At 61.4% G+C, this 57,671-nt stretch carries 50 protein-coding genes and 1 tRNA gene (1 of these 51 running past the window's edge); 27 read left to right on the top strand and 24 right to left on the bottom strand.

Annotated elements, in window-relative coordinates:
- The 6 genes in view from HY962_07485 to HY962_07460 are tightly spaced (at most 27 nt apart) and all read right to left on the bottom strand, a layout consistent with a single transcriptional unit that may run on beyond the window.
- On the bottom strand, nt 1–56 hold the beginning of the coding sequence (locus HY962_07485; GenBank protein MBI5646759.1) for a GWxTD domain-containing protein. It extends 1,249 nt beyond the left edge of the window; only the first 56 of its 1,305 coding nucleotides appear in the window; its start codon is at nt 54–56; its stop codon lies off the left edge, out of view.
- A gap of 4 nt (nt 57–60) precedes the next feature.
- Complete coding sequence (rimO, locus tag HY962_07480; GenBank protein MBI5646758.1) at nt 61–1,368, bottom strand: 30S ribosomal protein S12 methylthiotransferase RimO; 1,308 nt, start codon at nt 1,366–1,368, stop codon at nt 61–63.
- Nucleotides 1,369–1,395: 27 nt separating this feature from the next.
- Complete coding sequence (gene kdsB / locus HY962_07475) at nt 1,396–2,148, bottom strand: 3-deoxy-manno-octulosonate cytidylyltransferase (GenBank protein ID MBI5646757.1); 753 nt, start codon at nt 2,146–2,148, stop codon at nt 1,396–1,398.
- Complete coding sequence (gene gatC, locus HY962_07470) at nt 2,145–2,450, bottom strand: Asp-tRNA(Asn)/Glu-tRNA(Gln) amidotransferase subunit GatC (GenBank protein MBI5646756.1); 306 nt, start codon at nt 2,448–2,450, stop codon at nt 2,145–2,147. Before gatC ends, kdsB begins: the two co-directional genes overlap by 4 nt.
- Nucleotides 2,451–2,460: 10 nt before the next feature.
- Nucleotides 2,461–3,582, bottom strand: a complete 1,122-nt coding sequence (locus tag HY962_07465) for a GNAT family N-acetyltransferase (GenBank protein MBI5646755.1) — start codon at nt 3,580–3,582, stop codon at nt 2,461–2,463.
- A 16-nt stretch (nt 3,583–3,598) separates the two neighbouring features.
- Nucleotides 3,599–4,792 (bottom strand): pyridoxal phosphate-dependent aminotransferase family protein, encoded by a 1,194-nt coding sequence (locus HY962_07460; GenBank protein ID MBI5646754.1) that lies wholly within the window; start codon nt 4,790–4,792, stop codon nt 3,599–3,601.
- 209 nt (nt 4,793–5,001) lie between these two features.
- On the opposite strand from HY962_07460, the gene HY962_07455 reads away from it, so the two are divergent.
- The gene (locus HY962_07455) at nt 5,002–5,988 is read left to right on the top strand and encodes an NAD-dependent epimerase/dehydratase family protein (protein ID MBI5646753.1); all 987 of its coding nucleotides are present in this window, start codon (nt 5,002–5,004) and stop codon (nt 5,986–5,988) included.
- A gap of 6 nt (nt 5,989–5,994) precedes the next feature.
- Here HY962_07455 and nadD read toward each other — a convergent pair whose 3' ends face one another.
- Genes nadD through HY962_07435 form a run of 4 tightly spaced genes read right to left on the bottom strand, consistent with a single transcriptional unit; the run spans nt 5,995 to nt 9,660 of the window.
- A complete protein-coding gene (nadD, locus tag HY962_07450) occupies nt 5,995–6,582 on the bottom strand; it encodes a nicotinate (nicotinamide) nucleotide adenylyltransferase (protein ID MBI5646752.1) in 588 nt (195 codons plus the stop codon).
- Entirely contained in the window at nt 6,579–7,268 is a 690-nt protein-coding gene (locus tag HY962_07445) for a DUF2064 domain-containing protein (protein ID MBI5646751.1), read from the bottom strand. Before HY962_07445 ends, nadD begins: the two co-directional genes overlap by 4 nt.
- Before the next feature lie 3 nt (nt 7,269–7,271).
- Nucleotides 7,272–8,201 carry a glycosyltransferase gene (locus HY962_07440; GenBank protein ID MBI5646750.1) on the bottom strand — a complete coding sequence of 310 codons (930 nt, stop codon included), beginning with the start codon at nt 8,199–8,201 and terminating at the stop codon, nt 7,272–7,274.
- Entirely contained in the window at nt 8,188–9,660 is a 1,473-nt protein-coding gene (locus HY962_07435; protein MBI5646749.1) for a glutamate--tRNA ligase, read from the bottom strand. The genes HY962_07440 and HY962_07435 overlap by 14 nt, the downstream gene beginning before the upstream one ends.
- Nucleotides 9,661–9,836: 176 nt before the next feature.
- On the opposite strand from HY962_07435, the gene HY962_07430 reads away from it, so the two are divergent.
- From HY962_07430 to pruA, 14 genes are all read left to right on the top strand, one after another.
- Nucleotides 9,837–10,301, top strand: coding sequence for a hypothetical protein (locus tag HY962_07430; protein ID MBI5646748.1), 465 nt, complete (start codon nt 9,837–9,839; stop codon nt 10,299–10,301).
- A 10-nt stretch (nt 10,302–10,311) separates the two neighbouring features.
- Entirely contained in the window at nt 10,312–10,731 is a 420-nt protein-coding gene (gene ybeY, locus HY962_07425; GenBank protein ID MBI5646747.1) for an rRNA maturation RNase YbeY, read from the top strand.
- Between the two features lie 130 nt (nt 10,732–10,861).
- Complete coding sequence (locus tag HY962_07420) at nt 10,862–11,320, top strand: DUF494 family protein (GenBank protein ID MBI5646746.1); 459 nt, start codon at nt 10,862–10,864, stop codon at nt 11,318–11,320.
- A 99-nt stretch (nt 11,321–11,419) separates the two neighbouring features.
- A complete protein-coding gene (gene topA, locus HY962_07415; GenBank protein MBI5646745.1) occupies nt 11,420–13,684 on the top strand; it encodes a type I DNA topoisomerase in 2,265 nt (754 codons plus the stop codon).
- A gap of 9 nt (nt 13,685–13,693) precedes the next feature.
- Nucleotides 13,694–14,635, top strand: a complete 942-nt coding sequence (locus tag HY962_07410) for a tyrosine recombinase (protein MBI5646744.1) — start codon at nt 13,694–13,696, stop codon at nt 14,633–14,635.
- Nucleotides 14,632–14,928: a ribosome-associated translation inhibitor RaiA gene (raiA, locus tag HY962_07405; protein MBI5646743.1), complete on the top strand. Its 297-nt coding sequence runs from the start codon at nt 14,632–14,634 to the stop codon at nt 14,926–14,928. The genes HY962_07410 and raiA overlap by 4 nt, the downstream gene beginning before the upstream one ends.
- Before the next feature lie 77 nt (nt 14,929–15,005).
- Entirely contained in the window at nt 15,006–16,043 is a 1,038-nt protein-coding gene (locus HY962_07400) for an HPr kinase/phosphorylase (GenBank protein MBI5646742.1), read from the top strand.
- A 132-nt stretch (nt 16,044–16,175) separates the two neighbouring features.
- Entirely contained in the window at nt 16,176–17,855 is a 1,680-nt protein-coding gene (locus HY962_07395; GenBank protein MBI5646741.1) for a hypothetical protein, read from the top strand.
- Nucleotides 17,856–17,894: 39 nt separating this feature from the next.
- A complete protein-coding gene (locus HY962_07390; protein MBI5646740.1) occupies nt 17,895–18,857 on the top strand; it encodes an ABC transporter permease in 963 nt (320 codons plus the stop codon).
- A gap of 2 nt (nt 18,858–18,859) precedes the next feature.
- A complete protein-coding gene (locus HY962_07385) occupies nt 18,860–20,350 on the top strand; it encodes an ABC transporter permease (GenBank protein MBI5646739.1) in 1,491 nt (496 codons plus the stop codon).
- Nucleotides 20,351–20,422: 72 nt separating this feature from the next.
- Entirely contained in the window at nt 20,423–20,665 is a 243-nt protein-coding gene (locus HY962_07380) for a hypothetical protein (GenBank protein ID MBI5646738.1), read from the top strand.
- 138 nt (nt 20,666–20,803) lie between these two features.
- Entirely contained in the window at nt 20,804–21,697 is an 894-nt protein-coding gene (locus tag HY962_07375; GenBank protein ID MBI5646737.1) for an MCE family protein, read from the top strand.
- Nucleotides 21,698–21,704: 7 nt separating this feature from the next.
- Entirely contained in the window at nt 21,705–22,478 is a 774-nt protein-coding gene (locus HY962_07370) for an enoyl-CoA hydratase/isomerase family protein (GenBank protein ID MBI5646736.1), read from the top strand.
- A 292-nt stretch (nt 22,479–22,770) separates the two neighbouring features.
- Complete coding sequence (gene pruA / locus HY962_07365) at nt 22,771–24,321, top strand: L-glutamate gamma-semialdehyde dehydrogenase (GenBank protein MBI5646735.1); 1,551 nt, start codon at nt 22,771–22,773, stop codon at nt 24,319–24,321.
- Nucleotides 24,322–24,549: 228 nt separating this feature from the next.
- On the opposite strand, the gene HY962_07360 is transcribed toward pruA, so the two are convergent.
- Entirely contained in the window at nt 24,550–24,963 is a 414-nt protein-coding gene (locus HY962_07360; protein ID MBI5646734.1) for a PH domain-containing protein, read from the bottom strand.
- A gap of 230 nt (nt 24,964–25,193) precedes the next feature.
- On the opposite strand from HY962_07360, the gene HY962_07355 reads away from it, so the two are divergent.
- Together HY962_07355 and HY962_07350 are read left to right on the top strand one after the other, a co-directional pair.
- On the top strand, nt 25,194–25,796 hold the full coding sequence (locus HY962_07355) for a YIP1 family protein (GenBank protein ID MBI5646733.1): 603 nt from the start codon (nt 25,194–25,196) through the stop codon (nt 25,794–25,796).
- 62 nt (nt 25,797–25,858) lie between these two features.
- Nucleotides 25,859–26,194: a DUF805 domain-containing protein gene (locus tag HY962_07350; GenBank protein ID MBI5646732.1), complete on the top strand. Its 336-nt coding sequence runs from the start codon at nt 25,859–25,861 to the stop codon at nt 26,192–26,194.
- Nucleotides 26,195–26,426: 232 nt separating this feature from the next.
- On the opposite strand, the gene HY962_07345 is transcribed toward HY962_07350, so the two are convergent.
- Together HY962_07345 and waaF are read right to left on the bottom strand one after the other, a co-directional pair.
- Nucleotides 26,427–28,691, bottom strand: a complete 2,265-nt coding sequence (locus HY962_07345) for an NADP-dependent malic enzyme (protein ID MBI5646731.1) — start codon at nt 28,689–28,691, stop codon at nt 26,427–26,429.
- A 374-nt stretch (nt 28,692–29,065) separates the two neighbouring features.
- Nucleotides 29,066–30,097 (bottom strand): lipopolysaccharide heptosyltransferase II, encoded by a 1,032-nt coding sequence (waaF, locus tag HY962_07340; protein ID MBI5646730.1) that lies wholly within the window; start codon nt 30,095–30,097, stop codon nt 29,066–29,068.
- Between the two features lie 70 nt (nt 30,098–30,167).
- On the opposite strand from waaF, the gene HY962_07335 reads away from it, so the two are divergent.
- The 5 genes from HY962_07335 (at nt 30,168) to HY962_07315 (ending at nt 37,364) form a co-directional block, all read left to right on the top strand.
- Nucleotides 30,168–31,700, top strand: a complete 1,533-nt coding sequence (locus HY962_07335) for a sigma 54-interacting transcriptional regulator (protein ID MBI5646729.1) — start codon at nt 30,168–30,170, stop codon at nt 31,698–31,700.
- A 46-nt stretch (nt 31,701–31,746) separates the two neighbouring features.
- Entirely contained in the window at nt 31,747–32,841 is a 1,095-nt protein-coding gene (locus tag HY962_07330; GenBank protein ID MBI5646728.1) for a hypothetical protein, read from the top strand.
- A 46-nt stretch (nt 32,842–32,887) separates the two neighbouring features.
- Nucleotides 32,888–33,367 carry a DUF2721 domain-containing protein gene (locus HY962_07325; GenBank protein MBI5646727.1) on the top strand — a complete coding sequence of 160 codons (480 nt, stop codon included), beginning with the start codon at nt 32,888–32,890 and terminating at the stop codon, nt 33,365–33,367.
- On the top strand, nt 33,348–33,995 hold the full coding sequence (locus tag HY962_07320) for a DUF3267 domain-containing protein (protein MBI5646726.1): 648 nt from the start codon (nt 33,348–33,350) through the stop codon (nt 33,993–33,995). Before HY962_07325 ends, HY962_07320 begins: the two co-directional genes overlap by 20 nt.
- A 204-nt stretch (nt 33,996–34,199) precedes the next feature.
- A complete protein-coding gene (locus HY962_07315; GenBank protein MBI5646725.1) occupies nt 34,200–37,364 on the top strand; it encodes a TonB-dependent receptor in 3,165 nt (1,054 codons plus the stop codon).
- 457 nt (nt 37,365–37,821) lie between these two features.
- On the opposite strand, the gene HY962_07310 is transcribed toward HY962_07315, so the two are convergent.
- The 4 genes from HY962_07310 to HY962_07295 form a co-directional block, all read right to left on the bottom strand.
- A complete protein-coding gene (locus HY962_07310) occupies nt 37,822–40,026 on the bottom strand; it encodes a DPP IV N-terminal domain-containing protein (protein MBI5646724.1) in 2,205 nt (734 codons plus the stop codon).
- 105 nt (nt 40,027–40,131) lie between these two features.
- Nucleotides 40,132–40,611 carry a GNAT family N-acetyltransferase gene (locus HY962_07305; protein MBI5646723.1) on the bottom strand — a complete coding sequence of 160 codons (480 nt, stop codon included), beginning with the start codon at nt 40,609–40,611 and terminating at the stop codon, nt 40,132–40,134.
- Nucleotides 40,612–40,942: 331 nt separating this feature from the next.
- Nucleotides 40,943–41,518, bottom strand: coding sequence for a hypothetical protein (locus HY962_07300; protein ID MBI5646722.1), 576 nt, complete (start codon nt 41,516–41,518; stop codon nt 40,943–40,945).
- Nucleotides 41,519–41,586: 68 nt separating this feature from the next.
- Nucleotides 41,587–42,135 (bottom strand): hypothetical protein, encoded by a 549-nt coding sequence (locus tag HY962_07295; protein ID MBI5646721.1) that lies wholly within the window; start codon nt 42,133–42,135, stop codon nt 41,587–41,589.
- Between the two features lie 124 nt (nt 42,136–42,259).
- On the opposite strand from HY962_07295, the gene HY962_07290 reads away from it, so the two are divergent.
- A complete protein-coding gene (locus tag HY962_07290; GenBank protein MBI5646720.1) occupies nt 42,260–42,535 on the top strand; it encodes a hypothetical protein in 276 nt (91 codons plus the stop codon).
- 120 nt (nt 42,536–42,655) lie between these two features.
- Nucleotides 42,656–43,450 (top strand): hypothetical protein, encoded by a 795-nt coding sequence (locus HY962_07285; GenBank protein MBI5646719.1) that lies wholly within the window; start codon nt 42,656–42,658, stop codon nt 43,448–43,450.
- 171 nt (nt 43,451–43,621) lie between these two features.
- Here HY962_07285 and HY962_07280 read toward each other — a convergent pair whose 3' ends face one another.
- From HY962_07280 to crcB, 3 genes are all read right to left on the bottom strand, one after another.
- Entirely contained in the window at nt 43,622–44,902 is a 1,281-nt protein-coding gene (locus HY962_07280) for a 3-deoxy-D-manno-octulosonic acid transferase (protein ID MBI5646718.1), read from the bottom strand.
- A 210-nt stretch (nt 44,903–45,112) separates the two neighbouring features.
- Nucleotides 45,113–45,442: a DUF190 domain-containing protein gene (locus HY962_07275; protein ID MBI5646717.1), complete on the bottom strand. Its 330-nt coding sequence runs from the start codon at nt 45,440–45,442 to the stop codon at nt 45,113–45,115.
- Nucleotide 45,443: 1 nt separating this feature from the next.
- Nucleotides 45,444–45,824 carry a fluoride efflux transporter CrcB gene (crcB, locus tag HY962_07270; GenBank protein ID MBI5646716.1) on the bottom strand — a complete coding sequence of 127 codons (381 nt, stop codon included), beginning with the start codon at nt 45,822–45,824 and terminating at the stop codon, nt 45,444–45,446.
- 64 nt (nt 45,825–45,888) lie between these two features.
- On the opposite strand from crcB, the gene HY962_07265 reads away from it, so the two are divergent.
- Nucleotides 45,889–45,972 (top strand) — tRNA-Leu (locus HY962_07265).
- Nucleotides 45,973–46,003: 31 nt separating this feature from the next.
- On the opposite strand, the gene HY962_07260 is transcribed toward HY962_07265, so the two are convergent.
- Nucleotides 46,004–49,246 carry a T9SS type A sorting domain-containing protein gene (locus HY962_07260; GenBank protein MBI5646715.1) on the bottom strand — a complete coding sequence of 1,081 codons (3,243 nt, stop codon included), beginning with the start codon at nt 49,244–49,246 and terminating at the stop codon, nt 46,004–46,006.
- A gap of 90 nt (nt 49,247–49,336) precedes the next feature.
- Entirely contained in the window at nt 49,337–52,564 is a 3,228-nt protein-coding gene (locus HY962_07255) for a hypothetical protein (GenBank protein ID MBI5646714.1), read from the bottom strand.
- 379 nt (nt 52,565–52,943) lie between these two features.
- On the opposite strand from HY962_07255, the gene HY962_07250 reads away from it, so the two are divergent.
- Both HY962_07250 and udk read left to right on the top strand, forming a co-directional pair.
- Nucleotides 52,944–54,182 carry an ATP-binding protein gene (locus HY962_07250; GenBank protein ID MBI5646713.1) on the top strand — a complete coding sequence of 413 codons (1,239 nt, stop codon included), beginning with the start codon at nt 52,944–52,946 and terminating at the stop codon, nt 54,180–54,182.
- A 93-nt stretch (nt 54,183–54,275) separates the two neighbouring features.
- Nucleotides 54,276–54,905, top strand: a complete 630-nt coding sequence (gene udk / locus HY962_07245) for a uridine kinase (protein ID MBI5646712.1) — start codon at nt 54,276–54,278, stop codon at nt 54,903–54,905.
- Between the two features lie 123 nt (nt 54,906–55,028).
- On the opposite strand, the gene HY962_07240 is transcribed toward udk, so the two are convergent.
- Nucleotides 55,029–55,886, bottom strand: coding sequence for a methyltransferase domain-containing protein (locus HY962_07240; GenBank protein MBI5646711.1), 858 nt, complete (start codon nt 55,884–55,886; stop codon nt 55,029–55,031).
- 668 nt (nt 55,887–56,554) lie between these two features.
- Nucleotides 56,555–57,436 carry an ABC transporter permease gene (locus HY962_07235; GenBank protein ID MBI5646710.1) on the bottom strand — a complete coding sequence of 294 codons (882 nt, stop codon included), beginning with the start codon at nt 57,434–57,436 and terminating at the stop codon, nt 56,555–56,557.
- Nucleotides 57,437–57,671 lie beyond the last annotated feature (235 nt).

Raw genomic sequence — 57,671 nt, 5'->3', positions numbered from 1 at the left:
GGCGCTGCCGCGGCGAGAAGGAGCACAAGGAACGCGTGGTGGACGGAAACGCGCATGGGGTCACCCGGCGATGGTGGCGATGAGATCGAATTCGTTCGCTTCGACAATTCTAACAGGAACAAAGGTCCCGATCAACGGGGGGACCGGAAATGCCTGCAAGGGAACAAGCACTTCGTTGTCCACCTCCGGCGCGTCGTGCTCGGTGCGTCCCACGGCATAGCCGCCCTCGACACGGTCGATGAGTATCTCGCATGCGCTTCCAACCTTCGCGAGATTCTTCTCGAGAGAGATGCCGGCCTGCAATTCCATCACCGCGGCGCGCCGCCGTTCCTTTTCCTCCTGCGGCACGGGATCGCCCAGCGCGAAGGCCGCGGTGTCGTCCTCCTGCGAATAGGTGAAAACCCCGAGGCGGTCGAAGCGTGTCTCCTCCACAAACCGCAGAAGCTCGTCGAACGACTCCTCGGTTTCGGTCGGATATCCCACGATCATCGTGCTGCGGATGGTGATGCCGGGCACGCGGGCGCGCATCTCGTCGATCAGCTCGCGTGTCGCGCGGCGCGTGATGCCGCGACGCATCGACTTGAGCACATCGTCGGCCGCGTGCTGCACGGGGATGTCGACGTAGGCGCATACCGACGGCTCGTCGCGCAGCACGTCGAGCACATCGCGCGGGAAGCGCGTCGGAAAGGCGTACATGAGGCGCACCCAGCGTATGCCGTCGATGTGCGCGAGTTCGCGCAGCAGGGCGGCGAGACGCCGTTCGCCGTAGAGGTCCAGGCCGTAGTACGTCGTGTCCTGTGCGATCACCACCAGCTCGCGCACGCCGTGCAGCGCCAGCAGCTTCGCTTCGTGCACGACTTCCTCGATGGGTTTCGACACGTGTCCGCCGCGCATGAGCGGGATGGCGCAGAACGAACACGGGTTGTCGCAGCCCTCCGAGATTTTGAGGTACGCAAAATGCGCGGGTGTGGTCAGATGCCGCTCGCCGAGCAGCTCGCGGCGGTAGCGCCCGCCGAGCGTCTCAATGATGCGCTGAAAATCGGTGACGCCGAAAAACGCGTCCACTTCCGGGATGTCGCGCGACAGATCGTCCTTGTACCGCTCCGACAGGCAGCCGGCCACGTACAGCCGCTCGAGGGCGCCCTGTTTCTTGCGCTCCGCGGCGGTGAGGATGGTGTGAATCGATTCCTCCTTGGCCGCGTCGATGAATCCGCACGTATTGATGATGACGGCGTCGGCGTTGTTGGGATCGTCGGCGAGCTCGAGGCCGTTGACCTCGAGCTGGCGGAGCAGAATTTCGGAGTCGACGGTATTTTTTGAGCAGCCGAGCGTGATGAGCGCGACGCGTGTATGCGGCCGGGTTTTCATGGGTGTCCTTTCGTGATGTATCGGCCGTCAGGCCTGCGACGCGTCCGCGTGCAGGGCCTCGAGCACGCGCGCGATGTCGGATGGAACGTCCACCGCGGGCGAGCGCCGCGCCGCGCGTCCCACCCCGATCCGCATGCCGTGGTCGAGCGCGCGGAGCTGTTCGAGTTTTTCCGTGTCCTCGAGCGTGCTCGGCGGCAGCGACGCGAATCGCAGCAGTGCGTCGCGCCTGAAGCCGTACAGGCCGATGTGTCCGAGATACACGGCCAGGGCCGCCTCGTCGCGGGCGTGCGGAATGCGCGCGCGGGAGAAGTACAGCGCGTGCCCGTCGAGTGCCACGACGGCTTTGACGATGTTGGGATCCGCCGCCTCCTCCGCGCTGATGGGGGAGGCGAGTGTTGCGATGTCGAACGAGGGATCCGATCGCAGCATGCCGACCACGGTGTCGATGCCGCGCGGATCGAGCAGCGGCTCGTCGCCCTGCACGTTCACGATGATGCCCTCGGCCTCGTCTCTTGCGGCATACGCAACGCGCTCGGTGCCCGAGGGCAGTTCCGGGGGCGTTAACCGCGCCTCCGCGCCGCAGTCGCGCGCAACGTCCGCGATGTCGCTATTGTCGGTCGCCACGAGCACGCGCGCCTCGCCGCCGCAGCTTGCGCGACAACGGTCGATCACATGCGCGATCATGGGCCGGCCCGCGATGTCGGCCAGCGGCTTGCCCGGAAAACGCGACGATGCGTAGCGCGCGGGAATGACGATCAGCACCGCCTCGCTCGTGCTCATTCGCCGCCGCCCTGTGTGCCCAGCGCCTTGGGCACGGTGAAATATCCCTCGGCGGACGCCGGCGCGTTGCGCAACGCCGCATCCGCGGGCAGGGGAGCGTGCGCCTCGTCGGGCCGCAGCGATGCGCTGTCGACGGTGGGAATGTCGAAGGGCTCCACATCCGTGGTGTCCACGCGCGCAAGCGCGTCCACAAATTCGATGATGCGGTTGAGCTGCGCGCCCAGTGCTTCGGCCTCGGCGTCGCTGAACGACAGCCGCGCGAGACGCGCGATGTGGTCGAACTGTTCCCGCGAGACGCTCATGCGGCGGCCGTCAGACGGCTTTCTCGAAGATCCGGTAGGTCTTGTACGCTTCCGCGTTCATCAGCTTCGCCGCGCGCACCATCATGGTGTTGTCCTCCAACACCCACGAGGCCTCGCCGAAGTGAATGCCGCGCGCCATGGCGCGGTTCACGATCTCGTAGTACATCACGGCGTCGAAGCCCTTTTCACGGTGCTCCGGCAGCACGCCCAACACGAGGATGCGCATCTTCGTGATCTTCTTTGTGCCGGTGAGCAGACGCAGCGCGCCGGGTATCAGCCAGCCGCGCTTGTTGTGGATCAGCACTTCGTTGATGTTCGGCAGTGTGAGCGCGAAGCCGATCGGCTCGCCCTGTTTCTCGAGTACAAACGCGAATTCCTCGAAGTTGCGCATCACCTGCACAAGATCCGCCGCGAGAGCGTCGAATTCCTCGTCGGTCATCGATACGGCGCCCCAGTTCTTCTCCCACGCGCGGTTGTACAGACTCTTGATGATCGGCAGCTCGCGCGCCACGTTTTTGAGATCGAGGTTGCGTATCGTCACACCCTGGCGCTCGCGCACGGCCTTCTGCACGCGGTCGAGCTTCGGGGTCACCACGCCGTCGGACGTGATCGCAAAGGCGAAGAGGTCCTTCTCCTTCACGAAGCCCGCCTGCTCGATGAGACGCGCGTAATAGCGCGGATTGTAGGTCATCAGTATCAGCGGCGGATCGTCGTAGCCGTCCACCAGCAGACCGAGCTCGTCGTTGATCGAGGGATTCAGCGGACCGCGCATGCGCGTCTTGCCCTGCGCGCGGAGCCACTCCGCCGCCGCGGCGAACAACGCGTCGGCCGCCTGCTGGTCGTCGATACACTCGAAGAAACCGAAAAAGCCGACCTCGTCGTTGTGAATCTCGTTGTGCCGGTCGTTCACGATCGCAGCGATGCGCCCCACCGGAGCCCCGTCGCGCTCGGCCAGAAAAAGCTGTATGCGTCCGTGTTTGTAAAACGGATTCTTTTTGGTGTCGAGAAGCTTTTTCCTGTCGAAGATCAGGGGCGGCACCCAATACGGGTCGTCGCGGTAAAAGGCCCACTGGAGCTTGATGAAGACTAGGCGTTCGGCCTCGGTCGTGAGCGGTCGGACTGTCACTGCCATGCGGCGGACCCTTGTGTTAAGCGATGAGGCCGAGTTCGCGGCCGATGTCGCCGCTGATTTCGAGGATGCGGTCGAGATGATGTTTTTCGTGCGAGGCCATAAAACTCGTGCGCAGCATCTGCAGGCCCTGCGGCACGCCCGGGCTGATGAAGGCGTTCACGAACACGCCCGCGTCGAAGAGCTTGCGCCAGAAGATGAACGTGCGCTCGTCGTCGCCGATCACGACGGGCACCACGCCCGTCTGGCCGGGGATCACATTGAAGCCCAGCTTGATGAAGCCCTCGCGCATGTACGCGGCGTTGGCGACGACGCGGGTCACGAGATCGGGCTGCTCCTCGAGCACGTCGAGCGCCGCCAGCGCAGCCGCGACGCTTGCGGGTGTGGGACTCGCGCTGAATATCAGTGCCAGCGAATGGTGCTTCAGATAATTGATGACCGAGCGGTCGCCGACAACAAAACCGCCCAGGCTCGCAAAGGTCTTGCTGAACGTGCCCATCGTCATGTCGACGTCGTCGATGAGGCCGAAGTGGCTCGCGGTGCCGCGTCCGCCTTCGCCGATCACACCCACCGAATGGGCGTCGTCGATAAGGATGCGCGCGTTGTGTTTCTTCGCCGCTGCAACCAGCGCGGGCAGATCCACGATCTCGCCCGTGGTGCTGAAGACGCCGTCCGACACGATGAGTGTGCCCTTGCCTTCGGGGATGGTCGAGAGCACGTTCTCGAGGTCGGCCATGTCGTTGTGTTTGTAGCGCAGCATCGTCGCGTACGCGCCCTTCGCCATCAGATTGCCGACCTGTATGCAGGCGTGGTTGTCCTTGTCCGACACCACATACTCTCCGCGCTGCACGAGGGTGAAAATGACACCCTGCGCGGTCTGGTAGCCGGTCGAGAACAGCAGGCAGGATTCTTTGCCCAGGAACGCCGCGAGGCGCTCCTCCATGATGTTGTGCAGGTCGAGCGTGCCGGTCAGGTAGCGAGATCCGGAGCAGCCGGTGCCGTATCGGTTGATCGCGTCGAGACTCGCCTGCTTCACTTTCGGATGTGCCGTCAGGCCGAGGTAGTTGTTCGACCCCGCCATGATCACCTTCCGGCCCTCTATCGAGACGATGGGACCTTCATTTTCCTCGATGGCACGGAAATACGGATATACACCGGCCGCCTTCACTTCGTCGGCGCGTGTAAACGAACGGCATTTGTCGAATAAATCCACAGGGACTCCTTTCAGCTACGGTGGCCGATCACGTACACGGCCCGCGCCACCGCGTCGGCGCGAGTGCGGGAGATTCCCCGGGGATGTGATGACCGTGAATCGCAGGTATGTGCGGTTTTGAGCACATGGAAAATTTGAATATACTTTTGGGCGTTCTGAAATGCAATGAGAACGCCCTTCCTGCACCTCATTCCGCAAATTCGGACCTTATGATCGCCTGTGTCACGGGAGCAAACGGTTTCATCGGAAGCCATGTTGTGGATCGGCTCCTCGCCGAGGGATATACCGTCCGCGCCCTCGTGCGCAAGAGCAGCAATCTCCGCTGGCTCGAAGGGAAAAACGTCGACTTTGTCTACGGCGATGTACGCGATGCGGCATCGCTGCCTGCCTTTGTGGCGAACGCCGATCTGATTTTCCATATCGCGGCCCTCGTCAAGGCGCGCACGCGCGACGAGTACTTCGAGGCAAATGAACGCGCCACGCGCCGCCTCCTCGAGGCCGCGCGTCTCCATGCGCCCGGCCTGCGGCGATTCCTCTACGTGAGCAGCCAGACGGCGGGCGGCCCGGCGCCCTCGCTCGACGCGCCCGTAACCGAGGATTCGCCTCCCAATCCGATCACAACCTACGGCGAATCAAAAATCGCCGCTGAAAAAGTGGTGAAGGAATACACGGGCGTTCTGCCCTGGACCATCGTCCGGCCGCCCGCCGTGTTTGGTCCGCGCGACACCGAGATTTTCATCTATTTCCAGACTGTGGCGCGTGGCCTGAATTCGATCATCGGCCTCGGGGAAAAACGGCTGAATCTCATCTATGTCGAGGATCTGGTCGACGGGTTCTTCCGTGCGGCGACTGCCGATATCGCGCTGCACCAGACCTACTTCATCGCCAGCAAGGCCTTCTACTCCTGGCCCGAGGTCGGATCGATCGTCGGTCGGGCGCTCGGAAAAAAATACTTCACGGTCCGGATTCCTCACGCCGTGGTCTATGCGCTTGCGGCGGTGGCACAGGCCGTGGCCGCCATCAGCGGCAGGGCAGCCACGCTGAATCTCGAAAAGGCCCGCGACATCACGCGCCAATACTGGATTTGCGACGTGTCGAAGGCCGAACGCGACCTCGGCTTCCGCGAGAACACGACCATCGACGAGGCGATACGGCGCACCGTCGCCTGGTACCGCGAGCAGGGCTGGCTGCGCTGAACCGCGTTACGTGGGGTCGCGATACAGACCGGTTGCCTCGATGAAGGTGGCCACAGTCCACGGCACAAGGTAGCGCACGCTTTTGCCCTCGCGTGCGCGCGCGCGGATGTCGGTGGACGAGAAGTCGACCGCGGGCATCCTGAAGCTGCGCGCGTGTGTCCCGTACGGAGAGGTGTGCAACGGGGCCTCCGCGGCGCCGCGGCGCGCGACGGCGAGTGTGGCGAGGTGGACGATCTCGTCCGGATCCCGCCAGAGATGAAACTCGGCGAATGCGTCGGCACCGAGCAGCAGGTGCAGCGTGTCGTCCGGACGTGTCGCGCGCAGATGGCGCAACGTGTCGACGGTGTACGACACGGTCGGTCGCAGGGCCTCGAAATGGTCGCAGGCGAAAAACGGATTGTCGCTCACTGCAAGCGCCACCATTTCGCAGCGGGTCTCCGCATCGGGCGTTCCGCCGCCGTCCTTGAAGGGCGAACGCCAGGCCGGTACAAAAAGCACGAGGTCGAGACCCAGCTCCACGCGCGCACTTTCGGCCAGAAGCAGGTGCCCGTTGTGCGGCGGATTAAATGTGCCCCCCAGTACGCCGACGTTCATGACACGGATGTGACGAAGCTCTCGGCGTGACGCGCGAGGCAGGTGAAGGTGGCGGCGTAGGTTGCCGCATCCTCGTTCTCGGCCTCGGCAATAAATCGGACAAGTTCATCCTTTGTGCCGAGCGTTTTCCAGGGCATCAGCGAATACACCGCGGACTCGTCCGGCGATACCACGCCGAGGCCCGCGAGCAGGGGAGTCTCGGCGGCGCCCGCGATGCCTGCGAGCAGGGTGTCGTTCGGATGCCGCAGCCCGATGGCGTACACGTCCTGGCTTTCTGTCGGCCCCAGCACGAGCGCGTCGTCGAAGGTGTCGAGCAGCAGGAAGGCCGTCTCTATCGCGCGCAGCGGGGCATGCAGGGCGTCGGCGAACACCAGCAGCACGTGTTTGTGTCCCGCGTCGAAGGCGTCCTCGAAGGCGTCGATCAGGCGCTCGGCGGCAGTGTCGCCGTTCTGCATGGCGATCTCGGCTGAGGGCGCGGCGGCTGCGGCCAGCGGGTGTAGCATGACGTCCGACAGCAGTATGCGCAGATTCGCGAGCGGCAAGGAACTGAAGCGACGCGCGGCATCAACGAGGTAGGCGGCGCGCAGTTCCGCGGCGATGTCCTCGCCGAGTGGCGCAAGTCCGTCGCGTGCTCCCGCGGCGTTGTGGGATGTGTCGAAAAGGATAAGGGAGTTCGGCGATCGCATGGTTCATCGTCGCGCGCGGCGCGACAGGGGAGAATACGGAACAGCGCGGAGTTCTTGGAACAGGGCCCGCTTTGCCGTGCGCTGGTCGGATCCGGGCGGTACAGCGACAATGAGTGTGGCGAAAAAATACAGCTTTAAGAGCCAAAAGGAAATGCGGCTGTTGTGCAGGGAATAATACCGGACCTGCCCCAATCGATACCACCGCCTGATGCGCGGATCGCCCGCGGACTGCGAGCCCCCGCCGAGGTGCACGATGCTCGCGCGTGGTTCGTAGCGCACACGGTAGCCGGCGAGCCGCGCGCGCCTGCAGAGGTCCGCGTCTTCGAAGTAAAAAAAGTACTCTTCGTCGAAACCGCCCGTCGCGTTGAAACAGGCGCGTGATATCATGAATGCCGCGCCGGTCACCCAGTCCACGTCGTGCGCATGATCGGCCTCAGCGCGGCGGCGTTCGAAGTGCGGCCCGCCTCCCGCCCGGCTTTCGCGCTGGCGCCGGCGCTCGCGGAATTCCGACACGAGTCCGGGATCCTCTCCGTATGATAACTGAAAACGCCCGTCCGGGAACGAGAGCCGCGGAGCGGCGATGCCGAGCGCCGCATCCTCGTCGAACAGCGCGGCCAGTGGCGCCGCGATGTTGTCGCTGAGTTCGATGTCGTTGTTCAGTATGAACAGCAGCGCGCCCGACGCGGCGCGCGCGCCCGCGTTGCAGGCGGCCCCGTATCCGCGGTTGCTCTCGAAACGCACGATGATGTCGGCATCGTCCGAATGGAACGGCGTCTCGGCGCCGTTGTCCACCACCACGATCTCGGCGGGCAGGCCGCATGCGTGTGTCCGAAGCTGGCGCAGACACGTGTGTGTGTACTCCGCCGGACCGAAATGCACGACGATGTACGAGATGCGCGGCTGCGGCCGCGGAGTGGACTCAGGAGCGGGCATCACGCGCGCGACGGATGCACACCTCGCGGCCCAGGAGTTCCGCGATCACGGGAAGCTCGGGTCCGTGCGCGCGCCCGGTCAGCGCCGCGCGCAGCGGCAGAAACAGTTCCTTGCCCTTAATTCCCGAGGCCTTCTGCACACCCTGTATCGCGGCCTTGATCGCGCCGCGTTCCCAGGGATTCACTCCGGTGCAGGCCTCGGCGAAGAGGTCGAGCACGGTCGCGGCCGTGTCCGCGGCGAGCGCGGCACGCACCTCGTCGCTCTCGGGCGCGACACGCTCCGCAAAGAAAAAGACCGCTTCATCCGCTATATCGGCGGGCCGCACGAGGTGTGTGGCGAGCGCCGCGACGATGGCCTCGACACGCGCCGTGTCGCTGATGTCGGCGCCCGCCGCGGCGAGATGCGGCGCGCAGAGCGCTGCCAGGTCGGCGGGCGCCATAGCCCGCAGGTACTGGCCGTTGAACCAGTCGAGTTTGGCTGGATCGAACACGGCGCCCGCCTTGCCCACGCGGTCGAGGGTGAAAAGGGACGCGAGTGTTTCCAGCGAAAAAATCTCGGTGTCGTCGGATGTGTTCCACCCGAGCAGCGCCACAAAATTGACGAGTGCGGGCGCAAGGTACCCCTTGGCGCGGTAGTCCTCCACCGCCACGTCGCCCTGGCGCTTGCTGAGCTTGGTGCGGTCGGGATTCAGCAGCAGCGGCAGATGCGCAAACTGAGGGGGATCCCAACCCAGGGCCTCGTAGAGCAGCACGTGTTTGGCCGTCGAAGGCAGCCATTCCTCGCCGCGTATCACATGGCTGATCGCCATCGCGTGATCGTCCACCACGTTGGCGAGATGATAGGTGGGGAAGCCGTCGGATTTGAGCAGCACCTGGTCGTCGACCACCGCGCACGAGACGCGGATCTCGCCGCGGATGATGTCCTGAAACACCACCTCGCCCGCCAGCGGCACCTTCATGCGCACGGTGTGCGCCGCTCCGGCCGCGAGCCGCGCCTCGACGTCTTCAGGGCGCAGCATACGGCAGCGACGGTCGTACATCGGCGGACGCTTGGCTTCGGCCTGCTCGCGCCTCTGGGTTTCCAGTTCCTCGGCGGTGCAGAAGCAGCGGTACGCCCGGCCCTCGGCGAGGAGGCGTTCGACGTGTGTACGGTATATCTCGAGTCGTTCGGATTGGATGTACGGGCCGTGCGGACCCCCGATGCCCGGACCCTCGTCGAAGTCGAGTCCGGCCCAGCGCAGCGTGTCGATCAGATTTTCCTGCGCGCCTTCCACGAAGCGCGTGCGGTCGGTGTCTTCGATCCGCAGCACAAAGGCGCCGCCGTGATGCCGCGCGAAGAGGTAGTTATAGAGGGCGGTGCGCAGGCCGCCCACGTGCAGATAGCCCGTGGGGCTCGGAGCGAACCGTACGCGTACCGCGGCCCCGCCGTTGGCGGTAGGAGATGTGTGTGTCTGTGTCATGACCCCGAATATACGGGCAAAGCCGGGCGTGGAAAAAATGCGCCCGGTCCGTTTTTGCCTGCCCGGCGCAGTGGCATCGGCCCTCCGAGAGGCGTATTTTGCGGCATCGGCGCGTTCCGTGAAACACCGTGCCCGAAAGTTAGTATATTGGCGATTGACACAAACCGCATGCGACCATGAACGACCTTTTTTCCGAGGAACAGATTGCCGGCATCGGCCTGGTGCTGGGCGCCGAACCGCGACGCGAGAACACGCTGATACGCTTCGACGTCCCCGCCGCGCAGGAAGCGCGCCGCGTGACCGTCGAGATATATCCGCGCATCCCGATCGGCCAGACCGAAGGCGCGCTCGTGTGTGTGTACACGGCCAACGCGAATCTGCAGCTCCAGCATTGCTCGGGTGTTGTGGTGAGCGAAATGCTCGGCGAGGTCACCTTCGTCGCGGAATTCGGCGGCAAGGTCTCGGGCCTCATCGTCGAGAAGGGGGGCGGCTGCTCCCTGTACGCGAATGTCGACCGATCCCTGCTCTCGGGCGACTTCACCACACTCGGCCCCGAGGTCATGATGTCGGGCATCGCCCTCTCCCTCACCGAAATGGTGCTGCCCGACGACGACGAGACGCTTCCGACCGATCCCGCCTGAGGCGGCACGCATGACCGTCACCGTCACCTTCGCGGCGCGACTGGGTTCCATCGGCGCCGCCATTTTTCGCGACGCCTGTCTGCTCGTTCTGCGGGGGGAAAAAAAACGGGACGCCTCGATCAGCATCGTGCTGCTCGACGACACCGCCATGGCCCGTCTGAACGAAACATTTCTGTCGCATGCGGGTCCAACCGACGTGATCACCTTCCCGCTCGGCGATGGACCCGCCCCTGAGGCCGAGATCTACATCAGCGGCGACACCGCCCGCGGGCAGGCGCGCGATTACGGTGTGCCGCTCCGCGAGGAACTTGCGCGGCTCGTCATTCACGGGACGCTTCACGCCTGCGGCTACGACGATCTCGCCGAACCAGCGCGCTCGCGTATGCTTCGCCGACAGGAAAAATACGTGGCGCAGCTTTTCGCCCGCTGAAAAGATCGGGCGAATCCCGCGTGATTGCGCGGAATTTGCACGCTCCGGGAGAGGGCGGACGCCGCGCTGACTTGACATTCCTCGCCCGCGGCCATACATTTTATGCGCGACACAGATCGCGCAGATCGCCATGCAGGAAAAAATCATCGAAATAATCGTCTACCTGATCCACGAGATGCGGCACGACAAGCGTCTCGGGGAAATCGACCTCCGTATCCTGTCGGACCGGGGATACACCGATAACGAAATCAGCACGGCCTTTAGCTGGCTGTTCGATAAAATCACTCTCGGGGAAAACGTGCTGGCCGAAGAAACCCGCACGTCGCCTCATTCCCACCGCGTGCTGCACGAGGCCGAACGCAACGTCATCACGCCGGATGGGTACGGCTACCTGATCCAGCTCCGCGAACTCGGGCTGCTCGACGACATGGAGATGGAACTCGCCATCGATCGAATCATGATGGCGGGATTCACCGCCGTCGGCCTCGCCGAGATGAAGTCCATCGTCGCGTCCATCATCTTCGACTACGACGATTCGAACCGCATGGGGAGCCGGCTCATGCTCAATAGCCAGGACACGATTCACTGACGCTCCGCCGCGAATCCCCGTGATTCGCGCTCGACACATGCTTCCGCATCATGCGGGCCGTCGGCCGGGGACCTCGTCCTTCGCACAACACACACACGAATGGCAAAATCACTTATCATCGTCGAATCGCCCTCGAAGGCGAAAACCATCAACAAGTATCTGGGCAAGGACTATGTTGTCGAGGCCACGGTAGGCCACATTAAAAATCTGCCCGCGAACGACCTCGGCGTCGATGTCGAGAACGGCTATGTGCCGCGCTACGTGATCATCCGCGGCAAGAACCAGGTGGTGAAGGAACTGCAGTCGCGGGCGCAGAAGGCGAGTGCCGTCTATATCGCGACCGATCCCGACCGCGAAGGCGAGGCCATCGCCGCGCATATCGCCGACGAGATCGAGAAGAAGGCGGCGGGCAAGCCGCTGTATCGCGTGCTCTTCAACGAGATCACCAAAAGCGGCGTCAAGTCGGCTATGGAACATCCGCGGCGCATCGACCAGAAGATGGTGCAGGCCCAGCAGGCGCGCCGCGTGATGGATCGCATCGTGGGCTACAAGGTGAGCCCCTTCCTGTGGAAGACCATCTACAAGGGACTCAGCGCGGGCCGCGTGCAGAGTGTGGCGCTGCGTTTCATCTGCGAGCGCGAGGAGGAGATCGCCGCGTTTCAGATCCGCGAGTACTGGTCCCTGACCGGCGAGTTCCAGAAGCCGGGCGACGGATCCTATCACGCGAAGCTGGTAAAAATCGGAGGTTCGGATCCGGATATCCCCGATGAGGCGACGGCGGCGCGCCTGCTCGAGGACGTGCGCGCACAGCGCTACGCGATCACCGACGTCTCGAAGCGCGAGGTCTCGCGCCAGCCCGCGGCGCCGTTCATCACCAGTTCGCTGCAGCAGGAGGCCTCGACGCGCCTGCGCTTCTCGGCGAAGCGCACCATGATGGTCGCGCAGCAGCTCTACGAGGGTGTGGAACTGGGCGAGGAGGGCGCCGTCGGTCTCATCACCTACATGCGTACCGATTCGACACGCCTCAGCAACGAGGCGCTCGGCGCCGCGCGCGAGCATATATCCTCGGTGTACGGACCGGAGTTCCTGCCGTCCGAACCGCGTCTGTTCAAGGTGAAGGCCTCGGCCCAGGACGCGCACGAGGCGATACGCCCGACCTCGATGGAGTTCACGCCGCAACGCGTGCGCCCCTTCCTCACCGCCGAGCAATACGCACTCTACGAACTCGTCTGGAAACGTTTTGTCGCGAGCCAGATGGAGGCCGCGCGTATCTATCAGACGACCGTGCTGACCGAGGGCGGTCCCTATGTGTTCCGCGGCGTCGGCTCCATATACACCTTCCGCGGTTTTCTGCAGGTGTATGACGACTTCGAACCCGAGTCGGTGGATATCGACAGCAAGGAAGAGGAAGCCGTCATCCCCGATGGCCTGGCCGCGGGCGACGCTGTGGATCTCAAGAACGGCGGCGCCGACGACATGCATCAGCATTTTACCAAGCCGCCCCCGCGCTACACCGAAAGCAGTCTTGTCAAGGAACTCGAGGCGAAGGGCATCGGACGTCCGAGCACCTACGCGCTCATCGTGAGCACGGTGCAGGAGCGCGGCTATGTGGAACAGAAGGAGCGCCGCCTCTACGCCACCACGCTGGGCATGGACGTGAACAAGCTTCTGCGCACGCATTTCAACTCGCTCTTCAATGTCGAATTCACGGCGCGCATGGAGGAGGAACTCGACACCATCGCGACCGGCGAAGCCACATACATGAAGGTGATGGACGATTTCTATCATCCGTTCATGGAACTGCTCAACAGTGTGTCGCCCGACGAGGCGCGCCTCACGGAAACCACCGAGACGCCCTGCGACAAATGCGGCAGGCCGATGATCATCCGCTGGGGTCGCAACGGAAAATTCCTCGCCTGCAGCGGTTATCCCGAATGCAAAAACGCGAAGCCGTTGCCCGAGGATGCCGAGCGGATGAAGATCAACGAGAACTGCCCGCTCTGCGCGCATCCGCTCGTTCTGAAACAGAGCCGCTACGGAAAGTTCATCGGCTGTTCCCACTATCCCGACTGCACCTTCACGCGTCCCATCACGCTCGGCATCCATTGCCCGAAGTGTAAGGAAGGCGAGATATCGGAGCGGCAGTCGAAAACCAAGCGCACATTTTACGGCTGCACACGGTATCCCAACTGCGATTTTGTGACCTGGGACAAACCTGTCGCCAAAGCTTGCCCTCAATGTGGAAATGAGTATCTTTCACACAAGTACACCCAGAAAAAAGGCGAATTTCTCAAGTGTCCGAACTGCAAGGATGAGTTCACGCTTGCCCTTGATCCAATCGACCTTGTACAGGCGGCTGCCTAAGACGGTTTCATGAGGAAACTGTTCGACCAATTCATCACCATGCTCCGTGTGGAGCGCAATGCGTCCCCCCACACGATCCGCGCATATCACGACGAGCTCGAACGCTTTGCCGCGTGGCTCGACGAGATTGCGGAGAGTGCTGCCGTGGATCCCGAGGGTGTTGATCGTGCGACGGTCCGCGCCTTCCTCGGGACGCTGCATGAACGCGGACTCTCGAAACGCAGCGTCGCCCGCGCGCTGGCTGCGCTCCGTTCGTTTTACGTCTTCGCGCTGAAGCGCGGACTGCTGCCGACGAATCCGGCGGCGGACCTGCACGCGCCGAAGCTCGACAAGCGTCTTCCCGAATACGTCGAGGAGCAGTCGCTGCGCGGCATTCTCGCGATGCCCGACACCGGCACGGTGCGCGGCGCGCGTGACGCGGCTGTGCTCGAACTGTTCTACAGCACCGGCATGCGTCTGAGCGAACTCGTTGCGCTGAACCGCGACGCGATCTCGGCGCGGGCGGGCACCGCGCGTGTTCTGGGGAAACGCCGCAAGGAGCGTATCGTGCCGGTCGGCGCGCCCGCTCTGCGCGCACTGGAGGTCTGGTACGCCGCTGCCGCGGGGCATTTCGGCAGTGCCGGGAAACTTCGCGACACGAATGCCGTGTTTGTGAATATGAAGGGCTCGCGCCTCTCGGCGCGCTCGGTCCACGCCATCGTCACCCGGTACCTCGCTTCCGACGGAAGGCGCCGGAAAAACAGTCCGCACGTCCTGCGTCACAGTTTCGCCACGCATCTTGTTGATCGCGGGGCGGATCTCGAAGCGGTGCGTCAACTGCTCGGCCACGAAAGTCTGTCGACAACGCAGATATACACACACGTCTCCATCGAACACCTCAAGCGGGTGTACAGATTGTCGCACCCGCGAGCAACCATCCACACAGTTTCCCAGGAAGGAGCGTCATCATGAATCTCCAATTCACCGCTCGCCACTTCAAAGCGCACGAAGGTTTGAAGCAGTACGCCCTTGCCCAGGTATCGACTCTCAAAAAGTATTACGACGGAATAGTGAACGGCAATGTGATCCTCAGCTTCGAGAAGCAGAAGGATTCCGTGAAGATCGTGGAGATCAACCTTGCCGTGCACGGAGCACAGCTTGTCGCGGTCGAAACGTCCGACGACTTCTACAAGTCCATCGACAGCGCGGTCATCAAACTCGAACGCCAGCTCCAGAAACACAAGGAAAAGCGCCGCCGCGTCTGACCTGTTCCCACAACAGCGAACATCGTATCTTGCGGGCGGACAGCGTATGTCCGCCCGTTTCTTTTTCCCAGGCAGCCATGAAATACAACACAGAAAATCCGTTCGCGGATCTCAAGGAGCTTCCGCGAAAACCGATCACCGTGCGGCAGCTCTTCGAGAAGAACCGCACACGTCTCGGCCTTGTCTCGGCCAACGGACTCGAGCGCAGCGAGCGCGAGATCACCGACAAGAATCTGCACAGGCCCGGACTCGCCCTGGCGGGCTACGTCGAACTTTTTACGTATCACCGCGTGCAGGTGATGGGCAACACCGAAATCCACTATCTACGCACGCTGCCGCCCGACGAACAGCTTGTCGCGTTCGAACGTCTCTTCCAGTTCAAGATACCCTGCATCATCGTCACCGCGGGGAACATGCTCGAAGATTCGCTTCTGGCCATCGCCACCTCACACGAGGTGCCCGTGTTCACGACACGGCACGAGACTACCAAGGCCGTGTATTTTGTCGGCGATTTCCTCGACGACCATTTTGCGCCGAAGACGGTCATACACGGCGCGTTTATCGACGTGTACGGCATCGGCGTTCTTTTTGTCGGACGCTCGGGCATCGGGAAAAGCGAAATCGCGCTCGACCTCGTCGAACGCGGCCACCGTCTCGTGGCCGACGATGTTGTCATGGCCATTCGAAAGGGCGAGGGTATTCTCATGGGCGCGGGCTCGTCGCTCGTGAAACACTTCATGGAGGTGCGCGGCCTCGGCCTCATCGACATCCGCAGCATCTTCGGCATCCGCGCCATCCGCTTCCAGAAGCGCATCGAGGTGGTGGTGCAGCTCGAGGACTGGAGCGACACGGCCGAGTACACGCGCACCGGACTCGATTCGGAAGAGGTCGACATACTCGGCGTCATGGTGCCGCATGTGCGGCTGCCCATTTTCCCCGGCAAGAATGTGACCGTCATCTCGGAAGTGATCGCCCTGAATTACCTGCTCAAACATTACGGCCAGGACTCGGCCCTCGAGTTCTCGCGGCGCCTGCAGACCATTCTCGAGAAAAAAGCGGAGGCCGAGGAGCAGTCGGATCCCATGATCGACTGGCTCGAGCACGATTTCGAGTGACACGGCATCGGAGGAATTTCGGAGCGCATTGTTGCTTTTTCAGATTCTTTTAAGAATTTTCCCGTATCCCGGTCGACGGCAACATTCCCACACGATACTATTACCTCAACCACTCCTGCCACGGAGGTCGTCATGTCTCCCCGGTTACGCGCGGTACTCATCCTCCTTCCGTGTTTGTTCGCCGCCTGCGGAAAATCGTCCGGACCCGATCTCAGCAACACCGCGGTCGTCGCGCTGAACGGAGACGTCGAAAGTTTTAATCCCGTCGTCACGCGTTCGATGATCTCGTCCGAGATCAATTCGCTCATTTATCCCCAGATGTTCGAGTTGACGTTCAACCTGAGTCTGGGCCGCCTCGAGTACGGTCCGGCACTTGTAAAACGCTGGGAGTTCCTCGACAACGGGCGCGATATCAAGCTCATCATCCGTAATGATGTCCGCTGGGAAAACGGCGTGCTGGTCTCGCCGCAGGACATCAAGTTCACGTACGAAATGATCGGCGATCCCGATGTCGCCAGTCCGCTCGGCAATTACGTCGACAACATGATTTTCACCAACGGCCGTTTCGACGTCGACCGCAGCATCGAGATCGTGAACGACACGACGATGATCTTCCATTTTGCGTCGGTGTATCCGCAGCAGTTGTTCCATCTCACCGTCTCGCCGATCCCGAAACACATCTTCAAGGACGTCGATCGAAAGGCCTTCGCGAATCACCCCGCGAACGCGAAGCCGGTGGGCGCCGGTCCCTTCAAACTCGAGAAGTGGACGCGGCATCAGGAGATCGTTGTCTCCGCGAATCAGAAGTGTACGCTGCCCGGGCCGGGTCTGCTTGAACGCGTGATTTTCCGCGTCATTCAGGAGCCGACAACACGCCTCACTGAACTCAAGAAGGGGACCATCGACCTGATGTGGCCCGTCTATTTCGAGGACGTGAAGGGCCTGCAGGAGCAGTATGCCGACATCAAACTCGAGACGCTGCCCCCGCGCGTGTATGAATACATCGCCTGGGCCAACGTCGACTTCGAGGAGTACAAGAAGAGCGGGGGAAAGACCGTGCGACCGCACCGCCTCTTCGGGGACGCGCGTGTACGGCAGGCGCTCACCTACGGCATCAACCGCAAGGGTATTCTCGACGCGAAACTCGGACCGTACGGCGAACTGGCCGTGAGTGATTTTTCGCCCATTTTCCGCTGGTCGATGAACACCGACCTGCGTCCGTATCCCTACGATCCGCAGCGCGGACGCCAGTTGTTGCAGAGCGCGGGTTGGAGCGACAGCGATGGCGATGGCGTGCTCGACAAGGGTGGGGTGAAGTTCGAGTTCTCGCTGTATTACGGTATCGGAAACGCGCGCCGCGCCTACGCCGCGACAGTGATACAGGAGAACCTCAAGCAGCTCGGCATCGTGGTGCATCTGACGCAGCTCGAGCCCGTCGTGCTGTACGAGAAGGCGAGTTCGAAGGATTACGACGCCTTCCTCGGCGGTTTTAATGTGAGTTTGGCGATCGATCCCTCGAACCGCTGGAACGATATTTCCGACCCGTACAATTCGGCCGGCTACCACAGTGACCGTGTGAGCGAGCTCATCACGCTTGGCCTCCGCGCGCCGAATGAAAACGAGGCGGCCCGCTACTGGCGCGAGATACAGTCCATCCTGCACCAGGATCAACCCTTCACGTTTATGTACTGGATCAAGGACGTGGTGGCGATCAACCGCCGTCTGAAGGGAACAAAGATCAACACCCTCGGGATACTCGATCGAATCGAGAACTGGAAGATCGGCGATCCCAAGGCATACGCGACGTTCTGAGCCCCGGCTCGGCCGACGTATGATGGTGAGAGGCGGGCCGTGCTGCGATATGTAATTCGACGCGTGCTCGCCTCCATACCTTTGCTGCTGGGTCTGGCCACCTGCACGTTTGTCATCGTGCATCTCGCGCCGGGGGACCCGACACAGCTCTACGTGGACGCCGACGCCGATCCGCGCGCGGCTGCGCGTTTGCGTGCAGCGCTCGGCCTCGACGAACCGCTGCCCGTGCAGTATGTCACCTGGCTCAAGAATGCGGTAACGGGCGACTTCGGCGATTCGCTCAGCAAACACGCGCCCGTCACCGAGATCATGGCCGAGGCGATTCCACGCACACTGCTCCTGGCGAGTCTTTCGCTCGCCGTCAACTTCGCCGTCGGCATTCTCATCGGCGTGCTGTCGGCGTTGAACCGGGGCAAGCGGCTGGACCATGTCCTGAATTCGGCCGGACTCTTCCTCTATTCCATGCCCGAGTTCTGGCTCGGTCTTATGTTGATTCTCCTTTTTTCGCTGGCGATACCGGTGTTCCCCGCGTCGGGTTTTCAGAGTCCGCTCGCGGACTACTACGCGACCTGGGATTATCTGCTCGATATTCTGCACCATCTCGTCCTGCCCGTGTTCGTGCTCGGCGTCGCGTCAGCCGCGGCCACGGCACGGTACATGCGCGGCAGCATGCTCGACGTGCTGGGGCAGGACTACATCCGCACCGCGCGCGCGAAGGGCCTGCCAGAATCCGCCGTTATTGGCAAACACGCGATGCGCAACGCGCTGCTGCCCATCATCACGCTGTTCGGCCTTTCGATTCCGTTTCTGCTCGGCGGTGCGGTGGTTGTTGAGACCGTGTTTGCGTGGCCGGGCATGGGCAAGGTGGTGGTCGACGCCATTTTCACGCGTGACTACCCGCTCATCATCGGCTGCACGCTACTGTCGGGCGCCATGGTGGTGCTCGGCAATCTCGTTGCCGACATCCTGTACGCGCTCGCCGATCCCCGCATCAGGTACTAAGCATGGGAACCGTACAGCGCCTCCGCCTCGACCGCATCGCCCCGGCTCTTGTGCCCGGTGTTGCCCTGTGGCGTCTGGGACGCCGGCTTTCGGGTGTGATACATCTTCTTGCCTTTCTCGCCGCCTGCGGCTTCATCGCGCTGCATGCGGGTCCCATCGGCGACTCCTATCGTTCGCTCTACCATACCATCGCGCTGGGTCTCGCCGCACCCGAGGAGTTTCACCTGATATTCAACTCCGATGTGCTGCAATTTTGGCTGGCGGCGCTTGTCGCGACGGTACTGCCCTTTGCCGTCGTCTATTTTGCGCGCCGCGCCGCGCGCAGGGCCATGCGCGGGGCGGGCAGGGAAGAGAGCAGCGACTGGCGGCTGGCGATGAGTCAGTTCCGCGGCAATCCTATTGCGCGGACGGGTGTGGTCGTGTTGTTCCTGCTGTACGGTGCGGCCGTGTTTAGTCCCTTCCTCGCGCCGTACGCGCCCAACGCGTTTCAGGACGGGGCGGTGACGCAATACCTGCCGCCCCTGGCCAGTGTCACTGCCCTGCGCCTCAAACACGAGCGGATCGCGCCGCTGGTGCCCTCGTTCCGTTTTGTGCCCGCGGCGCAGGAGGGTGAGGCGCGCGCGCTGCACGCGTTGAACGAGCGCCTCCTCTCCGACGATTTTCAGCGCCTGCATTTTGTGGATGCCTGGCACATCGAAAGTTCGGACGTTGTCGCGACGTGCGGGACGGAACGTGTGGTGATTCCGATTGCGGACCTCGTCTCGCCCAATCCCGAGGAGTTTGCATCGACGCGCGACTTCCTGCTCGGCACCGACAGCTTCGGCCGCGACGTGCTGAGCCGCCTGCTCTTCGGGGCGCGCATCTCGTTGTCGCTCGGCTTCATCGCCGTGCTGCTGTCCGTCACGCTGGGCACCGTCGTCGGACTCTCGGCCGGATATTTCGGACGCGCCATCGACAGCGTGCTCATGCGCGCGGTCGACGTGCTGCTCGCGTTTCCGTCGCTGTTTCTCATTCTCATCGTGGTGGCCGTCTTCGACACCATCACCTTTCCACGCATCCTGCTTGTGGTGATCGTGCTCGGCTGCACCTCCTGGATGGGCATCGCGCGTCTGGTGCGCGGCGAGGTGCTCTCGCTCAAGGAACAGGACTTTGTGCTCGCCGCGCGCGCGGCGGGCCTCGGACACGCGCGCGTCATCTTCCGGCACATACTGCCCAACGCCATCACGCCCGTCATCATCAACGCCACGCTGCGCATCGGGGGCATGATTCTCATTGAGGCGGCGCTCAGCTTTCTTAATCTCGGCGTGCAGCAGCCCACCGCGAGCTGGGGCAGCATCATCCTCGAGGGCAAGGACGTGCTCGCGCGCGCGTGGTGGATTTCCACGTTCCCCGGTCTCGCGATTGTGTTCACCGTCATCAGTTTCAACCTCGTGGGCGACGGACTGCGCGACGCGTTTGATCCGCGGCTCATCAGCCGCGATGCCAGGGCGTGAGCGCCGGCCGCGGCGTGGTCCGGCCCGTGCCAATGCCGGGAATCCGCATGTTCCATAACCAGCTACGACGTCATGACCAGCATCGAACAGCATAAAATGATCGCCGCGCTCCACGAGCACGAGGCGCGAATGAGCAAGCGCGAGCAGGATGAATTCGAGATGTATCGCAAGCGCGACCGCGACGACGAGGATCTGGACGAAATCTCGAAACGCCGCCTTGTGGCCTTGCACGAGAAGTACGCCGTACAGCGTCGCGCCGCGTCAAATCCCCTCGACGCGCTGTTCCGGACGCCCCCGCCCGAGGAACCTTCGTAATGCCCTGAGTCATCGTTGTCTATTCCTGCCGAATTCGCTAATTTTACATGATTGTTTCGAATTCGTGCGCGACCTGCCGGCAGCACGGAGTGTAATCCGCGGCAGTCGCGAGTGCGGAAAGGAAGAAGCGAAGACACGGTGAAAGAACAGCGAAGCAACGAAATCAAAGTCGGCATCACGGTGATCGTGGGTGTGATCCTGTTGTTGCTGGGCTTCTCGATTTTCAAGGAGTGGACGCTCACGGGAGGCAACTCCCGCTACGCCTTCCGCTTCCCGAGTTCCGCGGGACTGCAGGTCGGCGATCCGGTGTCCATCAACGGCGTCAAGTCGGGCAAGGTGGTCGACGTAGCGCTCGACGGCGGCGAGGGTGTGCTCGTACACGCCGAACTCGAGGAGGGCACGGTCATCGCGCAGGGCGCGTATCCGACCATACAGATGCTCGAACTCATGGGCGGGAAAAAAATCGAGATCCGTCAGGGCGGCGGCGCGCCGCACGATCCTTCGGTCGAACTGATCGGCGGCGTCGATCCCGACATCGCGGGCGCGTTTGCCGTGCTCGGCACGCTGCAGACAAAAGTCGACACGCTCGCGACCAAGGCCGGGACGCTGCTCGACAATGCCAACGCCATCGTCGGCGACGCCGAGATGGTTGCGGCCATCAAGGAGAGTGTGGGACACCTGCGCGTCATCAGCTCCGACATGCGCACCCTGCTCGGCACGAACCGCGACGAGATCAACGAGATTGCAACAACACTCGCCCGCGTTTCGCGCCGCACCGACACGCTGCTCGCGGAATTGAGCCCGCGCCTCGACCGCGGCCTCGGCTCGGCCGAACGCCTGGCCGGCCGCGCCGACACGCTGCTCGGCGATGTGCAGTCGCTCGTCGGCGAAATACGGAATTCGCGCGGCCTGCTCCACACTGTGCTGCACGACACGACCTTCGTGCGCCGCTTCGACAACACGCTGCTCCGAGTGGACAGCGTGCTCAACATCATCATGGACGGCCAGCTCAAAATCCGCCTCCGACTCTAGGTTTCTCATGGAATACAGGCATCTCCTCGTCTCGCGCGACGGCGCGGTCGGTCTCATACACATCAATCGCCCCGATGTCCTCAACGCCCTCAATCTGCGCGTGATGGACGAACTCGTCGAGGCCGTGACAAGTTTCGATGCCGACGACACCGTGCGCTGCGTTGTGATTCACGGCAGCGAGAAGGCCTTCGCGGCGGGCGCCGACATCACCGAGATGGTCGATGCCAACGCGATCGACATGCTCATACGCGACCAGTTCACCAAGTGGGACAAGATCCGCAAGGCGCGTGTTCCGCTCATCGCGGCGGTCAGCGGCTTCGCCCTCGGCGGCGGGTGCGAACTCACGATGATCTGCGACATCATCGTCGCGAGTGAAACCGCGCAGTTCGGGCAGCCCGAGATCAACATCGGAGTCATGCCCGGCGCGGGCGGCACGCAGCGGCTCACGCGCGCGGTCGGCAAGGCCAAGGCGATGGAGATGGTGCTGACCGGCAAGTTCATCACCGCGCGCGAGGCACAGGAATACGGGCTCGTGCTCAAGGTGGTGCCCGTCGAAATCTATCTGCAGGAGGCGATCGCGCTTGCGCAGGAGATTGCGGCGCGTCCTCCGCTCTCGGTGCGCCTCGCCAAGGAAGCCGTGCTCAAGGCCTTCGACACAACCATCGAAGTGGGTCTCGAATACGAGCGCAAGAATTTTTATCTCCTCTTCGCCTCCGAAGACCACAAGGAAGGCATGGCCGCCTTTCTCGAAAAACGCAAACCGCGCTGGACAGGACGGTGACAGAGGAATGTAGAATGTGGAAAGTGGAAGGTAGAAGGTGGAAAGTGGAAAGTGGAAAGTGGAAAGTGGAAAGTAACACGTAACAAGTAACACGTAACACGTACAAGAAACATCGCTCCGAATCTAACGCACCAGCTCCCCCGTCCCCAGTTCCTAGTTCCCAGTTCCTAGTCCCTACTCCCAACTCCCAACGCCAAAGTCCCCACTCCTAACTCCTCGATACTAGCTCCCAGCTCCTCCCCCCATCGCCACGTACCAACAATCGTAACAGATACACACACCTGAGGTCTTCATGCCCACAGAATTTCGCAACGAACCAATCACCGATTTCACAAAGCCGGCGAACGCGCGCAAACAACAGGCCGCGCTGGCGCTTGTCCAGAAGAAGCTGGGCAAAAAGTATCCGCTGATCATCAACGGCAAAAAAGTTCTCACGCCCGATTTTATCGCGTCGATCAATCCCGGCAATGTGTCCGAAACCATCGGCCATTTTGCCAAGGCCGACACGGCGCTTGCCGAGAAGGCGCTTACCGTCGCATTAAAGACGTTCGAGACGTGGAAACATGTGCCTGCGGTGAAACGCGCCGCCGTCCTTTTCAAGGCCGCGAAAATCATGCGCCGCCGCCGCTACGAGATCAACGCGTGGATGATCAAGGAAGTGGGCAAGAACTACACCGAGGCCGATGCCGACACCGCCGAGGCCATCGACTTCCTCGAATTCTACGGCCGCGAAATGCTGCGCCTCGCCGCGCCGCAGCCGCTCACACCGATTCCGGGCGAGAAGAATGAACTCGTGTACCTCCCGCTCGGTGTGGGTCTCGTTATTCCGCCGTGGAATTTCCCCTTCGCCATTATGGCAGGCATGACCACCGCCTCGCTGGTCACGGGCAACACCGTGCTGCTCAAACCCTCGTCGGACGCGCCGATGATGGCCTGGCTGCTCATGGAGATCCTCGAGGAAGCAGGTCTGCCCGCAGGCGTCGTGAACTTCATCCCGGGCCCGGGCGCTTCGGTGGGAGACTATCTCGTCGCGCATCCGAAGATCCGCTACATCGCCTTCACCGGCTCGATGGAAGTGGGTCTGCGCATCAACGAGGTCGCGGCAAAAAAGGCGCCGGGACAGATCTGGATCAAACGTGTCATCGCCGAAATGGGCGGCAAGGATTCGATCGTCGTGGACGAGGGCGTCGATGTCGCCGATGCGGTGAAGGGCACACTCGCCTCCGCCTTCGGTTTCCAGGGACAGAAATGCTCCGCTTGCAGCCGCGTCATCGTGCATCAGAACATCTACGACCGCTTCGTCGCGAAACTGATCGAGGAAGGCAAGAAGCTGCAGATAGGCGAACCCGACAAGAACGTGTACATGGGACCCGTCGTGAACGAGCGTTCGATGAATTCGATACTCGGCTACATCGAGATCGCAAAGAACGAGAAGGGCGTTATCGCCGTGGGCGGTCAGCGCGCCGAGGGCAATGGCTGGTACGTGCAGCCGACCATCGTGACTAACGTGAAACCCATGGACACGATCTCGCAGGAGGAAATCTTCGGACCCGTGCTCGCGGTTGTCAAGGCGAAGGACTTCGACGACGCCATGAAGATCGCGAACAACACGATCTACGGCCTCACCGGTGCCGTGTATTCGAAGAACAAAAAACACCTCGAACAGGCGCGCCGTGACTTCTTCGTGGGCAACATGTACCTCAACCGCAAGTGTACGGGCGCCATGGTGGGCGGTCATCCCTTCGGCGGATTCAATATGAGCGGCACCGACTCCAAAGCCGGAGGCCGCGATTACCTGCAGCTCTTTACGCAGGCAAAATTGATGTCGGAAAAAATCGACTAATCAAACAACAGAAAGGGCGCGATGAGCGCCCTTTCTGCTGAATAGCAAGAACAAAGTCCGAAGTCGGGTCGTAAGGGTGTACGGTATCCTCACGTGCGCGTCAGGAGTCAGGAGATAGGAGTCAGGAGTCAGGCAGACACAGTGTCCTCATCGTGGCTCCTGTATGCTGTCTCCTGTATCCTGACACAAATATTCGCAGAACCCGCACACTATCGCACAGGCGGCGTATTACGACTCATGTTCGTAATCCACTTCGCGGACACGTTTGCGGTCGCGGGCGGCTTCGGTGTGTGAGCGGATTTTCTCGAAGAGGTTTTCGCCCGCGGGGACGGCGCGGAGCGTGACCTCGGGCGTGGTGCGGTCGGAGGTCTCGAGAATCACATTTTCGAGTCCGAATATCCGATACAGGAAGGGCGCCACCACGCGGTAGTCCTTGACGCGATACAGCTCGAGTTCCTCGCGCTGCCGCGAGAACACGCCCGTGTGAAAGATGATGCGCTGTGTGGTGACTTCGTAGCGCGTGTACTTGGTCTTCAGATACCGCACGATGGGCGGGATGATCAGAATAAAAGTGAGGAGAAAGAAACCGATGTTGGTTTTCTGTGAGGGTGATCCGGTCCAGATCGGTGTTTCCTCTGCCATGGCTCTTCCGCGGAATGGTGAATGGGGGAATCGCGGGAATATCGAGCAAACGACGCTGCGGTGCAAGGCCGCTTGACTTTCGGAGTTTCTGATTCCATATTGCGGCATATCCATTTCTGACAAAACATCACGCGAGGGTTCTGCCCTTCGCTGCCGTTGACTGATTTCGATTCGTGCGTGCACATCATCGTTTCATCAACCCATCAATGATTCATTGAAGAGGAGGAAGTATGAGTCTTGTCGATCGAGCAAAGAACATCATCGTCTCACCCAAAAACGAGTGGGCGGTCATCGCCGAAGAGTCGCCCGATGTTGGCTCCATCATCACCACCTACGTCCTCCCGCTCGCGGTGGTCGCGTCGATCGCGGCGTTTATCGGGTACGGGATTATCGGAGTTCCCATACCCTTTTTCGGGGGCACAAGCGCGAGTATCACGGTTGGAATCAGCCAGGCGGTGCTCAATCTGATTCTCTCCGTCATCAGCGTGCTGCTGACCGCGTTTGTGGTTGATGCGCTGGCAGGTTCCTTTGCTTCCGAGAAGAACTTCGGCAGGGCCGTGCAGCTCGTGGCGTATTCCTACACCCCGATGTGGCTCGGAGGAATCTTTAACGTGTATCCGCCGCTGGGAGTGATCGGCTCGCTCTTCGGGTTGTATGGATTCTACCTGATCTATCTCGGGTTGCCGCACACGATGAAAACGCCGAAGGACAAAGTCGTCATCTATCTCATCGTGACGATCCTGGTCCTACTTGTGATCTACTTCATTATCGCCGCGATACTCACTGCGATCCTCGCAGTTGTTGGTCTAGGATTGGTCAGTGCAGCCATGTAAGGCGCGCTGTTTTCGAGTCATGCGCTCTCTATTCCCTCTCACACACTAAATCGGAGTAGCCTATGTCGTGGTATCTCGCCGTGTTGAAAAAATACGCCGACTTCTCGGGACGCGCACGCAGGAAGGAATACTGGATGTTCTTCCTCGTGAACTTCCTGGTGTACGTTGTGCTGAGCATCATCGCGATGATGTCGATCGAGATGGCGCTGGTCATGTCCCTCATCCAGCTTCTCTACTACCTCGCAGTCCTGATTCCGTCCATCGCGGTCGGTGTGCGCCGCATGCATGACACAGGCCGTAGCGGCTGGTGGCTGCTGGTACCCATCGCGAACCTTATCTTCGCACTCACCGCAGGTACCACGGGCGATAACGAATATGGTCCGGATCCCAAGGCCTGATCATCTGGCCGAGTAGGGCTTTTCAACACAAGGGGCGATCATCCGGTCGCCCCTTTGTCAAGTAGCAAGGTAGCAAAGTAGCAAGGTGAAAGTAAGAAGGCGCGGCTGATTCGCCGCGCCTTCACGTCTACCGTCTCACGTCTACCGTCTCACGTCTACCGTCTCACGTCTACCGTCTCACGTCTACCGTCTCACGTCTACCGTCTACCGTCTACCGTCTCACGTCTTCCGTCTACAATCCTTCTTTACGAATGGCATCCGCGACGGTAATGGCGATCATGTCGAGAATCTCCTTCACGTCCGAGCCCCGCTGCAGCACGTGTACCGCCTTGCCCATGCCGAGCAGGATGGGACCGATGGGATTCGCGCCGCCGATGCGGGCGAGCAGCTTGTAGGCGATGTTGCCCGCGTTGAGGTCGGGGAAGATGAGCACGTTGGCGCCGCCCTTCAGTGTCGAGAAGGGGAAGGTCTCGTTGATGATGTCGGGTACCACGGCGGTGTCGGCCTGCATCTCGCCGTCGACCATGAGGTCGGGGCAGCGCTGCTGGACGATCTCGAGGGCCTGGCGCACCTTGCGGGGGGAGGCCTCGAGATTCGAGCCGAAGTTGCTGTACGACAACATCGCGACGCGCGGAACGATGTCGAAGTTGGCAGCGAATTCAGCCGTCTGGCACGCGATGTCGGCCAGCGCCTCGGGCGTGGGATCGATGTTGACGGTCGTGTCGGCGAGCAGGAAGGCCTGCTTCTTGAAGGCGAGCACGTAGAGGCCCGAGACCACCTTGTACCGCGGATCGCGGCCGATGATCTGCAGCGCCGGACGCACGGTGTCGGGATAGTGCGAGGTGTAGCCCGAGAGCATGCCGTCGGCGTCGCCCTGATGCAGCATCATGGCGCCGTAGTAGTTCTTGAGCGAAAGCAGGTCGCGACGCGCATAGTAGCGCGTCACTCCCTTGCGCTGGCGCAGCTTGTAGAAGGCCTCGATGTACGAGTCGGACTTCTCGTGTTTTTTCGGATCGACAATCTCGACGCCCGTGAGATCGTACCCGTGTTCGTCGGCGATGCCGCGGATGATGTCGGCGTTGCCGAGCAGGATCGGATGGGCGATGCCCTCGTCCACCGCGAGCTGCGCGGCCTTGATGACACGCGGCTGATCGCCCTCGGGCAGCACGACACGTTTGGGTGATTTGCTGGCCTTGTCGTAGATCGGCGTCATGATCACCTGCGAACGGCCCATGCGTATGTCGAGCTGATGTTTGTACGCGTCGAAGTCCTCGATCGGCCTGCGCGCGACGCCGGTGTCCATCGCCGCCTTGGCGACCGCGGGGGCCACGTATGTGAGCACGCGCGGATCGAAGGGCTTCGGAATGATGTACTCGCGTCCGAAGGCCATTTCGGTCACGCCGTAAGCGCGTTTCACACTCTCGGGCACGTCCTCCTTCGCGAGCGACGCGAGCGCGTACGAAGCGGCCTGCTTCATCTCCTCGTTGATCGCGGTGGCCTGCACATCGAGCGCGCCGCGGAAGATGAAGGGGAAGCCGAGCACGTTGTTGACCTGATTCGGATAGTCGGAGCGTCCGGTCGCCATGATGATGTCGGGACGCGCGCCGATCGCATCCTCGTAGGTGATTTCCGGATCGGGATTCGCCATCGCGAAGATGATCGGATTCGGGGCCATGGAACGCACCATGTCGGGAGTCACCATGTTGCCCGACGACAGACCCACGAACACATCGGCGCCCACCAGCGCATCGGCCAGTGTGCGCGCCGAGGTCTCGATCGCGAAGTCCTCCTTGAATTCGTTCATGTGTTCGGTGCGGCCCTTGTAGATCACACCCTTTGTATCGCAGAGCGTCACGTTTTCCTTCTTCACGCCGAGCGAGATGTGGAAGGTGGCGCAGGCGATACCCGAGGCGCCGGCTCCGTTGAACACCACTTTCACTTCGTCGAGTTTTTTGCCGACGATTTCCACCGCGTTGATCAGCGCCGCGCCGCTGATGATGGCCGTGCCGTGCTGATCGTCGTGGAACACCGGAATCTTCATCGTGCGCTTCAATTCCTGCTCGATGTAGAAACACTCCGGCCCCTTGATGTCCTCGAGGTTGATGCCGCCGAAGGTCGGTTCGAGCACCTGGCACACACGAATGATTTCCTGCACGTCCTTCGAGTCGAGTTCGATGTCGAACACGTCGATGTCGGCGAAGGTTTTGAAGAGGACGCCCTTGCCCTCCATCACCGGCTTGCCGGCGTGCGGACCGATGTCGCCCAGTCCCAGCACCGCGGTGCCGTTCGAGATCACCGCGACGAGATTCCCCTTTGCCGTGTATTCGAAGACCAGGTCGTCGTTCTTGTGTATCTCGCGGCACGGTTCGGCCACGCCGGGCGTGTACGCGAGCGACAGGTCGCGCTGCGTCACGCAGGGCTTTGTCGTCACAACCTCGATCTTGCCCTTTCGGCCCATGCTATGGTACTCGAGGGCATCTTCTTTTCTGATTTTCATTGCAGGTACTCCGGCGCTATGGTGGGGGATTTCTTCGGGGGTAATGGAGGAATTGTCAGTCTTTAAATTAGGCGAAAGTAGGGGACTGAACAAACGTACCTCTTCAAAGAGAGGTTCTTCAGAAACAACGCGCCGCTGGTCCTGTACGTTTTGCGTCAGGAGACAGGAGACAGGAGGCAGGAGGCAGGAGGCAGGAGACAGGATCTAGGAGTTAGGAGACCGGATATACGAGAACCCGACAGAAACCGGAGCGAGAGAATAACGCAGCCTCCTGCCTCCTGTATCCTGTCTCCTCACACGAATACAGCAGATCAACCTACCCATCTACCAACTACAATCTACCAACTACCATCTACCCATCTACCATCTACCACCTACTCGAGCAGAAACCCACGAACGGCAGAAACCACATCCTGCGGATGAATATCCCGCATACACCGGAAATGCCCGCGCGGACAATCAGAGCGACCAACATGTGTACACGGCCGGCAGCGAAGGCCGGACGTCTCAAGCACAACGGACGCACTCTGATACGGAAAAAATCCGAATTCGCGCACGGTGCTGCCGAACAGCGCAACCACGGGCACGGCGCACGCGCACGCCATGTGCATCAACCCGCTGTCGTTGGTTACGGCCACGTCGCACGACCGCATCGCGGCCGCGGTCTCGAGCAGAGTCAGCGCGCCGCAGTAATTGTGGACGGACGCGGGATCGAGCCGCGCAAGAGTTTCGCCGGCATCCCTGTCATCCGCACCGCCGAACACGGCGATACGCGCGCCGGGCACATGCAGAAGCAGACGGCACAATTCCTCGAAGTGTTCGAGAGGCCAGCGTTTGGTCGTATGCCGCGCTCCGGGACAGATGCCGATCAGCCGGGCATTCCCGGCATCCTCCGGCAGGACCCTTCGCCGCAGTTCCTCTTCGAGTTTCGCAGGCAGAAAGATCTCGGGACCGCGATCGTCCGGCTCGAGTCCATCCGCGGCGGCGCAGGCGATATAGCGCTCGGGCACGGACGGGGCCGCCGCGAGCAGATTGATGCCCGCGCGGACCAGCAGGGCGCGGCGCAGCGAATACTTCCGCAGCACGCGCACACGCGGCGCGATGCCCCGTCGCAGCAGGCGCGTGCGTAGCACATTATGCAGGTCGAAGACCGTGTCGTAGCGCTCCTCGCGGAAGCGGCGCCTCCATCGTGCAAGACCTGCGCGCCCCTCGCGCACATCGATCTCGTGTAATACCGAGACAGCGGGGTGGTGGCGCAGTAGATCGGCGTATTCCGCGCGGACGGCGACGTCGATACGCGCGTGTGGATAGGACCGGCGTAATGCGCGCAAAAAGGGCGTTGCGAGCAGAATATCGCCGATGGAACTCAGGCGCAAAACGAGTGTTTTAGATATGTCGGACTTCACGCGCTTTATCATTCATCCACCAAATGTAGAGACGGCGGGGCAATCGCCAAAGCTCCCGGAAAAACCATAGATGAAACACAACGGACACCCCGCGATCACCACCGTCGGCGGCCTGCGCCGCGCCGGTTGGAAAGTGCTTCCCGTCAAGGAAGAACTGCGCCGCAACCTCATCACAAAAATCACGGCACGCGAACGCCTCTTCGAAGGTGTGGTCGGCTACGACGACACCGTCATTCCCGCGCTGATCAATGCGATCCTTTCACGGCATGACATCATACTGCTCGGCTTGCGCGGACAGGCCAAGACGCGCCTCGTGCGTCTTTTACCCACACTGCTCGACGAATGGACACCGATTGTCGCCGGTTCGGAACTCAACGACAATCCCTTTCAGCCGATCTCGAAACGCGCCGCCGACCTCGTGGCCGAATACGGCGACGACACCGAGATCGAGTGGATTCCGCGCGAGCAGCGCTACGGCGAGAAACTCGCGACGCCGGATGTCACCATCGCCGATCTCATCGGCGACATCGATCCCATCAAGGCGGCCGCGCAGCGCCTGCACTATTCGCATGAAGGCGCGATACACTTCGGACTCATCCCGCGCGCGAACCGCGGCATCTTTGCGATCAACGAACTACCCGATCTCCAGCCGCGCATTCAGGTGGGCCTGTTCAATATCATGCAGGAGAAGGACATTCAGATACGCGGCTTCAACGTGCGCATACCGCTCGACGTGCTCATGGTCTTCACCGCAAATCCCGAGGATTACACGAACCGCGGCAATATCATCACCCCATTGAAGGACCGCATCGATTCGCAGATCCTCACGCATTATCCCGTCGATCTTGCACATGCCGTCGACATCACGCGCCAGGAGGCGTGGACGGAACGCGGCTCTGGCGTGACGATTCACATTCCCGACTGGTTCCGCGAGCTTATCGAACAGATCGCCTTCGAGGCGCGGGGAAGCGAGTTTGTGGATCAACGGTCGGGCGTGAGCGCGCGGCTCACCATTTCGGCCATGGAGAATCTTGTCTCCAACGCCGAACGCCGTGCCATCGTCAACGGCGAATCAGTCGCCGCGCCGCGTATTTCCGATCTCGGACGTATCCTGCCCTCGATGACGGGCAAACTCGAACTCGTATACGAAGGTGAGCAGGAGGGACTGGTCACAGTGTCGAAAGCGCTGATAGGCAAGGCCGCACGGACCGTGTTCGCGCGCTACTTTCCTGATCCGCTGCCGAAATCACGTCAGTCGCGCCGCGCCCAGCAGGGCGAAAAACGCGAGAACGCCGGATCGCCCGAGTCGGTGTACAGGCCGATCATTGCGTGGTTCGAAGGAGGACGCGATCTGCTGCTCACCGACGACATGCCGCAGAACGAGTATGTCGCGCTGCTCTCGAGTGTGCCCGGACTGCGCGCGCTTGCGCAGGGACAGTTCGGCGGCGACGAGACATCTCTCGCACCCGCAATGGAACTGATTCTCGAGGGACTGCACCAGCATTCCAAACTCGCGAAGAGCGAGGACGATGGAATCGTCGGGTATCGGGACATGCTCGGCACACTGCTCTCGACGATGGATCAGGGAGAGGAGACGTTCTGATGCGCCGCGCGGAACAGTCTCGTTTGACGCGCTCGGAGGACCGGCCATGAGAGTACAATACTCGGCCTGGATCGACGGACCTCAGACGCGACAGGAGCGCATGGAGAGTCTGATCACGCTCTTTTCCAATATGCTCATGCACACCGCGGGTGATGTCGCGGAGGCGCTCGAGTGGATGGAGGAGATCGACCGCCAGCACGGGATCTTTGACGCATCCCTGACCATGCAGGACTTCGTCGAGGAACTCAAACGCCGCGGCTATATCAAAAGCGACGGCGAGGAGAGCTTTGAACTGACGGCGAAGGGCAAGACCCGCATACGGCAGGACGCGCTGAAGGAGGTGTTCACATCGTTGAAAAAGGGCGGTCCGGGCTCGCACGAAGTGCCGCACACCGGCAGCGGTGTCGAGCGCACCAGCGAGAGGCGCACGTACAGTTTCGGCGACTCCGCGTCCGACATCGACTTCACCACAACGTTGCAGAACGTATACCGGCGCGCCGGTCTCGACGACTTCTCGCTCACCGAGGACGACGTCGAGGTATTCGAGACCGAGCACCTCACCTCGGCGGCCACCGTGCTGATGCTCGACATTTCCCATTCGATGATCCTGTACGGCGAGGACCGTATCACCCCCGCGAAACAGGTCGCGCTGGCCCTGGCCGAACTCGTCTCGACGCGGTATCAACGCGATGCGCTCAGCGTGCTGCTCTTCGGCGACGATGCCGTGGAGGTGGGCATCTCGGAACTGCCCTTTGTGCGAGTCGGGCCGTATCACACAAACACGCGGCAGGGATTACGGCTCGCGCGGAGCATACTCCGCCGATCGGGCAGCGCGAACAAACAGATCTTCATGGTGACCGACGGCAAACCGAGCGCCATTTTCGAGGACGACGGGCGCCTGTACAAGAACTCCTTCGGACTCGATCCGCGCATCGTGAACAAGACCCTCGACGAGGCGGTCGCGTGCAGACGCGACAACATTGTGATCAGCACCTTCATGGTGGCGCAGGATCCGTGGCTGGTGGAATTTGTCGAGGAACTCACGAAGGCCAACAAGGGGAGGGCGTATTTTACCGGGCTCGGCAAACTCGGAGAGTTCGTGCTCGTTGATTATATTCAAAACAGGAGAAAAAAGGTCTAATAGACCGGTCTCCTTTCCGAAGCACGTCTCACAACGGATTCCGCGCATGGACATCCTCTCGACCCCCGCGGCACAGCAGACGATACAGGCGATACTCGCTCCCGCCTTGATGATTTCGGCCTGCGGCCTGCTCCTTCTCGGACTCAACAACCGGTACTCCACCGTCGTGGGACGCATCCGCGTGCTGAACGATGAAAAACGTCGCAAGCTGGCCGACCCCGAGGCCATCGACCGCGAGTATGTCGACGCGATGCGTTTCGAGAGTCTGATGCGGCAGATCCCGTCCCTGCAGATGCGCGCCAAACATCTGCGTCACGCGTTGATCTCGCTGTGGAGCGGCGTGTTCTGCTACCTGCTCACGTCGCTGTGCCTGGGCCTGAGTCTGTTCCTGCATCTCCCCATCGCCGTGTTCTCGGTGTGGATATTCATGGTCGGCATCGGTTCGGCGGCGCTGGGTGTGATGTACGCCATGTTCGACATCGTGCTCGCGCACCGCGTGCTGCAGCTTGAATCCGAAACCATCTGATCCGCCCGCCGCGGGAGACGCGGCCGCGGGATCCGTGCCGTACGCGGACTACGTTCCGGTGTCCGACGCGACGCTGTCGCTCGCGCGCGCCAACGTTGTGGCGATAGCGCTGCTCCCCGCGATGACCGTGGCCTTCCTCGCGCCCACCGCGTTGCTGTACGGATGGGACGCGCTCGGTGCCGGTTTCCGCGCGGCGATACACCCCTGGCTCTTTATTCACGTGCTGCTTGTGGCCATCGTTGTCCATGAACTGCTGCACGCGGTGGGGTACCGCTACGTGGGCGGCGTGCCGCGCGCGGCAATCCGTTTCGGCATGAACTGGAAGGCGCTCGCGCCCTACGCCCACTGCGCCGCGCCCATGACGGCGCGCGCCTATGCGCTGTCGGCCGCGCTGCCGCTTATCGTGCTCGGTATTGTACCGAACCTGGCAGGCCTGCTCACGGGAGCGGGGTGGCTCGTGTTCTGGAGCTTCTTTCTGAGCATCGCAGCGAGCGGCGACATCGCCATACTGTGGGCCATCCGCGCCGTGCCCGCGACCGCTATCGTGCGCGACCATCCCAGCCGCGCGGGGTGTGAAGTACTCGCGCCCGGTCCTGACGTCGGGATAATGGCACATACAGGAGAATAAGACCCTGTAATCCGGTATGTCGTCAACGCTTCCCTGGAACTCAGCTATTTCAGGGCTGTTTTGGACATTTTTTTTTGATGAGGGAGGAAATCGGGGCTGGGACGCTTGCGCGTCGAACGTCGATTCACGATTTTGACCTCCGATTTCTGATCCTGTTTTTCCCTCCCTTCACACATTTTCTATCCCATTTTATCAGGAGCTCGTATGCACCGACGTGCGACGTGGTTATTGTTCGCCGTGCTTGCCGGGGTCTTCGCAGTGTGTGGCACACACGCCCGCGCCCAGGGCGTCACCACAGCGGCCATCAACGGCATTGTCATGGACAAGAGCGGAAAAGGCCTGCCGGCCGCGAATGTCATCGCGGTACATGTCCCATCCGGCACTACGTACGGAGTGAGCACACGTCCCGACGGACGTTTCAACCTGCAGAATCTGCGCGTGGGCGGACCCTACACGGTCACCGCCACCTTCATCGGATTCGAGCAGAAGAAATTCACCGACATCCAGCTTTCGCTGAGCCAGAACCTCAAGCTCGAGTTCGAGATGGAGGAGCGCAGCGTGGAAGTGCGCGGTGTCGACATCACCGGCGAGCGTAACGCCATTCTCAGCGCGAATCGCACGGGAGCCGCGACGAGTGTCACGACGGGCGACATCGAACGTCTGCCGACCATCTCCCGCAGCTTCACCGACTTCATGAAACTCTCGCCGCAGTTCGTCGGCAATTCCGCCGCGGGCCGCAACAACCGTTTCAACAACATCCAGATCGACGGCACACAGTACAACGATCTCTTCGGTCTCGGCGCGAGCGGCACCCCGGGCGGACAGGCCAACACCACGCCGATCTCCCTCGACGCGCTGCAGGAGTTCCAGGTGGTCGTGGCGCCCTTCGATGTGCGGCAGAGCGGCTTCACGGGCGGCGGTGTCAACGCCGTCACCCGCAGCGGCACGAACCGCTACACGGGATCCCTCTTCGGATTCTGGCGCAACCAGGACCTGGTTGGTCTCAGCCCCGACACCAACCGCACAAAGTTCGGCGCGTTCTCCGAATACCAGACCGGCTTCCGCGCGGGCGGACCCGTCATCGAGAACGAACTGTTCTTCTTTGTCAACGGCGAATTGACCAACCGCAATCAGCCGACCGACATACTCTTTTCGCAGCCGGGCCTTGCAGGCTCGAACGTGATCAACGTGCCGATCGACTCCGTGCGCCGCTTCGTCGACATCCTGCGCAATCAATACGGGTATGATCCCGGCAGCTTCGACAATGTCACGACGCAGCGCCAGAGCGTGAAGCTCTTCCTGCGCCTCGACTGGAACCTTGCCGCGAATCACCGCCTCACGCTGCGTCACAATTTTGTGGACGCGGGCGACGACAACCTGCCGCGCACCACCGCGCGTGTATTCCTCGAGAATTCGAACTACGTGTTCAACAACAGCACCAACTCGACAGTGCTGCAGCTCGGATCCACCTTCGGCAACACCATGGCCAACGAGTTCATACTCGGCTACACGCGCATCCGCGACAATCGAGAAACGCAGGGCGCGGCCTTCCCCTTGATCCGCCTGCGCTACGCGTCGAACATCGACCTCTATGCCGGCAGCGAGAACTTCTCGATCGCCAACCAGCTCGATCAGGACATCTTCGAGATCACCGACAACTTCAACATGTTCCTCGGCGACCATACCGTCACTGTCGGTACACACAACGAGATCTTCAGCTTCCGCAACCTCTTCATCCGCGACCTGTACGGCAATTACGAATTCAACAACATGACCGATCTCGTCGCGGGCCGTCCCTCGCGCTACACGCACAGCTACTCGCTGACGGGTGATCCGAAACAGGCCGCCGAATTCTCGGCCATACAGCTCGGCTTCTACGCGCAGGACGAATGGACCGTCATGCCCTCGCTCAAACTGACGGGTGGTGTGCGTGTCGACATCCCGAATCTCCCCGACAAACCCGCGTACAATCTGAAGATCGATTCCACCTTCGGGCAGTTCGGCAAACAGATGGGCATCGGCACCGACATCGTGCCGAGCGGCAACATGCTGTGGTCGCCGCGCCTCGGATTCAACTACGATCCGATGGGCGACCGTTCATTGCAGGTGCGCGGCGGCGCGGGCATTTTCACGGGCCGCGTGGCGTACGTGTGGATTTCGAACCAGTACGGCAACACGGGTGTGGAGTTTGCGCGTGTCGACGTGAGCAACCGCCCGGCGGGTTTCTTTAACCCCGATCCGTATTCACCGCCGCGTCCGGGTGTGACACCGGGCCTCAGCCCCGTCGCAACGTCGGAAGTGAACCTGACGGACAAGGACTTCAAGATGCCGCAGGTGATGCGTCTGAACATCGGCGTCGACTACCAGCTTCCCTTCGGCATCGTCGCCACACTCGAGGGCCTGTATTCGAAGGCGATCAACGACATTCTGTATCAGGACATCAACCTCGGCGCACAGCAGTCGACACTCGCCAACGACAACCGCCCCGTGTACGGAACCTACAACGCCACCTCACGGCGCTTCACGTCGAGCAAGGTCAATGCGGCATTCACGAACGTGATTCTCATGAAGAACACGGACCAGGGCTACCAGTACAATGTGACCTTGCAGTTGCAGCGCCAGTTCGCCGACGGCATCAGCGCGTCGGGCGCGTACACCTACGGCGAGGCGAAGGATCTCAACTCGACACTCTCGAGCCAGGCCTTCTCGCAGTGGCGTTATAATCACGTGCCGGGCGATCCGAACAATCCGCCGCTTTCGTACTCTGCTTTCGACATCCGTCACCGCGTGTTTGTTGCGGCGGCGTACCGTCACGAGTTCTTCGAGAACTGGGGCACCACCATCTCCATCGGATTCAACGGACAGTCGGGCCAGCCCTTCTCGTACGTGTACGACGGCGACGTCAATGCCGACGGCCAGACCGAGAACGATCTCATCTACGTGCCGAAGGATGCCAACGACATCATTCTCACCACCAACAACTACGACAAGCTGAACGAGTTCATCGAAGCCGACGAGGCCCTGAAGGGTTCGCGCGGCAAGATTTTCGAACGCATGAGCGGCCGTGTGCCGTTCCAGGCCGGACTCGACCTGCGCATCGCGCAGGAGATTCCGCTTCCCTCGCTCAAAGGCCACCGCTTCGAAGTCACGCTCGACGTGCTGAACTTCCTCAACCTTCTCAACGGCGACTGGGGCTACAGCAAGTTCGTCGATCAGCAGCGCTACCGCCTCCTGAAATTCGAAGGACTCGATGCAGCCAACGGCAACAAGCCGCGCTACAGTTTCAATGCCACGAAGATGGATCCCTACGACACTTCGTCGCTTGGTTCGCGCTGGCAGATGCAGCTCGGTCTGCGCTACAGTTTCTGATCCGGCCGTCATGAAAAAAGGGACCTTCGGGTCCCTTTTTTTTTGTCTACTGCGGGAAAACACTAGATCGTTGGATCTGTTCATTCGCGTCAGGAGTCAGGAGGAAGGAGTCAGGAGACAGGGGCCGAATCAGTGCATGTCTCCAGTATCCTGTCTCCTCACACTCGCGTCAGGAGTCAGGAGGAAGGAGTCAGGAGACAGGGGCCGAATCAGTGCATGTCTCCTGTCTCCAGTATCCTGTCTCCTCACACTCGCGTTAGGAGTCAGGAGGAAGGAGTCAGGAGACAGGGGCCGAATCAGTGCCTGTCTCCAGTATCCTGTCTCCTCACAGTCGCGTGAGGAGTCAGGAGGAAGGAGTCAGGAGACAGGGGCCGAATCAGTGCCTGTCTCCTGTATCCTGTCTCCTGTCTCCTCACACGATTTGAATAGATCGGCCTACCCAACTACCATCTACCAACTACTGCACCAACACCTTCCGGAAGAACGACATAAACGACTCATACAACCCCATCGTCGTGCCGCCGTCGGCGACCCCGTGATCCCCACGGGGATAGATACGCAACTCATAGTTCTTGTTGGCCTGATGGAGGCGGTCCACAAACTGCATCATATTCTGCAGGTGCACATTGTCGTCCATGCCTCCATGAATGAGATAGAGCTTGCCCTTCAGGAGCTTCGCATGCTCGAGACAGGAACCCGCCTTGTAACCGTCGGGATTGTCGGCAGGGCGCTGCATAAACCGCTCGGCGTAGATCGTGTCGTAGAACTTCCAATCCGTGACAGGCGCGACGGCCACACCCGCGCTGAAATGGTCCGCCCCGAGCAACATGGTCAGAGCCGCCATGTAACCGCCGTAGCTCCAGCCCCAGATCACGATGTTGCGCGCATCGACGAAGGGCAGGGCCGAGAGATACTTCGCGGTCTCGACGTAATCGTTCGCCTCCCACTTGCCGAGCTGTTTATACACGCGGTGTTTGAAATCCGTGCCGCGTCCGCTGCTGCCGCGGTTGTCGCACTGCACCACGATGAAACCCTCGTTTGCGATGTACTGATGCATCGCGCCGGGCCACGCATTGCGCACGGCCTGCGTGCCGGGTCCGCCGTACACGTCGAAATACACGGGGTACTTCTTGGCCGGATCGAAGTCCGGCGGCTTCAGCATCGAGCACTGCAGCTCGAGACCGTCGGCCGTCTTCACCGTGAACAGCTCCTTCTGCGACCAGCGGTACGCGGCGAAGGTCTCGCGTTTGGCCTCGCTGATCACGCGCAGCTCCTCGCCGTCGATGTTGCGCATCACGGCCTTCGACGGCGCGTCGATGCTCGACCATGCATCGCTGTACAGCGCGCAGGTGGGACTCATCGAGAACGAGTGCGAGCCCGCCTCGACGCTCAGTTTTTTCTTCTTTCCGCCGTCAAGCCGGATCGAGTACAGGTGACGCTCCAGCGGCGACACTTCCGTCGACACGTAGTACAGCACCTTTTCATCCGGCGAAAGGCCCGCGATCTGAGTGATTTCGAAGGCGCCTTTGGTGATCTGGTTCACAAGTGTGCCGTCGGTGTTGAACAGGTACGCGTGATTCCACCCGTCGCGTTCTGAATTCCAGATAAACTGCTTCTTTTTGGTGAGAAACTTGAGGTAGCCGAAGTTTTCGATGTCGATCCATCCCGTCGCCGATTTTTCCTCGAGCACGACGCGGGACTTGCCCGTGGCGGCGTCCGCGAAAAGCAGTTCCAGATGATTCTGCAGACGATTGAGGCGGTAGATGCAGAGTGTTGCGGGATCCTGCGTCCACATGATGCGCGGAACGTAGATGTCGGTCTCCGAACCGAGATCCATCCACGTGCGCGCGCGGGATGCGACATCTATCACGCCGATTTTTTCGATCGGATTCGCGTCGCCCGGTTTCGGGTAGCGGATCGGCACAAACTCGAGATGCAGCGATGTCCAATCCGTCATCTTGTACTCGGGGACCCCGCGCTCATCCTCCTGCCAGAACGCGATACGTTTCGAATCAGGCGACCACTGCCAGCCGTCGGTGATGCTGAATTCCTCTTCGTACACCCAGCCGAAGCGGCCGTTGTACACGTTCTCCTGCGCGTCGTTGGTGAGCTGGGTCTCCTCGCCGCTCGCGAGGTTCATCACCCAGATATTGTCGGCGGCCACGTACCCCACCCATGCGCCGTCGGGCGACACCTTCACGTTGCGCAGGCCGTCGCCGTGTTTAGGCAGCACGGTGAGTTTTTTCGACGCGATATCGTACACCGCGTATTCACCCAGTGTCGATCGGCGCCAGAGCCGCTTCACCGAAAGAGTGAAGACGAGTTTGGTCTGGTCGGGACTCCACGAATAACTCTGGAACGTGAACGGTGAATCTTTGCCGGGTTTTTTCAGCCCCGACAAATCCACGAGTTTCGCCTCCTTGCCCGTCTCCGCGTCCACGGCGTAGATACTCTGCGACATCGCCCCCGAATCACGTTTGGTGATCGAGTACTGCGTCCCGTTTTTCAGCCAGGTATATCCGCCGCCGCGTCCTCCACCCGCAAGGTCGCGGTTCATGAACGCGTCCGACAAGGTGACGGGTTTCTTCTGCGCGACAAGCAGCAGGGCGGGGAGCGCGCAGAGCAGCGCGGTGTGGAGAAGGGAACGGCGGAACAGGGACATGGTTTATCCTTTGTGCGAAAGTGGAAACAAACAGAAATGTACCTCCGATCCTCCTATCGTCGCAACGCCTTCTCCCTTCCCTCTTCCCCCTTCCCCCTTCCCCGTTCACTCGCCCAGCGCAGCCAGATCCTCGGCCGTCAGCCGATACAGCAGCCACTCGCGCATGTGCCGCGCACCGAGGCGTTCGTAGAAATCGAGGGCGAGGCGGTTCCAGTCGAGGACGGTCCACTCCATCCGGCCGCAATTGCGTTCGCGGGCGAGTCGTGCCAGTGCCAGGAACAGGGCTTTTCCGGCCCCGCAGCCCCTGTAGGAGGGCAGAACGAAGATGTCCTCGAGGTAGAGGGTGGGCAAGGCGAGAAAGCTGCTGTAGGTCTCGAAAACGATGGCGTAGCCCGCGGCCACTCCGTCCACTTCCACAAGCCATGCTTCGATTCTTCGTTTCTCGCCGAATGCGTCGCGGAGCAGCCGCTCCTGCGCATCCGCGTCGGGCGGGGTGAGGGATTCATATTCCGCGAGTGCTTCAATCAGCCGGAGGAAGGTGCGGGAGTCTTCGGCTTCGGCGGCACGAACGATTACGTTGGGCATGGGGATTCCGGGGGTGGATTCGTGGTAGATGAGTAGATGGTAGTTGGTAGATGGTAGTTGGGTAGATCGGTCTACTCTGTCCGCGTGAGGAGACAGGATACAGGAGGCAGGAGGCCTTCGAGTCAGGATCTGTCTCCTGTGTCCTTACGGGAGTGTGAGGATCCAGGCTACAGGAGGCAGGCACTGATTCGGGCCGTGTCTCCTGACTCCTTCCTCCTGTCTCCTAACACGAGCGTGAGGAGACAGGATACAGGAGGCAGGAGGCCTTCCAGTCAAGATCAGTCTCCTGTTTCCTGTCTCCTGTGTCCTTACGGGAGCGTGCGGAGCCCACCTAAAACCTCCACCCCAGGCCGCCGTCGTAGTGCATGAAGGTCTGCACTATGCCGCGGATGGGTTGAAGGAGGATGTGCATGGACGGTCCGGCGCGGAGTTGCAGCACCATGTTGTCCACGAGACGGAGTTCCGATCCGATACAGAGACTGAACACGATGCGCCGCTCATGCGCCCACACGATCTTTTTTGAACCGACCTGATACGAGACGAGAAAACTCGCGAGCGCCTTGGTGGACGGTGCATCGGTCGAGAGGAAGGAAATGCCGAGCGAGGGTGTGATACCGATGGATGTGGCGGGTTTATTCGGAAATGCGAGGTAGTTGATCATGCGCACATACCCGAACGAAGCCTCGGCCTCGAGCTGGGGTGCTACACGGTACTGCACGCCCAGGCGGGCGCCGTTTGCCATGCCCACGCCCATGACCACAAGGTAGTCCTCGCCCGCGCCCGTTACGAAGGGCGCGGGCGCCGCCTGCTGGGCGTGCAGGTGCGGAACTGCGAATGCCATGAGCGCAATACACAAGGCGGCGGTGTACGCCAGAGTACTCGTCGTGAAGGGAATGCCGGTAATCATGGTCGAAGCGGCGGAGGATACGGAGTATGCGGTGATCTGCGGCGCGGGCGGGGGAATGCTCGCGTGGGTCAGAAGGTCCAGCCGAGTCCCGCGTCGAAATGTACGTGCACCTGTCCTCTGCGCGATTCGCTGCGCGACAGGAAATGCACCGAGGGACCGACACGGAAAAAACACGAGAGGCGCGGGAGCACGTCGAGTTCCGCGCCGGTTGTAGCGGTGAGGGAAAATCGTCGCTGGGTCACGAATTCATTCAGGCGTTTGGTGGCCCATGCCTGTGTCACGATGAACGAAAAGAAGGGCGAGATGTCGTTGCCCGCGTGTGTGTGCAGGTTCACGCCCGCGCTCGCCGCCGACGCGTCCTGTGACAACTCCTGTACCGTCCCCGTGCGCAGCACCGTGAAGCGCACATACCCGAACGAGAGTTCCGCGGAGAGCGACGACGAAAGATGATACCGCAGGCCGGCGCGCGCGCCGTTGGTGGTGCCCAGCGCAAGGTGCGCGCTCACGGCGCCCGCATGCCGCGCGGTGGACCGCGCCTCGACCGTCTGCCCGTGCATGGCTGCGGCGACAAGCAGAAAACAGAGGAGGGCGGAGGGCAGGCGGAGGGAGCGGGTCATTGCGATGGGACGTGTAAGGCAGTGAATATAGCGATTGCCACCGCCGAGCAAAACCGCATGACGCGGAAACCGGAAAAAATGGTATGTTGCGACATGTGCCACAACCATTCAACAGGAGTGACCCATGACGATTGAAGAAGCTGTCGCGAAGGGATTTCTCAATCTCGGCGAAGAAGAAGTCAAACAGGTTCTCGATTCCATCTTCGACATGGAGGATGCGGAACAGCGCCTCGGTGCCGCGGTGCAGTTGCTGCAGACCTTCGTCGCCGACGACAAGATCGACGCCGTTCTGGATCTGAACGCGCTTATCCTCGATGCCTACGATGAACTCGATTACTACGAGGAGGAAGGCGAAGAGGAAGGGGAAGAGGAAGCCGAAGACGGCGATCAGAAATCCTGATCCCCGGCCGGGACTTTACAGTATTGACTCTCGACACACGCGCCCGCGGGACACATCGATTCCGCGGGCGCGCGCCGTCGCATACGACTTGCGTTTTCACCGACACGAACGGGAGCACCCATGATCATCGTTGGAATCGTTCTTCTTGCACTCGCCGGTCTGCTGCTTTTCCTTCGGAAAAAACAGCAGGACCAGTTGCTCGAAATCAAGTTCGTCAAAACATCGACAGTCGCGGAACTTTCAGACCTGCAGAAATCCATCGCCGCTGAAATCGGCCCCGGCGGCTTCCGACAACAGGCCGAAGTGAAAGGGGTCTGCCGCTGCGACACCCCGTTGAAGGGCGAACTGAGCGGACAGGACTGCGTGTACTATTCGATGTCGGTCTCCGAGCGCTACGAGGAGACGTATACCGAGACGGATTCGCAGGGGCGCAGCAGCACGCGCACACGCACCTCGACCACGGTTGTCACCTCAAACACGCAGGCCGTGCGTTTCTCGCTCGACGACGGCACGGGCAGCATCACGGTCGACACCGCGGGCGCGAGTGTCGACGCCGTGAGTGTGGTCAACAAATACGAGCCGTACCGCGCGGGCATGACCGGACTGCAGTTCGGCGGCTTCACCTTCTCGCTCGGTGGCTTCGGCGGCAGCGGACGCCGCGTGCTCGGTTACGAGTACCACGAGTCGATCATTCCTCTCGGCCGCCAGCTCTACATCCTCGGAGACGCCTGTGATACCGGCGGCGAACTCGCGATGGTGCTGCCGCAGGAAAAAGGCAAACCCTTCATCGTGTCCGTGAAGTCGGAAGAGGAACTGACGCGCGGCAAGGAAGGCGCCGTGAAATGGATGTTCGTCGGCGTGATCGTCTCGGCCGTGGCGGGCCTGGCTCTCATCATCGCGGGCGCGCTCAAGTAGATACAGGCGCACACCTCATCGTGCGCCATCCGCGCATGGTGTCGAATAATATCGGATGAACTCGTCCTATTATCGGATCTCCGGTACTGGCACGGGTTCATCCGATGCGTATGTGGATCAGGAGCGTGTGTGCCGTTCCGCCGAAAGTGCTGCCCGGAGGCGCAGTCCTGATTATTCCTGCGTGTTCAGATAGGGAAGGACACGCACGACGAGGCGTTCGGTCGCGCCCGAGCGCGCGCGCACAAAGGCGCCCGCGGCCTCGCCTGTCTGCGCGCGGAAGGGTTCGTCTGAGAAGAGGCGGCGGAGCACGCGGTACACGTCGCGGCGGTTCGAGACGATGAAGCTGCCTCCCGCCTCCTGCAGTTCGCGGGCTTCCTGGCTGTTGTGGATTTTTGGTCCGTACACGACGGGGATGCCGTACACGGCGGGTTCGAGCGTGTTGTGCACGTTGCTGCGGAACCCGCCGCCGACAAAGGCCGCGTCGGCAGATGCGTAGAGCGGGAGAAGGATGCCGATGCTGTCGACGAGCAGGACGCGTTCACCGTCCCAATTCTGCAGGTACGAGAAGCGGATCGATTCGGCGCGGCCGCGCAGGCGGTATTCGAGTGTCTCGAGATGTTCGATCGTGGGTTCGTGCGGGACGATGATGCAGAGGAAGGTCGGATCGTATTTCAGCAGGGTGAAGACGGCGGGAAGCAGCGCGTCCTCGTCTTCCTGCCAACTGCTGCCGGCCACGAGTATGCGGCGCCCTTCCTTGATGCGTTCGGGCAGCAGGCGCTTGATACGCGCCTGTTCGGCCTTGCCCGAGACCCTGTCAAAACGTGTGTCTCCCGCGGTCTCGATGGCCGCGTGCCGCAGGCCGAAACGTGCGAAGTTCTGCGCGTCGCGTTCTGAGATCGTGACGATGGACTCGAAGGCGTCGAATACCGCGCGATGGAAGGAGCGCGCACCGGGCCAGAGGCGCGCGGAATTGTCGCGCATCGTGGCGTTTGCAAGCAGCGCGGGAATGCCTCGGTCGTGGCATGCCCAGAGGTGATTCGGCCAGACGTCGTAACGGATGAACAAGGCGATGTCGGGCTTGAGCAGATCCAGGAAACGCGCGGCGTTGCGGGCCGTGTCGATCGGGATGTACGTCGAGAAGTCCGCATGCGGGTAGCGCCTGCTGTTCTCATAGCCCGACGGCGAGAAAAAGGTGACCACCACGCAGAGTTCGGGCACGGCCTGCTTCAAGGCCTCGATGATGGGTTTGGCCTGCTCGAACTCGCCCATCGACGAGACGTGCACCCACGCGCGCAGGGGACAGGGCTTTTCCTCCAGGAAGCGCGCCAGGTCCGCAAACACATGGCGCCGTCCCTCGAGTCCCTTCCGCGCCTTCGGATGCAGCAGCGCGAGTACGCGCAATCCTATCCACAGGACGGGGAAAATGATGTATCGGTAGAGGAAGCGGGTCATGGCGGCGGGACGGCAATATACGCATCTCACCGGACTTATTGGACGATTCATGCCTTCCTCCTCACACGAGCGTGAGGATACAGGAAATAGGAGACAGGAGAAAGAAACTGGATCGAGCCGTGTCTCCTGAATCCTGTCTCCTTCCTCCTCACACGAGCGTGAGGAAAAACAGGAAGTACTGTCAGCTCACGGATTGAATTAGCACCATCCTCACCGATAAAACCGCACCTCGACTTTTTCCAGGGTGGCCAGGCCGCCGTGCAGGAAGGGCTCGATACGTCCGAGAAATTCCTCGAGTTTTTCGCGTGTGTCGACAAGCTCCACCACGACGGGAAGATCTTCCGAGAGAAACTCGATTTTGAACGTGTGAATGACGCGGCTGTGTGCGCCGAAACCCATGAGGCCGCGCAGCGCGGTCGCGCCGGCGAGTCCTTGCGCGCGCGCCTCGGCGACAATCCATTCGTAGAGGGGGCGCCCGTCGTGCCGGTCGGTCTCACCGAGGAAAACACGAAGCAGGCAGCCTTCCGCGGGTAGTGTCATATCACCTCCAGAGTGCGAATGCGGCGGCGCGACCCAGCCAAACGGCCGCGAGTCCGATGAGGAGATTTCCGGCAGCGTTGAGGACGGCGTAGACGTGTTCGCCGTCGCGCAGCAGGTTGAGTGTCTCGTTGCCGAAGGCGGAGAAGGTGGTGAACCCTCCGAGGAGTCCGACCACAAGGAAAAGGCGTGTCTCGGCGGAGAAGCCCCCGCGGCCCTCCGCAAGCTGGGATACGAGTCCGATGATGAAACACCCGAGCAGATTCACGGCCAGCGTGCCCCACGGAAACGCCGCGCTCCCGCTCCACGTCTGCACCCACCCGCCGAGCGTGTAACGCAGTACCGAGCCGATTCCGCCTCCGAGTGCAATCACGATGTATTTCATGCCGCAATCTGCATCGAAGCATCGCTTGCATTCCACCTGCATATCGTGCTATATTTGGAATCGCGCCTGGATGGCGGAATTGGCAGACGCGCTACATTCAGGGTGTAGTGTCCGCAAGGGCGTGCAGGTTCGACTCCTGTTCCAGGCACAACGGTCCGACTTTGTCGGACCGTTACGTTTTACTGGTGCACGAGTAACGGGATGGTGCGCTGCGCTCCCGCTCCATCCTCGATCACGATCCGGTACACGCCGCTGCGGAGATGTGCGGTCTGCGGAACGGGGAGTATGGTCCGGCCGGGGTGCGCCGTCGCGTCCGTCGGCGCAGCCGCGCGCCTTCCGAGCGCGTCGTACACGCTGATACGGAGCGTGCTGCGTGTGCTGCTGTTCACGGGCAGGTGGACGACCGCGCCCACCCGCGCGGGATTCGGATACAGCGATCCGATGTCGAGTCGCCGGTCCGGCGTGCGCGTCTCGATGCCGTTGACACGCCCCTTTGGATTCACGTAGAACGTGTCCACGGAGGAGACGGGGACAAGCGGGATGACCGTGATGCTGAAGCCCGGTGGAAGCGCCCCGGCCACGGTGTCACGCCACAGCCATGTTGCGTACTGAAGATCGAACGTCGCCGCGCCATTGGGGAAAATCGGCGTGCGTGTGTACAGGTCCTGTGGCGTGTCGGAGTAGTCCGACGTGAACAGAAACAGGTATTCGCGATCGCCTTGTGTTATGGGATCCCACGTGTTGTTCTGGCGCAGCCCGCCTTTCTGTTCAACAAATGCCGCGTTCGCCTGTCGCGGCCGCAGTGTGTCCGATATGTCCCATACCGTAAACGGCACGTCGTGGTAGCCGCTGTAGGCATAATTGGGATTACCGCCGCGCAGGTACAAATGTGCTTTCTGCGTTCGCGCGGGGTCGAACACAATGCGCATGGGCCGTTGTTGAAACCATTTCACCTTGCTCCCCCAGCCCCATGTGATTCCGGTTTCGATTTCAACGGCGGGCGTCAACCAGCGGTCGAGTTCGGAGGTTCTGCGGACGAGTTCGACTTCCGGGCCGCTACCGTCATCGTACAACCGACGCTCGGTGCTCGTTCCTGCGTGTAATTTCCAGCCGTCGCTCGAGGGCATCAGATGTGCATAACGATCAGGAAACGGTGCATCCACCACCACATCGCGCCATGCCGTCATGTCGAAAATCGTCACGGTGCGGCGTGTCAGCAGGGGATCGCTCTCACGAATCGTGATGCGGTACGTGTGGTCCTCAAGCAGCGCGCGGTCGGTGATACGCCAGCCGAGTGTGCCCACGGCATTGCCCGCCGCATGAATCGCGAGCGAATCGACCGGCGCTTCGGCGGGCTGCTCCACAAGCAGACGCGCAGTGTCGCACCAGCATTGATTCGCTCCGTCGCGCAACAGGAAGGGCAGCGGGAGGCGTTCGCCGACGGGGAAAGTCCCCGGGACGTCGACGGTCGCGAAGGTGGCTGAGTCGTGCATGTTGTACGCGATCGTGCGCGCTCGGCCGGGCTCGAGACGTGTGTCGAGCTGCATCCAGGGCATCGTCCCGGGCAGGAATCCGTCGTCGAGTATCTCGAGCGTATCGAGAGTGAACGACGTTTGGTTCCCAACCGTTACTCCGATGCGCACGTTCTCTCCGGGATTCGCGTGTCCGTCGGAATTCAGGTGATCCGATTGCACAAAAACATCGGTGATGTGTATCGGCCCCGAGAGTGGAAGACAGCGCGCAATGGGCCACTCCATCGGATCGTTCTGTTGACCAGTGGAGACCGACACGAAACAATCGAGTCCGAAGGGCGCCCGTGTGGTGGAGTAGCTTCCGCCATACACGCCGTCATTCGCCGCGCCATCCTCGTGCAGGCCGTCATCCAGAAGCACGCCCCGATTGTGCAACACACCGTCGCCCGTGCGGAAGACGATGGGGATGCTACCCGCCGCGCCCTGCATACGACCTGTCATGTGTACCTCGGCGGTGTTAGCATCCGGGTACCGCATTCTGACCGCGATGTCGGGAATCCCGATGTTGGGGTGAGCGTGGCGTATGTGTGCGGCATCCGCAGCGTCACGCAAGGCGAGAATGTCGCGCGTCGTTGTCGGTCCCTGCGCGACGATGTCCGCAAACACCACTTCCTGCGTGTCGCCTGGTGCCATCGTGAACGGTCCGCTTCCCAGCACAATGCGCCGGTCGCCCATGCGGAACCGTTGTCCGTCGAGCCAGCCGCGTCCCGTCACGGGATCACCCGTGAGTGAATACGTTGATGTCCGGCCCGTCGTTGGATTGATCTGCGCGGTCCCGTCGAACAGGCGTCCTCGGAGAGAATAATACATCTGCGAGGAGCCGGCCGCCAGACCGAGTTGCGGATCGCGATACTGCATATCGGCCGCAACGTAATACGTGAATGCGGACATGCGGAGGTTCATCGCATTGACGCGTAAACCGAAGTTCCAGTGTGCCTCCCGCTCGGAGGCGCGGACGATGGGCCCCTGCAGCAGCACGGTGCCGAATGCCGGCGGATCGCCGTACAACTTGTCCACGCGGTTGCCGTTGTACACATACATGAGATCGCGCGTCGTGTCACACCCCGCGAGGTCGTCGTTCGGGCTCCCGATGTCGGGATCGCCCCAGCGGCCGATGAACATGTTATCGTACGAATCCCGGGACTTGTTGATCAGGGTGTGTTTCACGAACACCATATTCACCAGCGATGGTACGGTGGACCACGTCCAGAGCAATGTCTGTATTTCGAGTCCGATGGGCTCCGTGCCGTACAGATTTAAGGTGCGGCTCGCCTCCATGTCGTTCGAGACGAACCAGGCGAGCTGGTCACCGAGGGGCAACGGACCGTCGGACGAGGCGCTGTCGGCGAGCCACCTGTCGAAATCGGGATCGTAGATACCGTTCCTGTTCCTGTCGATCCATGGCGCGCCGAGATTTGCGGGCCACGACATAAAATCAGCACGCAGGCGCTGTTGTTCGGGACCCGTCAGCGTGGCGTACTCCGCCGCGCCGATGCGCCGAGCAATATATATGTGATGTACGGGATCGGACGGATCGGACGGCAGTCCGGGGAATTGAATATTTCCCGCCTGCAGACCCTGTCGATACGTCGATCCGCCGGCATGGAGTTCGCCCTTGTACATGCAGCCGTACACGAGTCCCGCATTGAAGCCCACGTGTTTCCCCGATCCCTTCGGCCACTCGAAGCCGTTGGCGTCGGTAGCGGGATTGTGCATCATCGATCCGTTGTTCCCGAACCACATCGTGAATGCCGACGTGCCGATGCTGTCGTACGCATCGTTGGTCAGCACGCGGGCAGGGCTTTGCGGAACAAAGGGCCGTTCCTGCGCGGCCGCGCGCAGTCCGCATAGAAGTAACAGCACGATGATAGGGATGGAAACACGTCGCATGGGAAACCTCGTAACGCTGGGAATGATCGAAGTATTTGTAACGTCCTGTGTCCACGTGATTGATGTTGCGATTCGAGCGTCGCGTCCGCCTCAGCGCAGCAGAAGCATGGGCCGCCGTACGACGGCACTCCCGTTGACGAGCACGAGCTGATACATGCCCGCGGCCATTGAGGCGGGGATGCGAAGCGCGAGTGTGTGTGTGCCCGTATCCAGCTCCGTGTCGAGGAGTGAGACGACCCGCCCGAGGGAATTGTGCAACTGCACCGAGCAGCGCGCGGGCTGAGGAACGTCCACGAGCAGTGTCGTCACTGCGCCGGACCTTGCCGGATGAGGGTACAGCGTCCGCACGTCGAACTTTTTCGGCGGCGGCACGGGGGCCGCGCGGCGCCCGGGACGAATGAGAAACGTATCGGCGTCGCTGACCGGTATGCGCGAATCGAGCAGCAGGTGTGTGCCGTCGCGGAAGGATGCGAACGCGGCCGTGCTGCTGTATGATCCGATGTAGAGGATGTCGAGCGCGCCGTTGTACGGGTACAACATGTTCTGTGTGTACTCGGACGGGATGGGCGTGGAGTATGTCGACGAAAAAACGATCAATTGTTCGCCGCTGTCCCAGCGCCCGTCCAGACTGCCGCTCGCGGTCGATTCCACGATGCCCGCGTTCAACTGGCGCACACGTATCGAATCGCGCATGGCCCAGACCGTGAAGGGCAGGGATACTTTTCCATCCGGTGCCGCGCTCTGCAGCGATGTTCCGCGGTAACGGACGACATCCTGCCCGCGCGTGGAATCGAAATCGATTGACACGACCGCGAGTTCCTTCCAGGTGCTGCGCGACCGTTTCGGAATGCTCAGTGGTATTCTCGTGAAGTTCGGCGAGGCGTCGGTGGTACTTCCCGCGGGTGTGTTGAACCACGAGCCCCAACTGCCGCAGACCGCCGTTGTGCCGTCGGAGTACATCACATAGGCTTTCCCGACTTCTCTGTCCGTGCTGCCTGCCGTGAGTTTCCATCCTGCCACCAAGGGCATTGCATGCGCGAAACTGTCCGGCAGGAACACCCCGTCGACCACGATGCGCCCCGCGGTCATGTCCTCGATGCTGACCGTGCGCACATGCATCGCGGTGTCGGCGCTCCGCACCGTGACACGATACTCGTGTGTGTCGAGCGAGGCACGATCGACGACGCGCCAGCCGAGTGAGCCTGCTGCGTAGCCCGCGAAATGTTCCGCGAGCGAATCGGCCACGGGTTCGCGCAGTGCGGCGACGGCGATGCGGGCGGTGTCGCACCAGCACTGATTCGTCGTGTCTTCCGTGTACAGTGGGAAAGCGAGGCTGCTGCCCACGGGAGTATCGCCGGGAATGGTGTACGAGAGGAAGCTGTTCACATCGTGGGCGTCGTAGGGCAGTGCGCGTGTTGATGCTGGCGCGACGACGGCGGGAAAAACGAGCGGGCGCGAGCCGTACATTCCCCAGGCGCCCGGAAACACACGGAGCGCTTCGACGGGGAATGCGCCGTCGTTGCGCGCGTCGAGGCCCAGCCGGATGTCCTCGCCCGGATTCGCGTCGGCGAGGAAGTTCAGGTGATCGGAGACGATGCGGACGCCGATGTGTAAGGGGCCGTTGAGCGCGAGGCACGAGGCGACCGGCCACGTAAGGGTGTGTGTGTGCGGATAGTCCGCGTCAACGATACAATCCACACCACGGCCCTGACGTGTGGTGATCCACACGCCCGCAAAGGTTCCGTCACCGGCCAGCCCATCGCCGTGCAGCCCGTCGTCAAACAATGTCGTGGATGCGACCGGAGAGCCAAATCCATCCACAAAACGCGCGGTTGCCGCGAGTGCTCCTTGAATGAATCCGCGCACGTCGATGCGGGTCTGGGATGTGCCGGGATAGGATACCGTCGCTGTGATGTCGGGCGGTGTGAACGTGAGCGCTCCCGCATTGTACACGGTATGAAGTTCGTCGGCCCGCTTCTGCAGCAGTCGAAGATCGGCCGCGCGTGTGGGTCCCTGCGCAACAACTGTCGCATATACGACCTCCTGCGTATCGCCGCTGTGGAAGGTCACGGGGCTGCACGCGAGGATACCCCGGCGGTCGGATGCGCGGTGTACACGTCCGTCCACCCATCCCCGCATGTGTATCGGATCGCCCGAAAGCGGAAACGCCGTTGCGTTGTGTGTCAGCGGATCGATGGGATACGGTCCTGTGGACATGCGCCCGCGCAGAAAGCGGTATACGTGCCCGCGTGCCGACGCGCCCGCAGTGGGCGGATCGCCGTAGCCCCGCACACCCTTGATGACGTTTGTAAAGCCGCCAACTCCGAGATTGCGATATCCGGCGCGACGGCCGAAGGACCACAGAGCTGTATCACCAAGCGAGGCCTCGATCGGTCCCTGCAACAGTATCGTGCCGATCACGGGTGGATCGTTGTACAGGGGGTCCGACACCTCGCTGTTGTAGCTGTACATCATTCCACGGACCGAGTCGCAGCCCATAAAATCGTCTCCGGCAAAACCGATCTCGAAGTCGGTCCAGCGCCCGAGAACAAATTCCGTCACGGCGTCGGGAGTTTTGTTGATGACGGTATGCCGGACAAAGACGGTGTTCTCGAGAGTGGGATGGCCGCCGCGTGTCCAGATGTAGGTATGGACTTCGATGCCGAGCGGACGGGATCCGAACAGCGCGGATGTGCGCGCCGTGTCGAGGTCGTTCGAGACGTACCATGCGATGTGTTCGCCCGCGAACAGCGGTTCGTCGGAGGTGGTGTTGTTGTCGAGCCAGGCCTCGAAATTCGGATCGTAACGTCCGTTATTATTGCGGTCGAGCCACGGGGCGCCGAGGTCCGCGGGCCAGGTGGTGAAGTCCGCGCGCAGCCGTGTCTGCACACCCGGCGGCAGTTGCGCAAACGTCGCGCGCTGCATGCGCCGTGCGAGGTAGATGTGATGCCGCGGGTCGGCGGGATCCGCCGCTGTTCCGCCGGGCAGTATCGGACCTGGCTGCAGAGCCGAACGGAAATACGCTCCGGTTGCGCAGGTGTCGCCGCGTACGAGTCCGCCAAACACCGGCCCTTCGGCGTAGATCAGATGGTGGCCGCTCCCGCGCGGCCATTCGAATCCCGGTCCGTCGTACATGGCGTTGTGCGACAGCGTTCCATCGTTGCCGAACCACATCAGCAGCGCCGCCGTGCCTATCGAGTCGGTGTCGTCGATCACGACCGTTCGAGACGGTGATGCCGATTGTACAGCGCTCTGTCCGGGCGCCTCCGCCAGTATGGAACAGATAATGATGGTTCCCAATACAGCCAGTCGTCGCATAAAGCACTCCTGCACGTCAGGCGGAAAATAGAACTTCCCGGCGTCCCGAAAAAAGTGGAATTCATCGTTCCCCACGTATCACGTGTTGTATGCGGGCCGCGTGTGCGCGGGGTGCGCGACGCTGCTCGATCAATGACCTATGGCTGTGATGCCGACAGTTGCCGGCACCCGCTCGACGCCGAATACATCAACAACCGGCCTGTACGCCCGTCTGTCACCGACGCATGAACTTTTATTCAGCCGACGCGTGAACTAGCATTCAGCCGACGCATGAACTAGCATTCAGCCGACACATGAACTAGCATTCAGCCGACACCTGAACTAGCGTTCAGCCGACCGGTAAACTTGCATTCAGCCGCCCGCCTCCGTACGTTTATGCATGTCTCGCGTCTTACAATACCCTCGATTGGTTGCGCCGCGTCTCCATGAGGCGCTGCGTGACACGCCTGCCGTGCTCATCCACGGGCCGCGGCAATGCGGGAAGACAACGCTGGCGCGTATCGTGGGTGAACACCGCGGGTACTCATACATTTCCTTCGATGACGTCGCTGCATTGGCGGCGGCGAACGCCGATCCCGTCGGCTTTATCGCGGGGTTGCCCTCGAGAACCATACTCGATGAGGTGCAACGTGTTCCCGGGATATTCACCTCGCTCAAGGCCGCGATCGACACGCGCAGGGTCATGGGGCGGTTCATTCTCACGGGCTCGGCCAATGTCCTGCGCCTGCCCGGACTTGCGGACTCTCTCGCAGGACGCATGGGTATTCTCCGGCTCCACCCTCTCGCGCAAAACGAGATCGAAGACCGGCGGCCCCGTTTTCTCGATGCTCTGTTGCGTGGTCGATTCAACACGGGCATGTCAACGTCGCTCGGACGTGAACTCGCGCGACGCATTGTCACCGGCGGGTATCCGGCGGCCCTCGCGCGGAAGACGCCTGCGCGCCGGCGCATGTGGTACCGCGATTACGTCGAGACGCAAATACAGCGCGACGTGCGCGACATGAGCCGACTACGGTCGTTCGAAACGCTTCCGAAACTCCTACGCCTGGCGGCTGCGTATACGGCGCAACTCATCAACGTCGCCGATCTTGCGGCACCATTCGAATTGACACGACAGACTATTCACGAGCACGTCGCCCTGCTCGAGCGTGTGTTTTTGATCGAGAGGCTTCCGGCCTGGCACATCAACAAATTGAAGCGGCTTGTGAAACGGCCGAAGATCCATGTGTGTGACACGGGGGTGGCATGCGCGCTGCTCGGGCTGGACGATACCGCATTGGCGGGGGATCGAGCCACGATGGGTGCCATGCTGGAGACGTTTGTACTCCAGGAATTGCGGCGTCAGGCAAGCTTCCGTCCGGATCCGCTTGAGTTCTCACACTACCGGGATCGTGACGACTTTGAAGTGGACATTGTGATTGAAGGACAGGGAGTGGTATGCGGTGTTGACGTCAAGGCCGCCGCCTCGGTCAACAGTGCGGATCTGCGTGGACTGCGCAAACTCCGCAGTGCGGCGGGCGGGCGCTTCTGTGCCGGAGTGGTCCTCTACGACGGAACGGCGACGATCAGTTTCGGTGAGAACATCTATGCCGTTCCGGTGAGGAAACTGTGGGAGTAGTCCACCCTCTCCATGCGGCGTGTACGACGCGTGTCTCTTCCGGCCCCCGCACGTTTGCCGCACCGCCGCGCGCGTCGTAGATTCGTGTCCATCATGAACGATCAGACTACACGCACCATCATTGTCGGCATCGCCGGCGGCAGCGGTTCCGGAAAAACGACCTTTGCCCGGCAACTGGCGGACCGGCTTGGTGAAGAATCCATCCTGCTCTTCCAGCACGATGCCTATTATCACGATCTCGACGCGATGCCGGTGCCGGATCCCGCAAAGATCAATTACGACCATCCCGACGCGCTCGAAACCGAACTGGCTGTCGAACACCTGCGCGCATTGCGGGCGGGTCTTCCCGTGGAGCAGCCCGTCTACGATTTCTCGACACACAGGCGGCTCGCAGAGACGGTGACGCTGCTCCCGCGCCCCGTGGTGCTGGTCGACGGCATCCTCGTGCTGTCGGAACCCGAATTGCGCGAGGAGATGGATCTGCGCCTGTTTATCGACGCCACCGACGACCTGCGCCTGCTGCGCCGTCTCGAGCGCGACATCGCCGAACGCGGACGTTCGGTCGAAAGTGTGCGTCAGCAATACCTCTCGAGCGTGCGGCCCATGTTCGAACAGTACGTCGCACCGAGCAAGCGCTACGCGGACCTTATCGTTCCCTTCGAAGCCACCAACGCCATCGCCGTGCGTGTGGTCGCCGCGTGGATTGAAGGGATGCTGGGGTAGGCACAGCGGGAGCGGAACAGCGAAATAGTGTCTCGCTGAGCGGAGTCGAAGCGCGACGGGACAGCGGGACCAGAACGCTGTGTCACCCCGAGCTTGTCGAGGGGCGACGGGAGAGCGGGGTGTTTACATGAGCGGGAAATCCGCGTCCGGTGATAGCGGAGTATCCGATCCGATATTCTGAATCCCCTCGCCCGGCGCTGTTGTTTCAGCTTCCGAACTCCGTATGCCGGGTTCTGGATTCTGAACACCGCCTTCTTCGCCCGCGGCCCGAGCGCCGATCACGACATAGCCCATGTAGCGCCGTCCGCCGTGTTTGAAGTACATGTCGATCTCGTGTTTGTAGTGTTTCACGAGCGCGCGGTGCTGCTTGAATTCCTCGAAGCCCGCAGCGGCCAATTTTTTCACGTCGGTCATGAACTGCTTGTAGAAGGGTTCGAGGACGCGTGTCTGGTCGCTCTCGTGCACGATGCGGAATCCGCATTCGGCGAGCAGGTCCGCGAGTTCCGCGCGTGTGGGCACTGTGTATTCACGTGTCTCCCACACGCCCCGTATGCCCGTGGGCGCACCGTCCTCGAGCCACACCGGTGCGGCGATAAGCAGCGGAGCCCCGGGCTTCAGCACACGCCGCACCTCGCGCAGCAGTTTGCGCTTGTTGTAGCTCGAAAGAACCCCGTCGACAATCACCGCGTCGACGGTGCCGTCGCGCGGATCGAGCGCGACGGGCGACATCATCCTGAAGGAGACACGCGGCCGCAGGTCGCCGACACGCGATTTGCAGAAGAACAGCGCCTCCGCGTCCTCGTCAGCGCCGACTATCGATCCTGGAAACTGCTCGGCCATGGCAAAAACATTTTCGCCGTAGCTGCTGCCGATGTACAGCATCTCGGCATCGTACCGCCAGTTTTTTCCTCCCGTCTTTTCGAAGGCGTAGGTGACCAGGCGTGGTCCGCCGGGTGTGAGATGGAAGGGGTAGTTGGGCATGTTTCTGTGTCGGTCAGTTCGTGGATGCAAAGTCGCGGGATCGGTTCCGAGTCTTGAAGGAGATAGGATACGTTTTTCAGGAGGTAGGATACAGGAGCTAGGATATAGGAGAACGCTGAGGGGCAGAGAAATGCGACCGGGAGAAGAGGAGACCACGAGATGTCTCACAAGGAACACGCGTATAATACGGATTGCATCCAACTAATCCGTCCCGCTGTCCCGCTCTCCCGCTGTCCCGCTGTCCCGTCGCGCTTCGACTCCGCTCAGCGAGACACTATTTCGTTGTTCCGCTCCCGCTGTCCCGCTGTCCCGTCGCGCTTCGACTCCGCTCAGCGAGACACTATTTCGTTGTTCCGCTCCCGCTGTCCCGCTGTCCCGCTGTCCCGCTGTCCCGTCGCGCTTCGACTCCGCTCAGCGAGACACTATTTCGTTGTTCCGCTCCCGCTGTCCCGTCGCGCTTCGACTCCGCTCAGCGAGACACTATTTCGTTGTTCCGCTCCCGCTGTCCCGCTCTCCCGCTGTCCCGCTCTCCCGCTGTCCCGTCGCGCTTCGACTCCGCTCAGCGAGACACTATTTCGTTGTTCCGCTCCCGCTGTCCCGCTCTCCCGCTCTCCCATATCCTCACACGAGTGTTAGGAGCTACGACCCTCGAGACCAGCGGCAGATCGTTATTGGATAACGAGCGCTTCGCGGAGGAAGCGTCCGATGGACACGACGCTGCCGACGAGACCGAGTATCGCGCCCAGGACGATGAGGTAAAAATAGAACACCGCGTCAACGGCGATATTAACGAGCAGGTCCTCCGAAATGGGACTGATGAAGAAGGCAAAGACGAGACCCAGCAGAATCGAGGCGAGGACCCCGCCAATGAGGCCGTGCAACACACCCTCGATGACAAAAGGCATGCGGATAAACATCGAGGTGGCGCCCACCAGTTTCATCGTGCGGATGATGCCGCGTTTGGCCTCGATGGTGAGGCGGATCGTGTTCGCCACGAGTATCACGGCCGACAGCCCCAGCACGATGCCGATAAACAGGGTCGCATAACTGAAGGCACGCGCCCGCGTGTCGATCAGCGACAGGAATTGTTTGCGGTATACGACATCCTCCACGCCGCGCATGCGTTTGACCCGCTCGGCGATGGCCGCCACACTGTCGGGATTGTCGTACCCCGCGTACATCTTCAGGCGGAAGGAGGAGGGCAGGGGATTGTCGTCGAGGAAGTCCGCGTACGTCTCGCCGAATTCTTTCTGGAAGATTTTTGCGGCTTCTTCCTTGGAGATGTAGGTCACCTCCTCGACACCACGGAGCGAGCGCATGCGTACGCCAAGTTCGCGGTGCTGGTCTGCCGACAGCCCTTCGCGCAGGAACGCCTCCACTTCCACGCGGTTGCGTATCTGGTCGACGATTGCGGAGAAGTTCAGCGTAATGATCGCGAACACCCCCAGGAGCAATAGGGAAATGCTGACCGTGAAGATCGTAATGATCGTGGCGGCACGATTGCGCCGGAACCCGGCCAGACTTTCCTGAAACGTGTATCGGACGCTCATAGGCCTTTGTTATCAGCCCAAGTTAGCTTTTCATCGCCGGGAGAACAAGTGGACAGCGGGACAGCGGGACAGCGGGAGAGCGGGACAGCGGGAGAGCGGGACAGCGGGAGAGACCCGATGTTTAACATAGCAAGCCTCGCACGTGGTGTTTAGATTTCTGTTTGCCCAAAAACATCCACACCTCGCGGAGGCTTGCTATGCAGCAACGTACACAGCCCACGTTTGACGATCAACC

The organism is Ignavibacteriota bacterium, assembly GCA_016218045.1.
Classification (GTDB): Bacteria; Bacteroidota; Ignavibacteria; order SZUA-365; family SZUA-365; genus JACRFB01.
Note: the sequence above shows the minus strand (reverse complement) of the source record. Positions and strands in the feature narration are given on the sequence as shown.

Excerpts from the sequence above, each read along its gene's own strand:
- rimO (MBI5646758.1), bottom strand. The coding sequence starts at position 1,368 with ATGAAAACCCGGCCGCATACACGCGTCGCGCTCATCACGCTCGGCTGC.
- kdsB (MBI5646757.1), bottom strand. The coding sequence starts at position 2,148 with ATGAGCACGAGCGAGGCGGTGCTGATCGTCATTCCCGCGCGCTACGCA.
- gatC (MBI5646756.1), bottom strand. The coding sequence starts at position 2,450 with ATGAGCGTCTCGCGGGAACAGTTCGACCACATCGCGCGTCTCGCGCGG.
- HY962_07465 (MBI5646755.1), bottom strand. The coding sequence starts at position 3,582 with ATGGCAGTGACAGTCCGACCGCTCACGACCGAGGCCGAACGCCTAGTC.
- HY962_07455 (MBI5646753.1), top strand. The coding sequence starts at position 5,002 with ATGATCGCCTGTGTCACGGGAGCAAACGGTTTCATCGGAAGCCATGTT.
- nadD (MBI5646752.1), bottom strand. The coding sequence starts at position 6,582 with ATGAACGTCGGCGTACTGGGGGGCACATTTAATCCGCCGCACAACGGG.
- HY962_07445 (MBI5646751.1), bottom strand. The coding sequence starts at position 7,268 with ATGCGATCGCCGAACTCCCTTATCCTTTTCGACACATCCCACAACGCC.
- HY962_07440 (MBI5646750.1), bottom strand. The coding sequence starts at position 8,201 with ATGCCCGCTCCTGAGTCCACTCCGCGGCCGCAGCCGCGCATCTCGTAC.
- HY962_07435 (MBI5646749.1), bottom strand. The coding sequence starts at position 9,660 with ATGACACAGACACACACATCTCCTACCGCCAACGGCGGGGCCGCGGTA.
- HY962_07430 (MBI5646748.1), top strand. The coding sequence starts at position 9,837 with ATGAACGACCTTTTTTCCGAGGAACAGATTGCCGGCATCGGCCTGGTG.
- ybeY (MBI5646747.1), top strand. The coding sequence starts at position 10,312 with ATGACCGTCACCGTCACCTTCGCGGCGCGACTGGGTTCCATCGGCGCC.
- HY962_07420 (MBI5646746.1), top strand. The coding sequence starts at position 10,862 with ATGCAGGAAAAAATCATCGAAATAATCGTCTACCTGATCCACGAGATG.
- topA (MBI5646745.1), top strand. The coding sequence starts at position 11,420 with ATGGCAAAATCACTTATCATCGTCGAATCGCCCTCGAAGGCGAAAACC.
- HY962_07410 (MBI5646744.1), top strand. The coding sequence starts at position 13,694 with ATGAGGAAACTGTTCGACCAATTCATCACCATGCTCCGTGTGGAGCGC.
- raiA (MBI5646743.1), top strand. The coding sequence starts at position 14,632 with ATGAATCTCCAATTCACCGCTCGCCACTTCAAAGCGCACGAAGGTTTG.
- HY962_07400 (MBI5646742.1), top strand. The coding sequence starts at position 15,006 with ATGAAATACAACACAGAAAATCCGTTCGCGGATCTCAAGGAGCTTCCG.
- HY962_07395 (MBI5646741.1), top strand. The coding sequence starts at position 16,176 with ATGTCTCCCCGGTTACGCGCGGTACTCATCCTCCTTCCGTGTTTGTTC.
- HY962_07385 (MBI5646739.1), top strand. The coding sequence starts at position 18,860 with ATGGGAACCGTACAGCGCCTCCGCCTCGACCGCATCGCCCCGGCTCTT.
- HY962_07380 (MBI5646738.1), top strand. The coding sequence starts at position 20,423 with ATGACCAGCATCGAACAGCATAAAATGATCGCCGCGCTCCACGAGCAC.
- HY962_07370 (MBI5646736.1), top strand. The coding sequence starts at position 21,705 with ATGGAATACAGGCATCTCCTCGTCTCGCGCGACGGCGCGGTCGGTCTC.
- pruA (MBI5646735.1), top strand. The coding sequence starts at position 22,771 with ATGCCCACAGAATTTCGCAACGAACCAATCACCGATTTCACAAAGCCG.
- HY962_07360 (MBI5646734.1), bottom strand. The coding sequence starts at position 24,963 with ATGGCAGAGGAAACACCGATCTGGACCGGATCACCCTCACAGAAAACC.
- HY962_07355 (MBI5646733.1), top strand. The coding sequence starts at position 25,194 with ATGAGTCTTGTCGATCGAGCAAAGAACATCATCGTCTCACCCAAAAAC.
- HY962_07350 (MBI5646732.1), top strand. The coding sequence starts at position 25,859 with ATGTCGTGGTATCTCGCCGTGTTGAAAAAATACGCCGACTTCTCGGGA.
- HY962_07345 (MBI5646731.1), bottom strand. The coding sequence starts at position 28,691 with ATGAAAATCAGAAAAGAAGATGCCCTCGAGTACCATAGCATGGGCCGA.
- HY962_07335 (MBI5646729.1), top strand. The coding sequence starts at position 30,168 with ATGAAACACAACGGACACCCCGCGATCACCACCGTCGGCGGCCTGCGC.
- HY962_07330 (MBI5646728.1), top strand. The coding sequence starts at position 31,747 with ATGAGAGTACAATACTCGGCCTGGATCGACGGACCTCAGACGCGACAG.
- HY962_07325 (MBI5646727.1), top strand. The coding sequence starts at position 32,888 with ATGGACATCCTCTCGACCCCCGCGGCACAGCAGACGATACAGGCGATA.
- HY962_07315 (MBI5646725.1), top strand. The coding sequence starts at position 34,200 with ATGCACCGACGTGCGACGTGGTTATTGTTCGCCGTGCTTGCCGGGGTC.
- HY962_07310 (MBI5646724.1), bottom strand. The coding sequence starts at position 40,026 with ATGTCCCTGTTCCGCCGTTCCCTTCTCCACACCGCGCTGCTCTGCGCG.
- HY962_07305 (MBI5646723.1), bottom strand. The coding sequence starts at position 40,611 with ATGCCCAACGTAATCGTTCGTGCCGCCGAAGCCGAAGACTCCCGCACC.
- HY962_07300 (MBI5646722.1), bottom strand. The coding sequence starts at position 41,518 with ATGATTACCGGCATTCCCTTCACGACGAGTACTCTGGCGTACACCGCC.
- HY962_07295 (MBI5646721.1), bottom strand. The coding sequence starts at position 42,135 with ATGACCCGCTCCCTCCGCCTGCCCTCCGCCCTCCTCTGTTTTCTGCTT.
- HY962_07290 (MBI5646720.1), top strand. The coding sequence starts at position 42,260 with ATGACGATTGAAGAAGCTGTCGCGAAGGGATTTCTCAATCTCGGCGAA.
- HY962_07285 (MBI5646719.1), top strand. The coding sequence starts at position 42,656 with ATGATCATCGTTGGAATCGTTCTTCTTGCACTCGCCGGTCTGCTGCTT.
- HY962_07280 (MBI5646718.1), bottom strand. The coding sequence starts at position 44,902 with ATGACCCGCTTCCTCTACCGATACATCATTTTCCCCGTCCTGTGGATA.
- HY962_07275 (MBI5646717.1), bottom strand. The coding sequence starts at position 45,442 with ATGACACTACCCGCGGAAGGCTGCCTGCTTCGTGTTTTCCTCGGTGAG.
- crcB (MBI5646716.1), bottom strand. The coding sequence starts at position 45,824 with ATGAAATACATCGTGATTGCACTCGGAGGCGGAATCGGCTCGGTACTG.
- HY962_07260 (MBI5646715.1), bottom strand. The coding sequence starts at position 49,246 with ATGCGACGTGTTTCCATCCCTATCATCGTGCTGTTACTTCTATGCGGA.
- HY962_07255 (MBI5646714.1), bottom strand. The coding sequence starts at position 52,564 with ATGCGACGACTGGCTGTATTGGGAACCATCATTATCTGTTCCATACTG.
- HY962_07250 (MBI5646713.1), top strand. The coding sequence starts at position 52,944 with ATGTCTCGCGTCTTACAATACCCTCGATTGGTTGCGCCGCGTCTCCAT.
- udk (MBI5646712.1), top strand. The coding sequence starts at position 54,276 with ATGAACGATCAGACTACACGCACCATCATTGTCGGCATCGCCGGCGGC.
- HY962_07240 (MBI5646711.1), bottom strand. The coding sequence starts at position 55,886 with ATGCCCAACTACCCCTTCCATCTCACACCCGGCGGACCACGCCTGGTC.
- HY962_07235 (MBI5646710.1), bottom strand. The coding sequence starts at position 57,436 with ATGAGCGTCCGATACACGTTTCAGGAAAGTCTGGCCGGGTTCCGGCGC.